Consider the following 45,946-nt stretch of genomic DNA (forward strand, 5'->3'; position numbering starts at 1 on the left):
CGTGCTCACGGCTGAGTTGTGTGGCTGGCGTGCCATTAAGGCACTTCTGAGCCAGCGCTATTTTGAGTGAGCGGCTGTACTTCGCCATAAAAAGAACCCCCAATGTTGGGTGTCCAACTATTGGGGGTCACTTCAATAAAGGGGGCTTTTCGGCAGTTATTCTGTTTGAGCACTTCTGTTTTTAACGTGGGGCCGCTCTACCACCACAACTGCACGTATTATGATATATATTCCATCACCCTGTGTCCAGAAGCCTAATAAAACCGAAACGCCCGGCGTGTGGACCGGGCGTTGAGTTCACTTTCCAGCTGGTTGATATAGCTCTGCAGCTGGGTTTTGTTGGCGGGTGTGTATTCCACCCGTCGTCCATCCCGCTGCAGGCTGACGACGGCTTTACCCGTCATCAGGTTGTGCAGGGCGGCTTTGGCCTCCTGCAGCTGTTGTGTTGTGGCCATACTGGCCTCCGTTCTGGTTAGTCATCCCGCATCATGCGCCCCAGCTCTGCCAGTGATTTTGGCTGATTGCCCTGCTCCGGCTGCGCTTTGGGCACTTCCGGTTGGCTGCGGGTTCTGGGTTTCAGGCTGCGGGGTTTCAGGGACCTTGGTTTGGGCTGCGGCTGCACCGGTGCTGGTTGTAAAGGCTTAGCGGCGGGCGGCTCCTCTTGGGGTTCAGTCTGTGCGACCTGCGGCAACTCCAGATCCTCCGCGTCTACGGTGCGATCGGTATGGATCTCAGTAATTACTGGCCTGTCATCACCGCTGAGCAGATCGGTCTGCATCAGTCGGGCCTGATAGGCCTCCCAGGTATCCGGCCCCCACAGGTGGATTCGTTCAACCCGTGCGGCGTGCAGGGCGTAGTTTTCACAGTCCAAGGCCTCTACCCGTGCGCCGGACTTTCTCGTCCACTTCTTGCGGCCACCGCGTTTGCGATCGGGAATCTTGCTTTCACCCAGCATCTGATCGAAGTAATCTGCCCGAACCTCTTTAAAGGCGTGCATTCTGCCGGGGCCGTTGCCGGTGAGGCGCAGGCGTTCTGAGATCAGGTCTTTGCCCTTCTCAACACCTACCATCCACACCTGCAGGCCAAACTTACTGGCCTTAGTGCTGGCGTTAAGATCCAGCTTTTTCGGGGTGCTGGTAATCGCCTTTTCGGTATCGTTACTGCCTTTAATGGCGCGGATATTCACGCCACGGCCTTTGCGATCCCGAACGTAGTGGTAAACCGCTTCGGAGTTATCGCCGGAGTCGATATGCAGGGCGGTAACGCCAATGCTGCCGAAGCGGGTGTGCTGGTATCGGCTGAAAACAATCCGATCCAGTTCTGACCAAACCGGGTCGTTGACATCGACCACGGTATGCTTCGCCAGAATCTCCCCCCACCAGATGAGCCAGCTTTCTTCCCCTTTTCCCCAGGCTCGGATCACTACCGCTAAGCGGTCATCCTGCACATCCACGCCGATAGTCAGCATCAGGCCGTTGTGCGGTACTACCAGTTCGGGGTAATCCTCCAACCGGTCCCGCAGCACCTCAGCATCCGGTGCGCCATCTTTGTATTCGTAGGGTTCGCCGCAGGTGTTGTTAACGAAGGAGATCATCTCCGACTCATCACCCTGGTTCAGCTTGTGCTGAGCCTTGAGGTACTTCTCCATCAGGACAGAGAATTTGGAGCCATCAAACGGACTGTACAGCTCGTTAATATAAAAACCGGCGCAGTCTTTTACGTCCGGACGTTGAATCACGGGGTAAAGGTTCTGCACGTTTCGGTTTTTATCTCGGTCATTCCATGGCTGGCCACAACAGGGGGCCAGGTAATAAGCCGTCTCTGGCAGATAATCGCCATAAACTTCATGGTTGCGACCGGGTTCGATATCGCACACCACATGCTCCCAGCTCAGCACATGGGCCTCACCACACAGATGACAGGGCACCATAAACACACGCTGATCGGAGTTTTTATAATCTTCTGCAATCCTGCTATGGCCTTTAATGGTAGGCGTACCACCAAAGATCACTTTCCGGTTTGGGTAGGTTTTAGCTCGGTTCTCCAGCAGAGCTACAGAGTCGCCCTGCCCTTTAACGTTTTCGGAACAGTCGTCCGGCTCTTCAACCGCGACCACAGGGGCCGATAGAGATTTGACGTTATCCGGTGCGTTGGATGCCACCATCGCTAAAAAGCCGCCGGGAAAACGAACATAGTTAAAACGGTTACCACTGCTTTTGTTGGTGGATATATCCACCAGTTCTCGCAGAACCGGCGTAGCCCGCACGGTGGTATCAAACTTCTGATCCCGGTATTTGCGGATGGTCGCTTCTTTCGGGAACAGCAAAACAACCGGGCTTGGTGTTAAATGAATCAGTTTGCAGAGGAAGTTGTTCCAGACCCCATCGGTCCACGCTACCTGAGCGGATTTCATACAAACAATCTTGCGGATCTTAGGATCATCCAGCGCTTCCAGCATGAACTTCACCCAGGGCGTGATCTTGTCACGGTATTTACCCGGTCGTGCCGTCTGCTCTGCCGCCATAAACCGATAGGTGTTAGCCCATTCAAGGCTGCTCATCTTCGGTGGCGGGGCAAACTTCTTCAGACTCCGAGCTATCACTGCATCCAGATTCGCTGCTAACTTGCGATAGGCTTTCGAGGATTTGGCGAGAGTGGTCATGGAGAATGTCTATATCGATGTCGGTGCCGTATTCAGTGTCCAGCTCGGCTTTTAGCTGAGCGTTGCCATTCAGAACATCAGATCGAATGGCGATCACGGCACTGGTCAGTTGTTCTTCCACCAGCTCAGCTGGCACCAGTTCTTGTAAATCTTTTGCGTAGGCTAGTTCTTCTCGGCTGGCCCGGACGCGGTCTAGCCGTTCACGGGATGTCTCTGTGTTCTTACCGGCTTCGCGTCGCACCAGCCACCTGAAGACGGCTTCGGTGTCGTAAGTATTCGTTTTACCTCTGCCACCATCTTCTTTAATCGGGAAGTTGGGCAGCTTCTGGTATTCGGTAAAGCTGCGCTCGGAGATCCCGAAGATCTGAGCCAGCTGCTTCTTGTTTACGTCCATTGCGAATCACTCTGACTAACCGCTCATAGGTCACCCCATCACAACGCTGAATTTCAGCAACTCATTGAAGCTATTGGAAAAAGGAAGGAAGGCTTAGGGCCTCTGCTGTCTGTGAAAATTCCGCGAGTCTACGCTCCCGTATGACAAAGAAGTCTGGAAAGGACCCATTGTTTTCTGAGGGAAAGCCTGAGAACAAAAGAGACACCGGATAGCAACGCCATCCGGTGCCAAGCTTGCGAACAACAAGCATGCAGAGCCAAAGAAATACTCAGAGCAGAACTACAACTTCAGATCATCAATAGCCTGCTCGATCTTCGTTCGCAGAGTTGATTCCGTTTCCTTCAGTAGCGCCGTGCCACCAGAGTTCTTAACCTGAGTCAGTGCCGCCTTCATCTTGGCTTCACCCTTGAGCCCGGTCTTCTCTGCCACTTGAACAGCCTGATAGATAGAGCTGTGAGGCAATGAGATAAATAATAATGAATTTGCGCGAAAAATGCGGGATTAAGTGAAAACAGACGGGATTAAGTGGGAGAGAAAATGAAAAGGATTTTCAAATTATGATTATTCAAATAAGCCAGGTTGGCTCAGTGCTGTTTGCTGTCGCTTGACCCGCTGAATGACTTTGTAGATACCTCTAACGCTAATTCCATATTCTACAGCTAAAGCGGCGTGGTTTCTGCCGTTGAAACGCTCCCAGATCTCAAGATCCCTTTTAACCAGTTTGAAGGCATAATCCTTTGGAATATTGATGAGCTGACCGCCCCAGTGCTCTGCCACATGATCGGCCAGAGCATGGCCGATCTGATCTGAGATATCTGCTTCAATACCGAAGTCCCTTAATAGCTGACTTGTCTTTTCAGACAGATCAGATAACAGCTCATGCCTGAGTTTTTCCATGCTCATTCTTTTTTAGCTCCATCATCTGCTTTAGATTGATGCCCCGACAGCCCGCTCATCAGAACGCTGATGGCACTTCTGGCCTTCTTGATTTCCTCAGGACTGCGATGAGCTTTCTTCTCAATCTTAGGTGCTTCAACAGGTGGGCGTTTCTCCTGATAAGGCTGTTGAGGTTTTGAAGGCGTCGCTGTAATCGGCTGAGGCATCGGGGGTACCGATTTGATGACCTGCTTCAGGTAGTTATGATTTTTTAATGGTATCCATTCACCAGCACGCTGTTTTGCTCTCATGGCCTCCAGTGTCTGATCCAATGCAACACGCAGAGTCGATGGTGATGCCAGTTCAGAGGCTTCTGAGATAATCTTGTACGCACGATCCCAGGAAAGGCTCTGCTTCTTTGGACGAAACAGCCCCGTATATTGAACCAACAATCTGGACGTCCCCTTAGGTAGCCCAGCAATCAGTCCCATCACCTCACGAGCTGCATCATCTGCGAGCATTTGTTCCAGGCCAAATTCCGAATAACAGGTCGGGCAACGCATTCTCATGGTTGTGCAGCCTCACGTTTTTGTTGTGCTTTATATAAAGCAGCAATAACACTGCTTAACTGCTCAGTTGTTCTTAACCAGGCAACCCGTTCAATGCCGAACTGACGCTTTGCAATGGCATCGGCATAAGCCCAGGGAAGTTTCATATCAGCAAGCTGCGCTTCTATTTTCTGAAGCATGGGTTCCTGATTTTTATTGTGTGGGGTTCCGGGATACGCCTTCGATGGACTGCTTGGTTTTCCTGCACCCAGCTCTTTCAATCGACGAAGTACTGCTACCCGCTCAGAGGGACTTAAATCTTTTGCGCTGGATTTACCGGTGAGTTGTTTCAGCATTTGACGATATGAATCATCATCCATTGCCAACTGCTTTTTAGAAGCATGGATCGCGGCCAGATCCCGTTTGCGTTTATCATCTGCCATCACTTATATCTCCCGTTCCGGCTGCTCATCAGTACCCAGCCACCACACTGGGCAGACACGGCAAAATGCCGTGTTTCGCATAATTAAAGCGCTGCCAGATCCAACGGCAAGGCCTGCCACTTCTCATCCGGGCCGGTGCGATGGTAAAAGCGCACATAGGTTTTAGAACCTGTGACCTGAATAGAATCCGCGATAGCCTCCATTGCCTGCTTCCATTCAGGATCATCAATGGCATGGCGGCGCAGGCCCAGAACCCTGCTGGTGCTGATCTGGCCTTCCTTATCGACCTGAAAAGCATCATCTACCAGCACCTTGATTTCATTACGGCTACCTTCTGTCCAGCGGTGGATGCACTGGTCGATCAGAGATTTGGCTGCCTGAAGGCGCTCATCAAAAGTGATGCTTTCAGCAATGGCGCGCTGAATCTTTAATCTTCCGTCAAAGCTGATCAGGCTCACATTACCTTTCGTGCCGCCAAGCTTAACGGTGTACTTCTCTGCGGCCAGATCAATGAAGGCACCGATATCACCCAGCATCGCCAGCTTGAAGTCTTTCATCTGCACCTGAAGGCGACGGGCTTTCTGGAACAGCTCCAGCACCAGGTCATGACGGGCCATATCAATATCCTTAATGCTCTCAACGGGAACCAAGCGCCCTTTAGCGTCTTCCATAAAGCCTTTGGGAATGCTTGTGCCCGTACTTGTTTTTGCCTGCTCGTTCATATTCATGGGTTAACCCTTGTCCGCGTTTAACATTTGGTTGTGTGTTGTCTTTAACGCCCCACTGGTCAGCTCGGTCAGCAGCACAACGGGGCTGGGGTGTTCTTCTACGGCCTTTGCCAACACAGCCAGGTGCCGCTGGCCATCGTCATAAAAGTCCAGATTGTTATTCACTTCATCTTCATCAAAGCGGCCTGCCTCATTCAGGTTGAACGTAACGCCTTGACGCTCAGGACGTATAAAGGCAACACAACCATTGGAGACAGTGGTTTTTTCCAACGACAGAATCAGGTACTGAGGCTGAGTGTTTTTCATAAAACGTGCTCCCTTAGCGTCAATAGGCATTGTGTTGCCAAACAATTTCGCACTGTTCATACAGAGCACTTTTCTCAACCCAGCGGGTGCCGTTGCGGTTGATATGGCGACTGCAGAAACTCTTCAGCCCCTTACAACCTTTAGCGGGGTACACCGTGATGCGTGGTGTTGCCAGGTTCACATCAATGCGATCCACCGTAATATGCATTTGTTCAAGGCCCGTAACTGCGCGGGCCACTAGCAGCAAACTGTTCTTAATGCGCTGGTTTTGGTTTTGACGTTTTGTCATCTCACACCTCCAGAATCAGTTCAGCATTTACCTTAGGGATGCCGATCTCAGCCGCATCATTCATAGCTGCCGTGATGACGTTATGTACCGCCAGCGGATAGAGCACACTGTGTTTACTGCGGCCTGAGAGCTTCTGGCGAAGAGCTGTAACCGCATCCTGATCCATCACATCCACCAGCGCCTTACCGGCCAGAGAGAAGCGGTGATGCAGATAATTCTCCAGCTCCAGATCAAGAGGCAGCAGATTGACCACCTCACAGCGTTGAACCACCTCACGAACCGCCGGGTTCTTTTCATCCAGCTTTTGGCCCAGCTCTGTCTGGCCGATCAGCACAATGCTCAGTAGCTTTGAAAAACCATCTTCCAGTTCAAAGAAACGCTTCAGGTGCTTTAGCGTCGGGATCGACAAGCCCTGAGCCTCTTCAATCATCAGCAGATGGCGATTACCCGCCCGCTGTGATTCCCGCAGGGCCGTATGCAGCTGACGGTAGAAAGCATCCTGGCTGCGCTTGGGTTTCTCGTGGGGGGCAATCTCCGCCATAATCGCCTCAGCGATATGACGGGCCTTCAGCGTCTTACCCTTAATATCGTTGTCTTCCATACCCAGCACATACGGCTCAATCACCGTGATCGGCAGCTGCTCTTTATCGATCCACTCAATCAGATCCCGACGCAGCGTCGATTTACCCGAACCGGATTCACCCACCACCGCCAGAAAGCCACCATGCCGGGCAGCAGCCCGCATCGCCTCACGCACATAGCGGGCATCGGGCGTTAAAAACACCTCCTTCTGAGAACGTGGCTCAGAGAAGGGATCACGCTGCAGCTGAAACGCCTGGCGCGCTTTTTGTGTCAAAGATTGTTTTCGTAGTAACATCGCATCGTCCTCCTGGGACTGCTTCTTTTGGGAAGTAGGTGGGGTTGTTTGCGGCAACCCCGCCACCTTAAATACCTGCTTAACCGCAACCTGATCCGCCCCCTGATTCACCAACCAATCGGTGATTTTGTCTTTCAGGCCGCGCTTATCCATCGACTTAGGCCACTGGTTGTGATTCACAATCTGCGACAGGGCGGCAGGTGACACATTAAGCACCCCAGCCAACGCAGACTGCGACTGGTTCAGTTCTGCCAGCACATTTTTCAGCTCTAACATCAGAGTGGTCCTCCATTCACCACCTTCAGGGCTGTCGCCTGAGGCTTGGTTAACTGCTGCTCAATCTCATCCAGCTGGGCTTCTGCTGCCCCTTCCGGATAACGCTGCTCCAGCCAGGCAAAATATTCCGGCTTCCAGTCGTTACCTAAGCGGCTGCGTAGTCGCATCGCCAGCTTGGTGGTTGATAACGGCGGCAGCTCAACAGACGTTGTCTTGAGGTTGTGCTCTGTACCCCGGCGCGGCATATAGTCCGGCAGCTGTTCCGTATCCAGAGATTTGAAAGGATCGAAGCGGCCATCCAGCGGAATCGTCTTTTGTTTGCGTGCTTTCTCGGCATCCTCAGCAGACTCGGTTCCTGTCATCAGCTGCTCAATCGCCTTCTTAACTTTCTGGCCAGAGGTTTCCGCCGGAGTGCGATAGCCCTCATCAATAACCGGAGCCAACTCAGGAAAGCCAAACTCATCCGTCCCGATCAGTGGCAGCACATGAATCACCTCATGGCCGTTTTCGTCCGGCATTAACGCCTGGGCGCAATTGTCACGCCACGGGTTGCGCGTCACCTGCAGGCTCTGACCCGTCTCAACATCCAGATGAGAGACGTCGTATTTTTTGCCATCCAGGTTGATATAGTGGCCGTATTGCCCCGCATGAACCTGGCGGGAAACCGGCCCTGCAACCGCCAGATCCCGACAGACCTCAACCGAGGGAGCCTTAACCAGCTGATCCTCTTTGATTCTCAGCCAGGCACTTGAGCGTGTCATACCGTGGCGGCGGTGCTTCTGCCGAGCGTTCCAGACCGAGCGCCACTGTTTTGCCAGCTGATTCAGCTCTGCCAAGTCCGCCACCGGACGAAACTTCAGACCAAATTCAAAATGCTGCTCAATCAAACGACGGGCATTCTCCACCTGCCCGGTTGCCCGAGCATTGCCGGGAGCATGGGCAATCGGCTTAATGCCCAGCGCCTTGCATAGGTTTTTGGCCATCGCTGAGGTGTTAGCGCTGCCGGGGTCCATATACAGCACCTTAGGCACCCCGTGCAGCAGATCCGCACCGCCGCGCTCCTGCATCGCATTGATCAACACTGAACACAGGTTCTCACCGGATTCAGCTCCCATCACATATTCCACATAAACCCAGCCGCTGGTGTGGTCGGTAATCTCATACGACCACACCCGATCCGCCATAATGTTCTGCACATTTTTAGGCTTGTTCTTGTAGAACTTGTCCCGATCCATCACCTGCAAACCGTTACCGGTTTTCGGGTCGGGTTTCAGGTAATACAGAACACACAAAGACGCATCGATCTGCCAAACATGATTCGGGTGTTTAGAGGCCAGCGTGGTATGGGCCGTAGGGCGCAACAGCTGCTCTGGATGAACCCCATAGCTCCGCAGCGCCCGTTGAATCGCACTGTCGGATAAAGGCACCAGCTCACCGGTTGCCTTATCGATCCGCTCAGCCTTGATCAGGTTGTTATCCCGAAGCCCCTCGATCACCTTAGAAACACTACCCAGCTGGCGGCCATCCCGGCGCAGCGTCTCCATAATCACCCCACTGATCAGCAGGGCTTCATCACGGGTTAAGCCGCTGGTGCCTGCATCTTTGCGCTGTTTACGGGGGGCGTTCTGCACAGTCAGCTCCTTACGGTAGCGATGAAAGGTCGCCAGAGAGATATCCAGCGTGGTGCAAGCCTCGGCATAGATCTCCTGTTTACGACCATGCCCGGCCTGTTCAGCGGCCCTAATCGCGGCCATCATCACTTCAATCGTTGCCGGACTCATTCGACTGCTCCTTGTCTCCCGGCGCTTTATTGGCCGGCTCATAGTCACCGTCTACCCAGTTGAACTGCTGTTCACCGATTTCAGCTTCAACCGCCGCTACGGCTTCCGGGTTCATCCAGTCCAGCTCATCGCCCTCAGCATCCGGCAAGCTGTAATCCTCTTTCAGGGCGATCAGTTGCTTTTCCAGCTGGCTGATAAGGCCCGCCATAAACAGACGCTCATCGGTTCCGGCTTCATTGGCCTGAGTGGCTAATACATCAAACGCCTGCCGCAGGCCGCCCATCAGGCTGACCTCTGCCTCGTAGGCGATACTGCTCACCTCCTGCCGCAGGGACTTAATCGACTCATCCGGTTTCAGGGTTTGGATACGGCGCTTCGTCTTCTCCAGCTCAAAGCGGACTTCGGTCAACTCCATCGACTTTTTATTCAGCACCTCACCCTGGGCCTCGTAATCCGCGCGGGTATCGTCCAGCTGTTGCGTCAGGGCTTCTTTCTCTTTGGTATGCTTGCTGATGATCTCCTCAGCCAGCTCAACAAAATCTGTTTTGTCCCCGGTTTTAGCCACTTCCAGCAGGGCTTCTTTCTGGTCTTCCGGCAGCTTGCGATACTGGCGCATTTCGCGGTAGCCGATGCCCATTCGAGTCATAGCCTCTAAAGCTTCTTCACCAAGCTGCTTTAGGTTCAAAATATCCTCATCGACCTTTTGACGAGATTTTCCAAGTAACCGACAAAAGTCATCCCAAGTACCAGATAACTGCTGACCGTCGGCAGTTGTCTGACCCGCAAGCGCCTTGTAGAGGCGGTTTTCCTTCACATAAGCCATTTTCGAAGTGCTGACCGTCAGCGAAAATTGAGCCATTGAATCGGCCATCTGAGCCTGACCCAGCAGCTGGTTGACCAGTGCATGATCCGCTGTATTTTGCCCCTGCAGTGCTGCTGCCTGATTCTGCAGCTCGTTCAGCACATCGTTTTGATTGGTGTTGTCGCTCATCATCACTCTCTCTTAAAAGCTGCCAGCCATAACACGCTGGTTTAGTTCGTTTATCCGGTCAGAGGCGCGGGCCATCTCGTTAGCGTGGGCCTGGGCGATCTGTAGCGCCCGTACACTCAGGGCGTAGCGGCCATTGTCCAGCTGAGTCGCCATACCCGCCTGAATCAGCGTATTCAGGCAGCGGTTAACCGTGGCCGCACTCATGTTCAGTTTTTTAGCCAGATCGCCATTGCTCAGGCCCGATAGGGTGTGACCCTTCAGGGCATCCATCACTTCCAGAACCTTTAAACCGCTGGTATTGACTCGGGTATCACTCATGGCGTTTACCTCAAGCAGTTTGACGGAGCTGCTCTTTAGTCCGGCGTATAGTTGGCTGAGGCTCCCAAATGTCTTGAACAGGCTTACCAATAATCGTGGCAATTCGGTTGGCAATACGCGCCGAGGTACTGCGACCAGCAATCACGTTGCTTACAGCAGTACGAGAAACATGCAGTTCATCTGCAATTTTTGCGGCGCTAACATTTTTTTTACTAAGGGCGGCTTTAATATCTGCTGGGTGCATGTCAAAATCCCCGATAGGTTTACAAGTGAACTTCACTTAATCGTTTAACTTAATCACTTACTCTGTGAATCTATTATGGAAACAATTGTTTCCATCGTCAAGCTTAAATGGAAACAATTATGTCCATCGGAGAAAGACTAAAAGAAGTTCGTGAAGAGCTTAAGATGACTCAAACAGAGTTTGCTGAAGTGGCCGCAAGCCTGGGTGCTCCGGGTGCAACTAGGCAGTCCCAAGCTAAATATGAGAAAGGGAAGTCTGTTCCCAGTGCTGCTTATATTGCAGCTATCGCAGGTGTTGGTGCGGATATTAACTATATCCTTTTGGGTGAGCGCGCCATGCCAGTACCTGCAATAGAAACCCTTCCGGCAGAGGAACAGGTTCTATTGGATGCCTACCGAGCATTAGACGTGAAGCAGCAAAAAGCCTTGCTGGCATCCCTGCTGACTGGGCAAGCGCCCAGTGCTAAAAAGCCCTCAAAGAGCACCGTTAAAACATCAGTTAAAGGCAAAAGTAACAGTGTTAAAACGGTTGGTGGTGACCTGATCGGTAAGATGTAAAACAGGATTAGAGTATGAATAAGGACATTCCTATGATTCGCCTGAAAATAGAAGGCTCACACAATCAGATTATCTGCGTAGGCGGGGACTATGTTGCACCTACTCAGGCCGCTGGTTTGTCTACCCATGACATCAAAGCAATAGCCAAGGCCGTGTGCCTGGAATTAAAAAAAATTTCTCCCAAAAATCGCAACTTAAAAATCAGCAGCTAAAACACTGATGAATTGAATCAGCCCTGATTTATGGGGCGTTCAACTGAAAAGGAATATTCGATGTTTAGGATCTTATTGGTTATAGCGCTTTCCGGCTTTTTAGCGGGGTGTAAAACTTCAGAGGAGCAGTTGCAGGATCTGTGTCTTGAAGGGCTTCGTTCTAATCTCAAAACGTATGCAACATACGGTGGCTGGTCGCTGGAGGATGCACGAGTGCGGCTCGCTGAAATGGTTCCAGCCGAAGAAAGAAACAAGAAATATAATACGGATATGTTCTGGTCTTTTGAGGTTGTCATCAGTGGCTTTACGCTGAAAAACGGATTTAACGCAGATGTTCAGTCCATAGCCACGTGCAGCGGTTATGTCAGTAAATTTTCGTCCGAAGACGACTTCAACGTACCGGATAGCCACACCCTTCTGAAATATATGCTTAATGGTCAGAAGCTAGGGATTTAAAAATCCCTCTCCAGTTCAGGGCGACATACACCGGGAAAAGCATGGACGATCCTACAAGCTTTACCTGCCTAATGCGTTAGAGGGGGAGGTGGTAGATGGCTGCAACCACAGAGGGATTAGCAGTGACCAATATTGATCAATTCAACCAAATTACCGGTCAGGTACTTGCCGAATTGTATGAGGTGTTCCCAAGAAAAATAACCTTGTCTGCAAAAGAGTTAGGTGAAGGCTCAGACACAGATTTTCACTTCGCTTATGACAGCATATCGTGGCTTCAAGAACATGGTTATTTTGATGTAGCAGTGAAAAACACTACAGGTGATTTTCACGGCTCCGTGCTTACCCCTAAAGGGTTAGCCGTTTTGAATGCTGTTCCTGATAGCCTAGAAGCAAAAGAGAGCTATGGAGACCTATTAGTGAACGCTGCAAAAGACACCTTCATAGAGCAAGGCAAAAAAGGGCTTGGTGAGCTTGCTGCAAAGGCAATTGCTTACGGCTCTACTTTGCCAATAAACATCGTGGGTTAGGAGGTGAATTGCCTGTCCGATAATGTGTTTGAATCGTCCCTTCAGCACCTCTAACCCCTTTGCCAATCCACTTATGCGGTTTTTTTATATGTCAAAAATTCCAGTTGCTCCAAAAACTGTTGCCACAAAGAAATTCCATGTTGATTTTTTTCAATTAGTCTTCGATGGAATAAATGGAGAAATTCAATCTCCGTATGCTGGTTTTGTTGCTGTAAAAGACGGCGTGATTAACTCTATCGACAAAAATGGAGACTATTCGCGTGAGCTATGGAACTTAGAGAAAAAAATACCAGCAAGATCTATCCGGGGCGAATTGAGAAAGTTCAGAACTTCTGATTTGCCAGAGATTGGTTCAATGGGCCAGAAGGCAGAACAACTTGAGTTAGAAGATGGTCAAGGCATTATTGAGAGGAACTTCTTCGTATATTACGAAAAACACCATATCTTAGCTTGGCACCGAAACGGTCATGGAAGCACTGCCCGCCAGTTTGCCAAAACACTTTCCAAGCTTTTTAATGCGTCTGTTCAAGCTTTACCCGTTGTTAAGACTGATGCAATTGAACGCCTGCTCCGGGGCGAAATTGAACTCAAGAGAATTGAAGTTAGCTTACCTAAACCAACCAACCCAGAGTTATATGACAGCAACGATTTTTGTAAAACGACTTTAAATATGATGAGTGAGTCTTACGCTGATAGTATGATGCTGTCCTTGAATATTGATTCGAGAAAACCGGGATCTGAGGGAAGGCTAAGCTCTAAGATGAAACGTGTCATAGCTGAGTTTGTTGACCTGGGCGCGACTAAGGCGCGTGCTCATGCTGATGGTGTAATGGAACCTATTGATTTAATTACTGACAGAGTTTCATCAACCCAAGAAGTTGAGACGAATGTGAGATACCCCACGAGTGCTTCCATGTTCGCAATGCTTGATAGAGCGAGAGACGAATGCTCGGAGGACATTGAGGCCTATTTCGGAGTAACGGACGATGTCGCTTCTTAAATATGGACTGGTTCTGATCACTGCAGCCCTTTTTTTTCATTACGGAAAAGGTATATCTTCATCAGTATTGCATTCCATCGCAGGAGTTGTGGCAAGTGTTGCGGGGACTCTTTTAGGGTTCCTGATAACATCGATAGCGCTAATGACTGCGGTAATGGATAGAGTATTGGTCGTACGAATGAGAAAATCGGGCCACTATGAACGCCTTATAACTGATGCATTCTTAACCTGTGCATCTTTGTTGGCCCTAGTTTTGGTTTGCATACTAAGCTTATTTTTCAGTGGTGCTGTTAACCATTATATTTTTACAGCAGTAGTGATTTTTTTAGTTTACAGCTTTCTGTCTGCGACAGAGTCAGGTCATCGTTTTTACAATGTGATTACTGCACTTAAATAACGCTCATATTGCCCTCCTTTAAAAGACACGTCCCACAACCTCACACTAAGCTGCCCTAAACCGGCAGCTTTTTCTTTTTAGGGGGTGCAACATGCACGATCAGCAACTGGATATGATGGGCATGGATGAGGTGGATCTGGATACGATTCTGGCGAATCTGGATCAGATGGAGTCTGACCCGCGCCTGTGGCCTAAGACGCTGGCCGATCTGATGGCGGTGGTACAGCAGCAGATCTGCCGCAGCCAGTCGCTGCCAAAAGATAAGGCGTATCCTGTGGCCCGTGATATTATTGCCGCGTTGGCTCACTATATGGGTGGGCGGCAGATGTACCTGCCCCGTGATGATCGCTTAAAGCGTGCCTTTAGAGATATTCAGATTTACCAGGCGTTTGATGGTCGTAACCATCAGGCGCTGGCGGAACAGCACGGTCTGACCACCATGCAGATTTACGCTATTCTGGCCGAACAGAAAAAACTGCACATTGGCCGGGTTCAGCAATCCCTCTTCAGCTGATCCATAGATAAACACTTGAATCCCGTCGTTTAGAGAATCCCCCGTAAGCTGCTGAAAAGCACTTTACGGGGGATTTTTTATGTCGCTGGATTTCAAATCACCAGCCTTTGACCAAGCCATTGATTGGCTGCTCAGTCCGGACATTGAGGGTGATCATTCCAATGATCCGGCAGACCGGGGTGGTGACACCTGGTACGGCATCAGCCGTAATGCCCACCCGGAGATCAGCTGGCCACCTACGCTGCTGCAAGCCAAAACCATCTACCACGAACAGTATTGGCGCGCCTGCCGTTGCCCGGATCTGCCCCCTGTACTGGCTGTTGCCACCTTTGATGCGGCCGTTCAGCACGGGGCGCGTCAGGCGGTGCGTTTGCTGCAGCAGGCGCTGGATATTGAAGATGACGGCATTATCGGCCCTGTCACCCTTAAAGCTGCTCACGCCTTTTGTGCCGATGCCTCTCTGGGTACCAACCAGATCGCTCACTTACTGAGTTACCGCGCCCGCTATTACACCGCCATTGTGGCTAATGACGACACCCAGTCACGTTTTATGCGTGGCTGGATGCGGCGTCTGTTTCTGTTGCAGCAGCTGCTGTGGGTGGTCGCGCACTCGGATCAGCAGGGTAAGGAGTAGATCATGAGTTGGTTCAGTCATCTGTTCTCCGGCTCTGCCGGTTCCCTGGTCGAAAGCGTGGGCAAGGTCGCAGATCGCTTTATCCGGACGGATGAAGAGAAAGATCAGTTCACCCTTGAGGTCGAGCGCCTGCTGCAACAGCGGGACAGCGAGATTGAGCAAACGATCCGCGCTGAGCTGCAAGCCAAAGAGCGCGTTCTGGTGGCCGAACTCTCTCAGGGAGACTGCTATACCAAGCGCGCCCGGCCTACCGTGGTCTATGCCGGTTTGGCCTTTATCGGTTTTAACTACGTGGCTTTCCCTCTGATTGCGCGCATCGCCAATGCCTTTGGGCTGGCGATGGATCTGTCCCCGCTGGCGGATCTGCCTACAGAGTTTTGGGTCGCCTGGGGAGGTATCTGTTCCAGCTGGGTGATTGGCCGTTCTATGGAAAAACGGGGTGTCCGGAACCCTGTGACGCAAGCCATTACCGGCACCTCATCAACCCTTCTGGATCGTTAATATGGCTGATATCGCAGACCGTGCCGCTAAGGCCGAACAACGCAATCTGAATCACAGTCTGGCCCAAGCTCTGAACAGACCCGCAGAACCACCCCAATGGGTTGAGGCCGGTCAGGTGCTTTGTCTGGATTGCACGAATCCCATCCCCGAGGCACGGCTTAAGGCTAAGCCCGATGCCGCCCGCTGCACCTTCTGCCAGTCGGTCAGAGACCGGCGGCAGCGTTTGGGGCTGGACACACCTTCAGGCCAATAGGAACCCTTATGGAATGGATCGCTAAATACTGGGCACCGATCTGGGCGCTGATTACCACCGGTGGGCTGGTCATTATGGCGTTGCTGAGTAAAACCTACGCCAAACAAGAGACGGTGGATAAGCAAACCCGGCGTATTGATCACCTGGAGGGGCGAATGGATGACCTGCCCACCCGAACAGAGATGCATCAACTGCATCTGGAGATCGCCAACTTGCGCGGAGATCTGAAAGAGCTCAGCCCGCGACTGGAGCGAGTTCAGCATATTTCAGATCTGCTGATGGAAAACCAACTGAATGAGAAATGCTGATGCCAATTAAGGAACTGTTAACTGCGGATCAGCGCCTGTGCCTGATCCGCAGCCTGAATGATGCCGGTGGTACGGCCAATGAGTCGGTGATTCAGGATTGCCTGGATGCCTACGGCCATGCCCTAAGCCGCGATACGGTTCGTACCCATTTCGCCTGGCTTGAGGAACAAGGGATAATCACCCTTGAGGATCTGGCCGGATGTCAGGTCGCCACACTAACCCAGCGGGGTTATGACGCGGTTGATGGTCGCTGCACCATCCCCGGTATTAAACGCGCCCGCCGGAGTTAAGCCGTTATGAGCAAGCCCGCCAGCGAGAAGAAGCGCAACCGCCGCTCCAAGGTGCAGATGCTACCAGAGCAACTGAAAGCCGAGCTGGATCAGATGCTGCGGGATGGTCGCCTGAGCCAGCAGGAGGTTCTGGACGTCATCAATCAGCAGATTGAATCCAACGGACTGCCGGAAGATGCCAAGATCAGCCAGTCCGGATTGAGTCGCTACGCCACCCGTATGGAAAAGATCGGGGCTAAAATCCGCCAAAGCCGCGAAGTGGCTGAAGTCTGGACCGCAAAGCTGGGCAACCAACCCACCAGCGAGGTCGGTAAGCTGCTGCAGGAAGTGGTACGGACGATGGCGTTTGATACCAGCATGCACATGAGTGAGTCCGAAGAGCCGATTGAACCCAAAGCCCTCAGCCAGATGGCGTTGGCGATTCAGCGGGTTGAGCAGGCCGCCATGACCAGTCATAAACGCGAAAAAGAGATCCGCAAAGCCTTTGCAGAGGAAGCTGCTAACGCTGTTAGTGAAGAACTGCGCGGCCAGGATGGTATGTCTGAGCAACTGGAAGACCGCATCAGACAAGTCTTACTAGGTAAAGCCTGATGTCACTCAAGCCTATTAATCAGCCCCACAAAATCGACCTTGCCGAAGAAATGGAGATTCACGGTGTCGTCGTACCTCAAGAGATTGAGGATGCCATACCCGGTGGTGCAGCGGTTTTTCTGGGTTATCAGCAACGCTGGTTTGAAGATGAAAGCCAGATCATGATTGCGGAGAAATCCCGCCGTACCGGTCTGACTTGGGCTGAGTCCGGGCGTAATGTGATCAATGCTGCCAAGCCCCGTAAGCGCAGAGGCTGTAATACCTTTTACGTCGGTTCTAAGCAAGAGATGGCGTTGGAGTATATTGCCGCCTGTGCCCTGTTTGCCAAAGCCTTTAACCAGCTGGCTGAAGCCGATGTGTATGAACAGACGTTCTGGGACACCGGCAAAAAGGAAGAGATCCTGGCTTATATGATTCGCTTTCCTAACAGCGGATTTAAGATTCAGGCCCTCAGTTCCAGACCGTCAAACTTGCGTGGCCTGCAGGGTGATGTGGTGATTGATGAAGCCGCCTTCCATGAATCTCTGGAAGAGCTGTTGAAAGCGGCCTTGGCTTTGACCATGTGGGGCAATCGGGTGCGCCTGATCAGTACCCATGATGGTGTTGATAACCTGTTTAATCAGTACATCCAAGAGGCCCGAGAGGGTAAGAAAGATTATTCCGTACACCGGATCACGCTGGATGATGCGATTGCCGAGGGATTGTACCAGCGCATCTGCTATGTCACCGGTCAGGAGTGGTCGCCTGCCGCTGAAAAAAAATGGCGTGATGATCTCTACAAAAACGCCCCTAACCGGGAAAGTGCCGATGAGGAATACGGCTGTATTCCGAAGAAATCCGGCGGTGCGTATCTGACACGTATGTCGATTGAACTGGCAATGGTTCAGGATCACACCATTCCGATCCTACGCTATGAAGCCCCGGAAGGTTTTGAAACCTGGTCAGAACACCAGCGCGAATCTGAGGTTGATGCCTGGTGCAAAGCGCATCTGTTACCCCTGTTGGAAACGTTAAGCCCTGATTGCCAGCACGCCTTCGGGGAGGATTTTGCCCGTAAAGGCGATTTAACGGTATTTACGCCCTTAGCCATCAACCCGAACTTAACCAAGCGCGCACCCTTTGTCGTCGAATTAAGCCATCTCACGTATGACCAGCAGAAGCAGATCATGTTCTTCATTATGGATCGTCTGCCCCGGCTGTGTGGTGCGGCGTTTGATGCAACGGGTAACGGTGGCTATTTGGCTGAAGCAGCGGCACTGAGGTACGGCACCGACAGCGTTGACCAGGTGCATCTGTCCCAGAATTGGTATGGCGAATGGATGCCGAAGCTAAAGGCCGAGTTTGAAAGCCATAACCTGCAACTGCCCCGTCATCAGAGCGTGATGGATGATCTGTTGCAGATCAAAGTCATTAATGGTGTGCCGCAGATTGATAAAGGTCGTCAGAAAGATCTGGAAAGTAAATCAGGCAAAGGCAAGCGCCATGGTGACTTTGCCGTGTCGCTGGCGATGGCGATCCGGGCCAGCTGGATGGACGGTGGCGTAATTGAGTTCACCGCGCTACCTGGCAAACAGTCAGCCCCAGACAGTGACGATGACGATTATTTAGAGAGTTATGATGGTGAGGGAGCCTGGTAATGGCGGCATCAACAATTGTAGATATAAATGGCAACCCCTTTGAGTTGCCAGATCTTGAAGAACAGCAAACCTTAGGTGATGCAAAGCTATCACCATTACGCAGCCACTACAGCAACCACCCATCAAAGGGTCTAACGATCGCTAAGATCGCAAAGATCTTGTTGGATGGCGAGCACGGGGATCTTATTGATCAGTGCGAACTGGCTGAGGATATGGAAGAAAAAGATCCTCATATTCAGAGCGAACTGGGTAAGCGAAAGCTGGCTCTTCTCGGGGTCGATTGGAATATGATCCCTCCGAAGAATGCAACTGACGCGGAAAAGCGCGATACCGAGATGATCGAAGAAATTCTGCGGGATGCTACCTGGTTAGATGATGCGCTATTTGATGCGGCAGATGCCATTTTAAAGGGCTTTGCCAACCTTGAACTGAAATGGCAATACGCTGATAAAACCCACTATATCGCCGGTGCTGAGTGGCGTGATCCCGCATGGTTTAAAACGCATCCGGATGATCGTAACCAGTTGCGCATTCGGGATGGTAGCCATGATGGGCTGGCATTGCAGCCTTTCGGCTGGCTCAGCCATCAGGCAAAAGCTAAGTCAGGCTACCTATCGCGCCGGGGGCTGGTTCGTGTTCTCGCCTGGCCTTATCTGTTTAAGAACTATGCCGCCCGTGACTTAGCCGAATTTCTGGAGATCTACGGCCTGCCAACGCGCTTGGGTAAATATCCTTCAGGGGCCAGCCCAAAGGAAAAAGCCACACTGATGCGCGCAGTGATGAGCATTGGCCACAATGCTGGTGGTGTGATCCCTAAAGGTATGGACATTGAATTTCACGAAGCCGCTAAGGGTGGATCTGATGCCTATATGGCTCAGATCAATTGGTGCGAGAAGAGCCAGTCCAAAGCGATTCTGGGCGGTACGCTCACCAGTCAGGCGGATGGCAAGTCATCGACCAATGCCCTGGGCAATGTCCACAATGAAGTACGGCAGGAGATCCGTAATGCGGATCTCAAAGCCCTGGCCAATACAATTACTCGGGATATTGTCTATCCCATGTATGCGCTGAATTGCAAGAGCTTCAGCAGTCCACATCGTGTTCCGCGCTTTGAGTTTGATATCACCGAGCCGGAAGATATTAAGGCTTTCTCTGAGAACCTGCCGGGGCTGGTTGGAATGGGTATGCAGGTACCCATGAGCTGGGCACATGAGAAGCTGCAGATCCCCGAGCCAAAAGAGGGTGAAGCCGTCCTAGGGCAAAAGACACCGGCAGAGAAAGAGACACAAAGCGAGTCAGAACAAACCGCTTTGGCCGCGCTGAAAGCCAATAACGAGACAGATTCCGCCCCGGATCAGGAACAGCTAGATCAGGCGTTGGCTGATCTGCCCGCTGAGGATCTGCAACAGCAGATGCAGTCCATGCTGGCTCCGGTGCTGGAGCAGTTGCAAAGCGGTGAGCCGGATCAGGCGCTGGGTCTGTTGGCTGAGCTCTTCCCGGAGATGGATGACAACCAGCTGCAGCAGCAGTTAGCCCAGGCGATGTTTGTCTCAGAGCTGTGGGGGCGATTAAATGCCGACGCCTGATACCGTCAACCTACGCCATGCCTTTGGTCTGGCCCCTAAAGATGCGGTGGCCTATTTTGAGGCCAAAGGCTATGCCGTCAGCTGGAACTGGTGGGACACCTGGCAGGAGGCCCACGCTCAGGCGGTGACAGTCGCAAAAGCAGCGCGTATGGATGTGCTGGAATCAATTCGTGGTGAGTTGGAAACGGCCCTGAAACAGGGCATCACCGAACGGGATTTTGTTAAAGCACTGGAACCCCGGCTTAAAAAATTGGGCTGGTGGGGTAAGCAGATCACAGTGGGGCCGGACGGCAAAGCCGTAGTGGATCAGCTGGGCAGTCCGTGGCGTCTGAAAAACATCTACCGGATCAATCTGCAGACGGCCTATATGGCCGGGCGCTACAAGGCCCAGATGGAGAACAGCGACCAGCAGCCCTATTGGCAGTATGTGGCGGTGATGGATGCTGCCACCCGTAAAAGTCATGCCTCACTGAACGGTAAGGTCTTTCATTACACTGACCCGATCTGGCGCACCCATTACCCGCCCAATGGCTGGGGTTGCCGGTGCCGGGTACGGGCACTCTCAAAACGTGCGCTGGAGCGTAAAAGGCTGACGGTTGAATCATCTGAGGATCGCTTAACCACGCGGGAGATTGATGTGGGGGTTGATCCTGTTACCGGTGAGGTGATCCGCAAACCTGTCACCACCTACACGCTACCCGGCGGGGCCACGCTGACCCCGGATGCAGGCTGGAACCATAATGTCGGGGAAGCGGCGTTTGGCACCGATATTGAAGTGATGCGTAAAATCAGCCGGGTGCAGGATGCTACGCTTCGCACGCAAACTGTTCAGGCGCTGAACAATGCCCCTGAGCGGCATAAAGCGTTTGCCGGTTGGGTAGAGGCCGTCCGCCAGCGGGGTGCACTAAATGACCAGCTGAACCAAAAAGATCTGACTCAGGCGCAGCGGGCCGATATTGTGCAGCAGCTGAAGCAGCGGGTGGTGGATAAGGCGCAGACGTTGGGCTTTGTCAGTGAATCGGTTGCCCGATATGTCGCACAGAAAGGCAAAATACCGGCCCGAGTGCTGGTGATGAGTGAGCAGAATCTGTTACATGCGGATAGCGCCCGGCATCGTAATGATGGCGTAGCCCTGACGAAAGCCGAGTACCAGCGGTTGCCCGAGATGCTGGCTAACCCTGAAGCCGTGCTTTGGGATAAAACTCACAACAACCTGTTGTATGTCGTGGGTTCTTACCGATCGGATGAGCAGCGCATTAAGATTGTGGTCAATGCACCTTATGGCCTCAGAAAGATTAAGGGAGCGCTTGATGTCGTTATCAACGCCTTCAAAGTAGAACGAATCAATCTGCTTCAGGCGGATATGTATGACGTTATTGAGGGGGAAATAAAGTGAACTATTGCGGGGGTATACCAAGAGGGGGGTGGGACTCGAACCGCACATAAAGGGCGCAGCCGAAACCGCCACCCCCGTCTTACCCATCGACGTACACCCCTCTTGGATATAAAAGAGTGTAACTCATGACCATTGAAATTCAACACAACAGCGCAGCTATTCTTGACGCCTTTAACCAGCTGCTGGAACGCTCTCAGGCGATGGAACCGGTCATGCGGGCGCTTTCCGGTGTCATGACCGGAGCCGTTGAGGATGCCTTTGAACAACAGAAAGCCCCAGATGGCACGCCGTGGGCATCGCTCAGTGAAGACACCACCATCCCCCGACGAAAAGCCAAAAACCATTGGCCCGGTCAGACTCTGCAGGATTCCGGTCAGCTGGCTGCCAGTGTTCACAGTGAGTACGGTGATGATTACGCCACCGTCGGTACCAATAAGCCTTACGCCGCCATGATGCAGTTCGGCGGTAAAAAGGCAGACTTCCCGCACCTGTGGGGCGATATCCCCGCCCGTCCGTTTCTGGGCCTGAGCGCTGGCGATGAAGATGAGATTATCGGCATCCTGCAGGACTTTCTGACGTTATCGCCCTAACGGCTTTTTAAGGCGCTCCGGGGCGAATACGGGTATTCACTCGACTATTTTGGTTTTTCGCCCTGTAAAAGCTTTATAAATCGTTTGAAGGTATAAAATCCGTTAACATTGCCATCCTATTTCCTCTCTCATGACTTTGCAGATTCTTAGCCGCTGATTTTTAGCGAAATGCTTGAATCTCCACCCCGCACCGCCAGCCCCTAATCTGGGGCTATGAAAACACATACGCAATCACAAACCGCCCTGGCGGTACTGACCGCAACCACCGGAAATATCGGTTGGGCCTCGTTAGCATTATCTGAGTCTTCTGATGATGGCTGGCAACAGCTGTTACCTGCAGGCCACTTTACTGCTATCGATGGTCGTCCTTTCGATGTGCCTGGCGGGAAGTGGTTTATTGATGCCTCCATTGCTCAGCGCCTCATTGCTCAATTATCAGCATCGGTTAATGACCTGGTGATCGACTACGAACACCAAACCCTGTTGGCCGATAAAAATGGTAAGCCTGCACCCGCTGCCGGTTGGTTTAAAGATGTTGAGTGGCGTGATGGCTCCGGCCTTTGGATCAAGCCTAATTGGACTAGCCGTGCGGCTGAGTTCATCAAAAACGGCGAATACCGTTTCTTATCTGCTGTTTTTCCCTACTCCAAAGAAACCGGCGAACCTCTGTCTTTGCACAGTGCGGCTCTGGTGAACCGACCGGGTATTGATGGCATGAAGGCAGTGGCTGCGTTGTGTGCTCAGTATCAAACATCATCCAACCACAGCGAGGATTCCCCGATGGATGAAAAACTGAAGGCGTTACTGGCCAAGCTCGGCGTCAATGTCGATGAAGGCCAGCAACCAACCGAAGCACAGATGCAGTCTGCTATGGCCGCATTGAGTGCGCTGAAGACTAAGGCTGATGATGCAGATTCAGCGAATCAGGCGTTGGCCGCACTCAAGGCCAAGGGTTCGGATGATGTTGACCTATCCAAGTTTGTGCCGGTTGCAACCTATCAGGCTGCAGTGGTTGAACTGGCTCAGTTGAAAGCCAATGGTCATGAAAAAAGCATCGAACAAGTCATTGCCGATGCTAAGCAGGAAGGTCGTGTCTTCGCAGCAGAGGAAGAGTATCTGACTCAGTTTGGAGAACAACAAGGCGTGGCCGCACTGAAAGGTATGTTGGCTACTCGCCCTGCTGTGGCTGCGCTGAAAGGTCAGCAGACCCAAGATACCGCCCCACCTAAAAAAGGCGAAGGTGCTGATCAAGAACTGTCTGCTGAGGATCTGGCCGTGCTGAAAGCGACCGGCATCAGTAAGGAAGACTTCCTGAAATCCAAACAGGAGCTGAACTGATATGAGTGCTCTAGCAGAACGCGAAGGTCGCAAACGCGATTACCCGGTTAAAGCCGGTGCTGTCATTGCGCCGAATACCCCAGTGGTTTTGGTGAGTGGCTATCTGACCACGGTTGATGTGCTGACGGGCATACCCGCAGGTGTGACCACTTTTGAAGTGGATAACAGCCTGGGCGCTGATGGTGCCGTGCGGGCAGAAGTTGTTACGGGTGAACACAAGTTCAGTAATGCCGGTGATATCACCGTCGCTAATGTAGGGCAAACCGCCTATTTCGTGACGGATGGCCAGGTATCGATCTCAGATGACACCGCGACTCGTAATGCAGCAGGAAAAATCACTCAGGTTGATGTCAACGGCGTCTGGGTTTCTGTCGGCGTTTAATCCACTGAACACAGGTAATTAACATGGATATTACACCAAACGCATTGCGCGCACTTTATGCCGCTGTGAACACCTCATTCCAACAGGGGCGCGGTAGCTACACCCCACTTTGGCCCCGGATTGCCACGTTAGTGCCATCCAATACCGCCACTGAAAACTATGAATGGCTCGGTGAGTTCAGTCGCCTGCGAGAGTGGATCGGTGATCGCCAGATCAACCGCATGAAGCAGCACGGTTATTCACTGAAAAACCGCAAGTTTGAAGCCACTGAAGGCATCCCTTCTGAACGTATTGAAGATGATACCTATGGTGTATTGGCACCAAAATTTCAGGATATGGGTTATGCCGCAGCAACCCATCCGGATGAGATGATTTTTGACCTGTTGGCAGCGGGTTTCTCAACCCTTTGCTACGACGATCAGAACTTCTTCGATACGGATCACCCGGTTGGTGAAGGAGATGATGTTCAGTCAGTAAGCAATATGCAGGCTGGTGCTAGTCCCGCCTGGTTCCTGCTGGATACCCGCCGTCCGTTGAAGCCGCTGATTTATCAGCGCCGCAAGGATTACAAGCTGCAGGCTAAAACCGATGCCGGTAATTCAGATCGTGTCTTTATGAGCGATGAGTACCTGTACGGCGTTGATGCCCGTGGTAGCTGGGGTTTTGGTTTCTGGCAGCAGGCATTTGCCTCAAAGGCAGACCTTAATGAAGCCAACTTCAACAGCGCCTATGAAACGCTGAGCAGCTTCAAGTCAGACAAAGGTCGCCCCCTGGGCAATATGCCGGATCTGTTGGTCGTTGGCCCTAAAAACCGAGCAAAAGCTAAAGCGGTTATCGAAGCGGAAAACAAAGCACAGGGCGAAAGCAACATTAACTACAAGGCCGTGGAAGTGCTGGTTGTCCCATGGCTGGAATAACGTCCGGCCCTTTGACACCACGTTAACGCCCCATTTTTCGTTTTGGGTTAACCCCCTTCTGACAAAGAGAGAACTATGCAATGTCTGAAGTTCAGTTGTTTGACAGCCGCATTGAAATCACTTGCTCGGTCCCTGGGTTCCGTCGGGCAGGCATTAGCCACCCTGCGGGTCCGACTGAGTATAAAGCCGGTCACTTCACTCTGGAGCAAGTTAAGCAAATGCGATCAGAACCACGCCTGGCAGTCCGGGTATTGGATGAAGCAGAAGCGAAACAAGTGCCTGTTTCAGATTCAACGGACACCTCTTCTGAAGAGCCGCCTCAATCAAGTCCTGAGTCTGAAACGGAAGGGGTGCTGGATGATGAGAAGCTGGCAGGCGATTTAATGTCCGCCGATGAGCTGGCTGATTTAGTTGCTCATATTTCTGAGCTGGATAGCAAGGATGCCGAACTGTGGATGGCCAATGGTGCGCCTAAAACATCGGCGATGCCTTCAGGCACGTCCGCCGATGAGCGTGATGCTGCTTGGGCCGCGTACCAGAGTTTGGTTGCTGAGTCTGCAGAAAGCCAAGAGGCAGAAGAATAATCATGGCTTATTGCACTCGCGCTGATCTTGAGAACCGTTTTGGCAGTTCTGATATTGCCGATCTGGAGTATGGCCGCCCTGGTGCAGTCGATGCAGCGATTGCGGGTGCATCCAGCTTGATTGATAGCTACGTCGGTGGACGTTACCCATTACCGCTGGCCAATGTGCCAGCGGTATTAGCCAATCAGGCGCTAGCCCTGGTTCGCTATGAATTGGATAACAACCCATCAGATGCGGTGATTGCCCGTAAGAATGATGCCATCAAGTACCTAGAGGCACTGAGTACAGGTAAAGCAACGTTGGGCGTTGCCTTGGCTGCTGAACCGGAAAGCCTGGATACCGCCGAGATGCAGTCAGACGGCCATGTCTTTAGCCGTAAAAACACGACAGGGTTCATCTGATGCTGCTGATGGAAACGGAAGCTCGCCTTGAGTCAATCGCGGACAGCCCGTTAGACAACGTGGGGTCAGCGGTCAGTCTGGCGGCAGCTATGGAGCGTCCGCCGGTTAATGGGGTGAGCTGTTTTGTAGTGCCGGTGGCAGAGCAACCCGAGAAGAGTCAGCGGGTCTCCGGCCCTGCAGTGCAGAAGGTGCTGGTCACCGTGGGTGTGGTGTTTGCCATTCGCACCCTGAACGATCCCGACGGTGAGCGCGGTTCCCAGAAGCTGGAAACCGCCCGCGATGCGGTACGCCAGGCGCTGTTTGGCTGGCAAGCTGAGGGCACTACCGCCCCATACCTGCTGAGTACCAGCGGCCTGATCCGGATGGAAAATAACGTGATCTGGTGGATGGATCGTTACCAGACCCAGATTCAGCGCCGGGCGTCGGCCTGATAAAAAACAGTGGGCGTCTTATCTTATGAGCAGGAGTTTTTATGAGTAATAGCAGCAACCGCCGGTATATCGCCATCGGCCTGGAAAATCCCGACGGCAGTGTCAGCGGGGCCATGCAGGTGCTGGAAACCCTCTCCGGCTTTGCCATGAATCCCAATGGCGACACCAAAACCCGTGATGTGGTCCGTGGCAGTATGTCCCAGGTGGGCGGCATCGTTGGGGCTAAAAACTGGGATATTAGCATCCCCGTTGAGATGAAGGGTGCCGGTCTGGATACCGACGGCACCACGGTACTGCCCCCGGCGATGCACCCCTTGCTGATGGCCTGCGGCATGGTCTCCGAGGCCGGAGCCATGATCGCCGTTACCGGTCTGGTGGGGTTACCTGAGTTGGGTGATGAACTGACAAACACCACCACACCGGGTGTGGTGGGCACCGTGGCCCATGTCGTGGTGGGTGATGTGGCCGGTGAAGCCGTGATCTGGGTGCGTGATCTGCAAACCGCCCCAACAGCAGCGGATGAATTGTCCGCCGGTGCCGCAACGGCGACCACGGCCAGTGTGGCCGATGCTCTGGTCTACCGCTTAGAGAGTGACCGCACTCAGTACAAAACCGCTGTCATTCACGGCCATATGGACGGCCAGCGCCGGATTGCCACCCGCGCGATTGGCGATCTCAGTTTTGACTGGTCAGCGGGTGAGTTCTGTAAAGCGGATTTCAGCCTGAAGGGCTTGTACCAGTCCCCGGCCAATGTGCCCCTGCCGGAGGCGGAGTACAGCGCTATTGAGCCGCCCATTGCACAAAGCGCCGGGCTGGCCTTGGGGGATTACCCCACAGATACCGGCACCATTGAGAAGCTGAGCTTCAAACTGGGGGCGGATATTCAGCCGGTGCCGGATATCAACAGCCCCAATGGCCGTCACAGTTACCGGATTACCGGGCGTAAGCCTACCGGCAGTATCGATCCTGAAGCGGTGGATCTGGCGGATTTTAACCCGTTCGACCTCTGGGCCAATGGCGGTAAGGCATCGATCCACGCCACCCTGGGCAGTGTGCCTGGTGAGCGTGTTTCCCTGGTCTTGCCTGCCACCCGCATGACCGGAATCAGTGATAAAGAGCGTGCCGGATCGGATGCCTATGACCTGTCTTTTGATGTGACCGGCATCGATGACGACGAGTTTTATCTCTTCTTCCATTAACTCTGTGTAGGTCGTCCTTATAGGGCGACACGGTCAGTCTGACACAGGCATCAGGATTGTCGGGCTAAAGCCCGACCTACATCTTCTTTTATTGACCTTTTATTAACGCTGGAGAAAACCATCATGGCTTTAAAACTGAATACCCACCGTACCTTTACCGCTCCCTGCACCGTGCATTTTCAGGATGACAACGGCAAACCCGCCTCCGGCAGCTTTGGTGCCACTTTTAAGGTCACGGCGCTGGACGCCCTGCGGGATGACGCCAATACCGACAAGAGTCTGCTGGATCTGGTGCTGGTGGGTGTGAATGAAGAGGAACTGGAACTGCAGGATGAGTCCGGCCAGCGCTTAACCGGTGAGGCGCTGCTGAAAGCGGTGAAAGTGGACCCCGCCATCAGCATGGCCCTGGTCAGCACCTATAACGAGCAGATCACAAAAAAGAACCTGAAGCGAACCTGATCCAGGTCGCGCACTACTACGCCCGGCAGGCATTGGCGGACACCCCCGCCGATGCCACGGAACTGGATCAGCTGGTCAGCCCGGCCAGCGCACAAAAAATGCGAAACCGGCTTTCAACCGCCGCTCAGGATGCCCCGGATGATTGCTGGGTGCTGGAAGAGAACTGGCCGGCGGCCCGCTTGTTCTGGGCCTGTGCGGGCAGCTGTTGGCAGCATCTTCCCATGACCGGCATTGTCCAGGGGATGAACTACCCCGCTGTAGATGTGGTGATCCGCCGGGGCGGGTTTGAGATCAGCCCCGAGGATTGGCGGCGGTTTCAGGTGCTGGAAGCCGAAGCGCGGCAGCAGTTGAATCAGGAAAGATAGATCGCTTTTCAACGAAAGACAGAAAGGAAGATCCCGGCAATACCGGCAATGACCATCAGGCAGCCCCCGACAAACGCAAAGGTGACGCCAGCAAACAGGCCATATAGGGCAAACAGCGCGCCCCATAACATCATTTTTGCAAGCATAAGGTAGATTCCGTGTCCAATGATCTGCAGCTAAAGCTAACACTAAAAGCCGATGGTCGCCAGTTAAGCGGCGTGCTGAAAAACGCCACCGGTGATGTGGTGCAGTTTGGTCAGCGCAGTGAGCAGGCAGCACAGACCAGTGCTCAGGCGTTCGGTAAAACCCGTGCCGGGGTGCAGTCGATCTCTGAGCAGCTGCAGGATGCCCGGCATCAGTTACTGGCCTTTGTAGGTGTTAGCCAGGCATTCAGTGCCGGTCAGCAGATGGTACAGACCGTTGCCAGCTATCAGGATATGACCACTAAGCTGGAAGGGCTTTCAACCACGGCTGCCGCCTTTGCCGAAAATGAACAGTACCTGATCGATCTCTCCCAGGAACACCATAAAAACCTGCTCACCTTGGGCGATGGTTACAGCCGTATTCTGTCTTTGGAAGAGGCACAGATCGTCAGCCGTGAGCAGGGCCGTGCCATTCTCGAAGGCCTATCCAATGCCAGCAGTCGCCTCGGTGCCTCTAACGTTCAGCTGGAACAGTCTCTGTATGGTTTGGCGCAGGGGTTATCGGCAGGCACTTTGCGCGCGGAAGAACTCAATCAGATTACCGAGCCTCTGCCCGGCTTACTGCAGGCTCTGGATCGGGCCAGCGGCCAAGCCGCCGGTGGCTTTCGTCAGCTGGTGAATGATGGGCAGGTTACTTCGGATATGTTCCGGGACATTCTGATCGTCGCCTTTCAGGATTATGAAGGCGCTGCTGCCTCAACCGCAGACAATCTCAGCGCCAAATTTACCGATGTGCAAAACAGCTACACCTTATTGGCACGCTCTCTGGAGCAGCCCGTAGGGAATGCTTTGATTCCTGTTTTAGACGGTATAAGTGACGGGACACGCTGGGTCTCTGAGAATACAGAAGAACTGACAACGGTGCTGGGCGTTACGTTGGTGACGGCGGCCACCCGATCCGCTGGGGCGTTTGCGGTCAGTACCGCAGCCACGGTAAAGGATAACCTGGCAAAACGTGCCGCCGTTGCCGAAGAGTTAAAGCTGGCACAGGCGCAATCGGTCGCTACCGCTGCGGCCCTGCGCCATGCCCAGGCACAAACCGGTTTAACGGTTGCTCATGGCTCGGCGGCTAAAGCCGCTGAGGCTCATCGCCTAGCAACACAACGCCTGGCTGTTGCACAAGCCGCCACCCGTGGCGCAGGCCGCGCGTTACTGGGTTTATTGGGCGGGCCTGTTGGTCTGGCGATCACTGCCGGTTTGACGGCGGCTGCTTTTATTGATTGGGGTGATAGCGCTAAAACCGCAGCAGATGGCACGGATTGGCTAAAAAAGAGTACAGAAGGGCTGACCAAAGCACAGCTAGAGCAACAGCTGATGCAGGGTGCTGACATCTATGCCGATGCAAAAAATGATCTGGAAGAGTACCAGTCTCAAATTGACGGCTTAACCTACAAGATAGAGCGGTATCAGAACAATCATTCCCAGTTTTTGCCATCGATGCAGGGCGATTCAATCGCCATTGAGCAATGGAAGCGCGACCTAGTTGACGCCAAAGCTGAATTTGACGGGGCCAGCGCAGAGGCAGAAAAATACAATCAAAAGCTGGCAATGCTGGAAGATCTAATCAAACGAGCGAACAGCGCAGGCCCGATAAACCCCGAGAATCTATCGCCCCCACCCGTGCCGGATAAGACGCTGGAGTCGTTCGCTAAACTGACAGCGACCCATAATGCGCAGATCATCGCACTGGAACTGGGTGCCCGTGCTCAGTATGAATATCAGCTGCAGCAGAAGGGTTTGGAGCCTCAGCTGCAGCAAACGCTGTTGGCTCAATACGACTATATCGAGGGATTGAAAGAACGCCAGAAAGCTGAGAAAGAAGCGGCAGATGCCGCTCAAAAAGCCGAACAACAGGCCCAGCGCCAAAGCGACCTGTTTGTCGATCGTATCAACCAATACAACGCAGAGATTATCGCCCTCACCGAAGGCACGCGCGCCAAACTGGCTTACGATCTGGCCCAGCAGGGCTATAACGAAACCCAGATCGAAACCCTGTTGGCACTGGATGACCGCAAAACGGCGCTGGAAGCCCAGCAAGCCGCAGACGAAGAGGCTGCCAAAGCACAGGCCAAAACCACAGAATCTATCGCTGCCAATACCGTCACTCTCACCACGCTGACTGAACAGGCCGCCGACCGTATCGACAGCGCCTTTTCCGATGCCTGGGCCAATATTGATGACGGCTTTGGCGGCTTAGTGGATGGCATTCAGTCCGCATTCACTCAGATGCTTGCGGAGATGGCCCATGAAGCGCTGACCAAGCCGATTATCCTCAATGTGCAGCAGAGTCTGAGCCCGGCGGGCTCGGTATCGGATCTGGCCGGATTGGTCGGTAGTGCGGGTAATCTGGGAGCAGGTTCTGCCGGTGCGGGTCCTGTCGGTCCGGGCCTGGGTGGCGCGGCCGGTGCCGCCGGCTCTGCCGGCATCAGCATGGCGTCCGGTGCTATTGCGGCCGGAGCCCTGGTTACGGTGGCCGCGATCAACGCTCACAACAAAGCCGATGACGAGCAGATGAAAAAATACACGGCGGAATACCGTCAGGGCGTTCAGTCTACCGGTACGGTGCTGGGGGATATTAACGCCAAGTCGCACTCCGTTTCCGAGCTGACCGCTGAACTGGTGGATATGAACACCGATGTCCTCAGTGTGAATTTCGACATGCTCACCAGCTTGCGGGCCATTGAGTCGGGTATTGCTGGTGTATCAACCGGCATGGCGCGGCAGCTAACGCAGGCCGGGGGGTTGGAGGATTACAGCGGATCGCTGTCAACCTCAAAAGCGCTGGATACGGTACTGGGCAGCAGTATGGTGAATATTGCATCAGGTGCGCTGAATGCTGCTGGCTTAGGGATCGTGGGTGATTTTGTCGGCGGTTTGATTGGCTCTGTCAGTAGTGCGATCTACAGCAAGAAAAAATCATTGCAGGATGCCGGTATCGAGTTCGCGGATCAGACGCTGGGTTATGTAATTGACGGTGGCTTTGTCTCTGCCCAGGCATACCAGCGCATCAAAACCACCCGGCGCACATTCGGTATCAAATCCAGTTCCAGTAGTACAACGCGTTTTGATCTGGATGACTCGATTCAATACCAGCTGGGTGATGTGTTCGGCAATGCTGCGTCGGTGTTGGCCGATGTGGCCGGTGAGATGGATATTGCCGGCCGTCTGGTGGATCAGTCCGTGGACGGTTATATCCGCAGTCTCACCATCGACAAGGGTAAGCTGTCCCTGAAGGGCTTAAAAGGCGATGAACTGAGTGCCGAGATCGAAGCCTACATCAGCAGTAATCTTGACCGTTGGGCTTCTCAGATGCTGGATGCCGCAGATCTGTCCGGCTGGGTGGAACAGTACCAGGAAGCCGGCGAAGGCGTCTTCCAGACGCTGGGCCGCTTGACCGCTCAAAGCAGGGCTTTCCAAGCGACGGCGGATCGGCTGGGCCTGCAGTTTGATGTCTCCGGTCTGGCCTCAGCCGAGCTGACCCAAAGCCTGGCGGATCTGGCCGGGGGCTTTGATCAGCTGCAGTCTCAAACTGCTGCGTATTACCAAAACTATTTCAGCGAAGCAGAGCAGCAGGCGCACCTGCAACAGCAGCTCACCGTTGCCTTTGCCGATCTGAACCAGACCTTGCCGGCCAGTAAAGCGGAATTTCGTTCACTGGTGGAGTCACTGGATTTGACCACAGAAAGCGGTCAGCAGACCTATGCCCGGCTGATGCGGCTGCAGGGCGTGTTCAGTGATTACGCCGATGAGATGGAGAAAACCGCTCAGTCCGCCATTGAGGCCGCCGCGGCAATACGAGCCGCGCAAAATCAGCAGATCTCCGATGCGGTAACGCCATATCTCCAAAGCCTGGCGGACTGGTCGTCAGCAGAGTTGTCCCGCATCGAGTCCGACTACCGGGAGCGTATCGCACTCGCAGAGCAGCAGATGCGTATCGGGCGTGAGCTGCGTCAGTACGTTGAGCAGCTGAAAATCAGCGATCTGTCACCCTATGACCCGGGTGAAAAGCTGCAGCTGGCCAGTGCAGCATTTGCAAAACTGCTGGTCCGGGCCGAGAGCGGGGATCTGGATGCCGCGGGTCAGCTGCAAAGCGCAGCCAATGCCTATTTGCAGAATGCAGATTCGTACTACGGTCGGTCCGATCCGTACACCGCTATTTTCGAGGATGTTAGCCAGTCCCTTGACCAGCTTGGCCTCGACATTATGGGTGGTTTGGATGGTGACTCAGTCGGAAAACTCAATGCGCAAATGCTTTCAGAGCAACAGCGTATACGTGATTATGCTCGTGAGCAGCTGGATTGGACGGTCTCGCAGTACGATGCGCTCACGTCTATTAGTCAGCTGTTGGAGCTGTTGCCAGAGACTCTGGCGTCTCAACTGGGATCTATTACCGGCACGGCTGCGGCATCAGCCGCGTCATCTACCGAGGATTTAATAAAATCCCAATGGGATCAGATGGGGGGTGGCACCTACAGCAATACAGACCTGTCGAGCTATGCCTCCGCGATTGATTCAGGAGCCGCAGATATGAGGCAGATCAATCAAGAGCTAGCTTACTACCAAAACAACAACTCAAAGGTTATGGATCAGGTTTTGGCGCTATGGGAGTTAACCGGCGGTGGTGATTATAACGAAGCCGATCTGGCGGATTACTCAGCACGAATCGTAGCGGGCACGGCCACGTTATCAGCCGGTGATCTGGAGTATTACCGCACGCACGGCTCTCATGCAGACGGCCTAAACAGTGTCCCGTTTGATGGCTATAAAGCTGAGTTGCACAAAAACGAGATGGTGCTAACAGCGGACGTTGCAAACCACATTCGCGAATCCATGAACAATGGCTCTACGTCGTCTCAGGTCATCGTACAAACCGATCCGGCGTTACTCGCTGAGATTCAGCAGCTGCGCGCGCAGGTTGAACGGCTGGAGTCTGAGCAACGCCGTGCCAACGGAAAAGCCGAGCAACAGCGTACAGATCAGCAGCGTGCTACGGAATCTGTAGCCCGTGCCGCTAAACCACCGGTGGGGGTGCTCTGATGGCGATTACAGATCAGCAGTACCAGCAATGGCTCTCGCAGCCGAATCAGCCTCGTGTTGTGCTGGCAGAGCTGGAGCACAGCGCCGGAACAGAGTACGTCAGCAGTCGCCCCTATATCAGTAAACCGACAGACAGCGACCCCAATCGCATCTATGACGATCTGCTGCAGGGCGAACTGGAGATCAGTGCCCGCTTGGATTCTCAGCTGGAGCTGGGGGCGCTGGATCTGGTGGATGATGGCAGCATCACGCACTGGGTTAACCGCCGATGGCGGGGGTATGCCGTGGTGCTCAAACTGGGTGATCCGTCCTGGTCGCTGGATGACTTTCGGGTGATTGCCCGCCAGACCAATGGCGGCGTGATCGATGCCCGACGCGGCAAACTCCAACTGGGTATCTACGATGCATCAGCACAGCTGCAGCAGGAGATCCAGCGGCCTGAGCTGCCCAACGGGCAACCCGTGCCGCTGGTTCTGGGGCAGGTGTTTTGCGCCCCGGCTACCCGTATCAGCACCAGCACGCTCACCTATCGTGTGAGCTGGCTGCCGGCGACCTCGCTGGTGGTCCGGGACGGTAACGGCCCTGTGATCAGTCACAGCGCGGATTATGCGTCCGGTCAGTTTGTCGCCTCAGCTTACAGTCCCCGCACGCTGATGTGCGAGGTGGTGGAGCCGCACCAAACCCCGGCACAAATCATCCAGTGGGTGGCGGATCAATACAGTATCCCGCTGACCAGTGGCCTCAGCCTGCCCGGTTATACCCTGGGCCTGCGTTATGACGGTTCCGTTACGGGTGCTCAGGTGCTGGATGATGTCTGTACCGCCATCGGCGGCCACTGGCAGATTAACGCGCTGGGTGAGCTGGTGGTCAGGGTGTTTGAGCTGCCCGGGCCCGAGCCAGATCTGGTTATCGATGCGGACGACATCGAGTTCGGCCAGATCGCATTGACCGAGACTCAGGAGCCGCTGAAAGCACTCACTCTTAATTACGCCCGTAACCACAACCCGATCAGCGAGGTGGCCGGTAGCATTAGTGCAACCGATGCCGAACGCCTGAACAGCGAATGGCTAGCGGTCTCCGGAAGCAACCCCGAGGGCAACTACCCGTTGGCTCCGGATCAAACACTGGATACCGCCCTGCAAACCCAGGCTCATGCGCTCACCGAGCGTAACCGACGCCTGCAGATCAAAAGCCTCCGGCACGATGTCTACCGCATCACGGTGCTGCGTCCCGGCTTGCAGAATACGGTCGGGCAATCGGTGCGGGTGGATCATCCGCGATTAACCGGCCGCATTGGGCGTGTGATCAGCAGTCGCAGCAACCCGCTGCGGGATAAAACCGAACTGGAGATCTGGTACTGATGAGCAAAACACTCAGGCTGTTGGCGACCAATTTGCACGATACCGCTACGTTGACCGCCACCAGCGAAGCCTTGCCAATCGCCAATACTCAACGCAGCGAACGGTCGCGGGTGTGGCGTTCATCGGATCTGCAAACCCAGGTGATTACTGCGACGCTGCCCGATGGTGGCTTTGTCGATTGCATTGCCCTCGCACGACATAACCTGGCAGGTGCTGGCATCCTGAAAATTCAGTTTTTTAATGCCGGTGCCCAGGTTGGTGAGACGATTACGGCTTCTACAGCGCTGCTGATCCCGGCGGGACTTTGGCGCTCTGGTGTCGATGGCTGGGCCGCATCTTACAACGACCAGATGCCCGCCGGTTCACCGCTGGGTATTCACTGGCTGGATCAGCCGGTGGCGATCGACAGCTATCGCATCACCCTGGAGAGCGGCGGGCCGGATAGTTACATGGAGATTGGCCGGATCTTTATCGGCCTCAGTATCGCACCCAGCGTGAATTTCAACTGGGGCGTTGGTGTGGAGTGGCAGGAGTCCGGTGAGCACATCCCGACCGAGGCCGGATCACTGCGCACCATCGGCGGTCGTGACCTGCGTCGCCGATTCAGCCTGCAACTGGACTGGTTGAGTGATGCGGATCGGGTGCAGCTGGTCAATCAACTGGTCAGCGTCGGTCTGGGCGCGGATCTTTTAGTTGCCCTCTACCCGGAAGGCAATGAGCTGCAGCAGCTGGAGCACACCATGGTCTGCCGCCGTGAATCGTCTTTCGCGCACAATCACTCGCATTTTCAAAATTGGAAAGCGCCCCTGGCGTTTATCGAGGTTTAAGCATGTCAGAAACCGTTAACATCCGAATTCCCGGGGTTGTCGATCTCACGCAATACCGCGTGCAGGTCGGTGATACCGTGGCATTTATCGAAAAGATCAACAGCACCCAAGCCGATCTGGAAAACTGGGCGCAGCAGCTCACGTTCTGTGCAGCTGACCTGCAGTCAGCAGCCGATCAGATCGGCACCCGTCATGCCGAGATCGTGCAGACGGGAACGCAGGTCGCCCAAGACAAAGCCACTGTACAGCAACTGCGCACCGAGACCGGTCAGCAGCGTCAGCTGGCGGAAACTGCAGCGGGTACATCGACGAGTAAAGCATCTGAGGCCGCTACATCAGCAGGCGCAGCGGATCAGCTGCGTAAGCAGGCAGAAGCCGCTGCATCTAATGCAGCCCAACAGGTTGCATTAGCATCAGAACAGGCCGACATCGCCGGAAGTGCGGCGGGTATCGCAGAGCAAGAGCGCCAACAAGCTGAGCAAGCTGCACAAGCCGCGCAGCTCGCTGCTGCCCAAGCATATGTTGTACCTATTGGCATGATTATGATCTGGTCGGGGCAGGTTTCTACAATCCCCGATGGTTGGGCATTGTGTGATGGTCAGAATGGTACGCCGGATCTGCGTGGTCGGTTTGTTTTAGGTGCAGATGGCAGTGATATAGGGGAAATTGGAGGTAGTCGCGATGCTGTTGTAGTGGAACACAGCCATACGGGTAGTGCATCATCGGCTGGAGCGCATACGCATACAGGTACAGCAACCTCTAGTGGATCTCATAGTCATACAGGTACCGCACTATCGGCTGGAGAGCATAGCCATAGTACAACAGCTGGTTCTGATTTTAACTACACAGGAGGAGGGAGTGGCTGGCCATATAGTGCCGAATACCTTAATTCTGCTGTTACGGGTTCTGCTGGTAATCACTCTCATAGTTTAAGCATCAACGCTGCTGGATCGCATACACATGCAGTCTCTGTTATGACGAGTGGAAGTCACAGCCACTCGGTAACGGTTAGCAAAACGGGCCAGAGTGCAGCCAATGCAAATTTGCCGCCATATTACACGCTCTGCTACGTGCAGAAAGTCGCATAAGGGATTTTTATGATTGTTTACTACTTTGATGAACTCGGACGATACGCAGGACAAGGTGAAAGCGCGACATTACCTGAGGGTGCTACAGATAAAGAGCCGGTTATTGAAACTGATATTTTTGATGGAGAGGTATGGGTACGTGATAGTTCGGGTATCCCGCAAAAAATCACTGCCCGACAGGCTCGATTAGCACTGCACAGCATAGGCAAACTGTCGGATGTTCCAGCCGCTATCGCTGCACTGCCAGAGCCGCAAAAAACAAATGCAGAGATCGAGTGGGAGTACGCGACTCATATTGAGCGTAATAATCCTTTTGTAGCTGTATTGGCCGATGCGCTGCAGCTGACCGATGACCAGATCGATCAGCTGTTTATTGAAGGAGCGAAACTGTGATGGATAAACGCCCCTACCTCGTTCGGGTTGGTGATTTGGCCAGCCAGGCGCTTAATACAATCCTGCTTGGCGGCACCCCGGATGAATCCACATCAGGCCGATCTTACCGACAGGGCGTGCTGCAAGGCCATAAAGGCTGGTCGCAGATGCGTAAGCTTGTGGATTGGCTGTTCAGCGGGTACGAACAGGAGCACTGCAAGAAGGCGTATGAAGCGGATCTGGAGAGGGCGCGCCGGCGTTTGATTCAGTCGCAGGCGACACAGAGATAAATTGAAAGCCTGTTGTGTAATCTGGAAGAATCCTAATGAGCATTTATCGCGCCAGTGGTTCGTAAAAATTGCGCGGCGCTACATAGAGCCACGCAGCGCCTTATCCATCAGCACACGCAGAAGAAAGCGAGCCAAAAAGATCAGTGCAGTCTTCATGCAACTTCTCCCAATCGTTGCCAGAACTCCACCCGCTCAGCTTCACTGCGCAACGGATAGATATACCGGCCTTCATAACGCATCCAGATAACACGGTCAGGCCGCATATCCAGATGCAACATAGGCTCAGGATGACCTGACGGGCCTGTTGTATCGAGATAGACACCGATACCGCCCCACCAGACACAACCCATCGCCACCAGCAAAGCATCACGAATGTCACAGCGCGGGAATACATCACACGCATCCGACAAACGATTCACCGCGTAATGGCGACTGGTGACCGAACCATCCAGTCGATACCAGCCACCCAACACCGGCGAAGGCACAACAGCATGCCCAAGCTTCTCCCGATACTCGTTCAGTCCCAGGATCAGATCCGCTTCCATACGCATCAGCACACCTTCTGGAAACTCATCAGCGCTGAAATGATCCAGATCGCCAAAGTCCAGTGCTGCCGCATGATCCGGAATAGTTTTTAACTCAGTCACGGGAATACCCTCCTGATTGCATACCGCGCTCACGCTCCAACGCACTTACCCGCGCACGCAGCGTAGCCAGCTCACCAGCCATATCTGCCTGCTCCAGCCGATCCAGTTTCGACTCAATGACCTTCAGTCGCTCCTCAGTACGAATCTGAGCCTCAACACTCTGAGAGACCTTATTGCCTCCCCAGGTCATCGCAGCCACCAACAACAGAGCCAGCGCCGTTTGAACATGACGCTCAAACCCGCTCACATTGTTGGCTGCTTCGGTTCTATCCATCGCCATCCCCAAATTCCAGACACAAAAAAAGCCCAACCCCGTAAAGGGCTGAGCTTGTCCATTCATCACCAAATTGCAGACATAAAAAAACCCGAGGGGTTAGCCTCGGGTTTCTCTGGTCGCACTAAGACGACAATGCCTGAACTCTAATGGTCGAGTACCACATGTGTCAAACCCCAATTTTGCACACATCGCACCAAAGCCACCAGAAACGCCTCACTAACCGCTCTGGGATGGGGCTTTCATCAAAAACAAAATTCTCTGATGCGCCTCTGCCAGACGTCGATAAAACGTCATCGGGGCACATCCGCAGGCTTCTGCCCGCTGATGCTTAGTCGCTGTCAGATCCAGATACTGCGCCTCAACAACCTGCTGAAGTTTCACCGGCAGGCGCTCAACCGCACGGCCTGTATCAAACACCTCATCCGGCATAGAACCCGCCGAAGGATCAGTGGAACGAATCAGCATCCCCTGCCCCTCAATCAACTTACCCAGCATCGAACAACCTGCCGCCTCACCGGAGCCTGAATCCTCATTGCGCAACGTCCACTCACCCCAGGTCTGCAGCTTACGATCCACCGACGGGATCAGCCCCTGACGTTTTGGCCCCTGCCGCTTAACCGGCAGACCAGTCTCTACCACCGCTTCATGCACACCCATGATTGCCTCCTGCAGGCTTACCTGCCTTTCTCAAACTCGACCGCATTTTCCCCAGCCACTGCTGAGCTGTTTGTTTTTCCTGTTCCGTTCGGGTTTTCTCACCCGCCTTGTGCTCCAGCGCCGTTGCACTCACAGCCGGTAGCGACAAGGTTTCACCGGCCATTACCCGCTGACACAGTGCCCGATACGCCTTCTCAAATTTGTTCTTCACCCCGTTTAGACTGCAGTGCAGATCATGCCAACCGGCCTGACGACCAGCGTGATAAACCGCCGGATGACTCCACCGCATGCCAGGGCTGTTCGGCTCATGAGATTTAGCGCAGGCCTCACGGTATGCCGCCTCCAGATCCGGCAGACCGAAATCCTCATTCACAGGCTTGCAGCAGCGTACAAACTCCGTCATCGATGGAGGCTTACCGTACAGCTCAAAGCACCGCTCAAACCCCTGTTTAATTTCATCCAACGAGAACTCATCCAGCGCTAAAGACCACTCAGCCTTTGCCGCATTCAGCATGTCCGTCGATGGAAACCGGCTCGACCACAAGTGCCCGTAGTTACTGGTCATACGAACAAAAATCCGGTCGATAACCCGCCCTGAATACCGCCCACAAGCCACCGACAGATTCTCATCCGACTGAGGATTAACCGAATGCCCCGGCACAGCCGTCAGCGAGGATGGCTGCCCCTGAGCGAGGCTTTGCAAAACCTGAGGATTGACCTGCTGCATGGTGTGACTCCTTGCCAGAAATTCGTAACATCGCCCGCTTCAGCTGCTGAGCAAACTTGTGCTCCCACTGCCCCTGAGACAGCTCCCGATCCGTTGCCGTGTTCCAGTAACTCCGAAAGTCACCCAGCTGATCCACAAATCCCGCCTGATCAAACCGAGACAGGTTCACCCCCTGCGTTCGGCACAATCCCACAAACCGCTCACCCGGTTGCCAGTCCAGCGACATCGCAAACTTATGCCGAACATCTGCCGGTGGCGAAGCCGAATCCGAAAAGCCACCAGCCGGCACACACGCGCCGCTGACGTCAGCTGTAGTCTCTGTTGTAGTCTCTGTATATAGTTTGCAGGATTCTGCAAACTGGGATGCAGAATCCTGCATACTAGATGTCGAATCCTGCATACTGCTGATTTCATTAGGTTTTTCCGGCTTATCCGGTGGTTTAACGGCATCAGGCTCCGGCAAGCGTGCAGAATCCTGCATACTGTTGTTTTTATTGGCTTTTTCCGGTTCTTCCGCCTTGATTGCAGAATCCTGCAAACTACGGTTTTGCTTAGGTTTTTTTCAGAGCCGGTTTATCCTCTGCCATCGCCTCAATCAGCTTAAATAACCGGTTCACATTCAGCCGGAAATACAACTTAGCCGGACGCCCCTGACGCTTCTCCTCCAGCAGACCTACCGCCTTCAGATCACGCCGCGCACGCTCCTGCTCAGACCGGCTTAACCGCGTCTCAGCCTCCCACTGTGCCCCGGTCTTATAGAACCAACCCGAACGCTCAGCCGCGATACGCCCACCCGTAGACCAGTAATACGCCTGACTCAGAAACACCCCGCCAACCGTAGAACCCGCCACATCACGAAACACCGGATGATAGGCAATCGTCTGCTGTAGTAGCGTGGTAATCAGCTCATAACTCATAAACAAAACCCTCCTTTCGGGCGCAAAAAAGCTCCCCCTGCAGCCCGAACGGCACAGTGAAAAATCAGAAAAATGTAAGAAGAAAAAAATCAGACAGCCGCTAAGGGCCAGAGAAGAAACACATAGGAAAGATCCTTTTAAACACAGCACCCGTCATCTAATCTGATGCCTTCACACACCATCAAAGGAATGACCCATGGCAGCGCCTAAAGTACATATCGCGTTCTACCACTTAGAAACCCTAGTGCATGAAGCAAAGTCGTCGGATCTGCTCGTACCCAGCAAAGGCGACGTTATTACCGCCAAGTTGCCTGACTACGAAGAGATCTCCTTCACCGTTACCGAGGTAAAATACGAATACAAATACCTCAACCGGATGAAGGCATGGGTCAGAGCCGAAGCCACCGAAACCCTATCACCGGATTCACAGCCGGACTGATACGGATACCGTAGCCTGGGTAAGCTGGCTTAACCGATCCAACTGCACCAACAACACGCCCAGCTGCTTATAAGTGGGTGTGTTCACCAGTGCTTTGACCTCTTCACTCCAAATCGCCTCATTCACCCAGGAATGGTTGCCCGGTGCGCCCGCACGCATCCCACGCAATGCATCGCACACCGCATTTCGGGCTACCGTGATCTTATGGCTGACATAAGCCGCCGTATCACCCGTAAACACCTGCATATCATCCGGCTTAACCTCAGAAGGCGCTGCATCAAGATCTGCAAACAGTGGCAGTAAACTCTCAATAAGCTCCCGATATTCGTCCTCATCAAAATGGACATCATCAATTTCCATCACCTACTCCTAAAACTGTTCAATTATTTCGTCATTCGCTAATCTGGTGCCTTCACACACCATCAAAGGAATGACACATGGCACAAACCGTACATTTCACCCTGCTCAAAGAAACAACTTTGATTAAAGAGCTGGAAATCGAAAATGCCCCTATACCCCGCGTAGGCGAGGTTATCCACGCTCCCGGAAGTGCTGCGAACGGCATGGACTGGTATATGACCTCTGATGTCCGTTACACAATGAACATCGAGAAATAAACCATGGAAGTAGAAGTCACAGCACATGCCGCCTCATCAGATGAGCACAGAGGTATAGATGACTACCGATTACGCCTAATGCACTCCACCGGATGGGTTAGCACAGATATAGAAAACTAAAGTTTCGAGGTAATCACCGGCTCTGTCAGATCGTCCAGTTCGGACAGAGCTTCGGATATCACAAGCAATCGTTTATAAACCACAGTCTCTTCAAGCTCTGGCCTCGCTACTTTGCTCGAACCAAAATACCCGCCACGAATATCAACCATCGCCTTCAGAACACTTCCCTTAGCTTGTCGAATCTTCTTGTTAACCTCGCCATACCCCACAACCGTTTTCAGCTGATCCGCCTGAATAGCCGGAAACTCAATTTTTTTATCTTCATCACTCATGTCCCTACTCCTCAAACTGTTCTGCCAGTTTCTTCAGCACCGTCAGCTGACGTTGCCCTTCATGAATCGCCGCCCGGATCTTGCCCGACTCCACCCGATCCACCGTGCCATCGTCCAGCGCCTTAATGACTTCCTGAATCGCACGGTTAGCGCCATCCATCACCGCCGCGCCGGAACCCAGCACATCCAGATCCGTCAGTTCATCCCGCACTTCATCCAGCCAATGCCAGGTAGCGCCCACCGGCTCACCCAGCGCCTGCAAAATGCGCGGGTCTTTGGTCAGCTCTAAAATGGCCGTCACCTCATCGGCATTCACCAGATGGGTTTTAATGGTCGGGTTCAGCTTGTTACCCAGTGTTTTCGGGTTCCACCCGAACACCGCCGCCACTGCCGTGACACCGCCGGGGTAATCGTAAACAGCGTGATAACACGCCAAAGACAGCGACAAAGTGCCGCCATTATGCGGCATTGATTTTCGTCCCATGAGGGCTTACTCCTTTTAAGCACGTTGGATCAGGCTTCACACACGGGCAAACTGAACACATCAGATCATTCGCATCCGGTGCAATCCCGAAAACATCCGGTCGGAGCTCATATCGAGATACATCGCCCTCGATCAAAGCCTCTAAGACCAATACTCGGTTAGCTGGAACTCTGTTGCTCGAAATCCAATGCTGCACAGCCTGAGGACTTACCCCACAAGCCCGAGCAACAGAACTCGCTCCTCCAGCTTCAGATACAATTTTTTCTATACTTTTCATTGTTAGGCCTCTTGCCTTTGAAAGAGAAACTTACATTAAAAGTTAAAATTGCACAACGGATTTGAATTTATTCTTGCATTTCTAGTTAAAGGAAAACTTGTAAAATTCTGTCTATGAAAAAAACTATTGGCGGCAGAATTGCCGAAGCACGTACAGCAGCTGGACTCAATCAGTCTCAATTGGCGGCCAAAATTGGTGTTACGCCTCAATCTATCCAGCATTGGGAAAATGACAGAACAGCACCCCGCGGCAATCGGATCGAAGAGCTAGCTAAAACCTTAGAGGTCACCCCTGAGTGGCTTACCTTCGGCTCATCTACTGCACCTGAAGGCGCATCAGGCGAGATCATCCACTCTTATGAAGTGAGCTCATACGCTGCTCAAATCCCTCTTCTCGATATCGAACTTGCTGCAGGGGCAGGAACTTACGCAAACATGGAAGTCGCTACAGAGCACGTAACAGTAGGCAAAGAGATCTTTGTTCAACACGGAATAGCCGAAGAACAAGTGGTTGCCGTTAGAGTAAAGGGAGAATCAATGTCTCCCCGACTTCACGATGGCGACACAATTCTAGTCGACACCTCAGACAAGATCCCTAAAGATCAGCAGGTATATGCAATTGCCGTAGAGGAAGATCTGAAAGTAAAACGCCTGGTTCGCCGAATGGATGGCAACTGGTTAATTCGAAGCGATAACCGCGACTTTGCTGATTACGATGAGGTGATAAGCCCTGTTAACTTCCAAAATCTCAGAGTTATCGGAAGGGTATTTATGATCATGATGGGCGAAATCTAAAAGAAAGCATTCAAAATCATAGAGTTACTTTAAAAACGAGGCTTAGGCCTCGTTTTTTTATGCCCGCTATTGTAAGAAATACTTTAAATTAATTCTAAAAAGACTTGACGCATTGTAAGTTTAGATTGTAATTTAAACTTACAAGCTGGATAGGCCAGCAGCCACGGAATCAGGTCAAAGATTTCCCAGCCCCGAGAGGGATCGACTGGCTACCGGCGGTGATCGCAAACCGCCATTGAGTTCTTTAGGCAATAAAAAACCCCGCCTCGGGTGAGGCGGGGTTTTGATTGATTACTCATACAGCCAAACAACTGGATACCCAAACAGCCCTTAACGACCGATTGCTTGACAAAATAAAGAATTATTCTATTATTGCTTAACAAACTTCGCTCAAAATACCCTTAATCAATAATAGAGATTCCTTGATGATTGAAAACCACCCTTCTAAATACGTATCCCAATTCACCGATGAACGCTTAACTATGATTGCCAAGGCACTCAAAGAACAGGCGGACGAGACAGATCAAGACTTACAGTCAACCTATGATTCGGGATACTCAAAAGGGTGTACGCGCTTTGATCGTCAAAAAAATCGCCTGTTGGCACTGGCCGCTGAACAGCGCAGCTGGCTGGGGATAAAGGATGGCTCAAACCGCCTTATCCTCGATATCAAAGGTGCGCCTTTTAGGATCACTGTTGACGATCATACCAACCCCAAAAAACCTGCTGGCAAAGGCATGTCCCGAGCAGAGGCAGTCTTGCTGGGTGATCTGTACGACAACCAAATGCTCCTTCAACTTGAGCCTCCTCAACAGAGCTTAAATTTGAAGTGGCGTTTTTTTACTGAGCTCACTGAAAACATCGAGGACGGAACAACCGATTTTGATGTTTTATTTGTCGGCCTTGACGAATACAATGCCGTCCATTGTGTTTGGAAGCTGTCAGAAAACTCAGTGAATACAATAAGTTCCATCACGGAACACAAAGTACAGGCCGTTAAGAAGCCACAAGCTAAGACGATCCTCCCTGATCGTAGAGATGAACAGATGAACAGTGATGAATAACCTATCAGATAGCCATGACTTTATCGGTAGCAATTTAAAATTAGCACGATTGCTCAGCGGGTTTACGCTTGCTGAGCTAGCCGAAAAAATCGGCGCTTCACGCCAATACATTCACCAGCTTGAAAATAGTAACCGGATGCCTTCTAACGAACAGCTTGCTTCGTTGGCTGGGCATCTTTCTGTTAATGAAGGGTTCTTTTTTGTCCCTCCAACTGGAGTACTAACCGATGATGCAATCCACTTCAGAAGTAACAGAACATCCAAAGTATCATCGCGCACACAGGCTAAAGCCCATATCGCACTATTTGCACGGCTATTAAACATACTTAGTAATTATGTTGTTTTTCCAGAGCCTGATTTTCCGGATGAACCGGAATATTCCAGCGCCTTGGATATCGAGCGGATAGCTGAAAGAGCACGATCTCATTGGCACCTAGGACTTGGCCCAATTGACAATATGACCCGCACTGCTGAACTTGCAGGCGCAATTACCACAACCTTCAAAGGGGTCTCTTTAGAAGTTGACGCCTTATCAGGGGTGATGAAGCACCCTTTAATTGTACGTAACGACGCTAAAGATAGCCCAGGCAGATTGCGGTTTGATATCGCTCATGAAGTTGGTCACCTGATTATGCATAAAGGCATCGTCACTGGCTGCAAACAAACCGAGTCCGAAGCCAACCGTTTTGCCAGCGCTTTTCTAATGCCAAGAAGCTCTTTCGGAAAAGAGTTTTACATCGGCTCGCGCCTGAACTGGGGGATGGTAGCCAGCCTAAAAGAGCGCTGGGGCGTCAGTAAAGCTGCTATTTTATTCAGAGCAAGGCAGCTGGACCTTTTGAATGAAGCGCAATACAAAAGAGCTATCATCCAGCTGAAGAAATACGAGTCTAAGAAGGAAAAAGACGACCATCTCATTCCATATGAGAAGTCGGAACTCATTCCTGATGCAGTCCAGCATTATGTAGTGAGCTACGGTAAGACGGTAGACAACTTACTGAATGAGTTGAACGTAACAGAACCTTTACTCAACCAGATCTTGGACTTTGATATCAATGATCTAAGAGCTCTGGAGAGAAAGGATAATGTCAGACCTTTGATTCGGCCAATTAAATAAAAGAACCGGCTTCACGCCGGTTTTTTTGCAGGTGCGGCCAACTCTTGGTCAGGTAGTGTTCAAAATTCTGTGTCACCCCTATAGTTTACCCTCTACAGGGAGTG

At 52.8% G+C, this 45,946-nt stretch carries 62 protein-coding genes, 1 tRNA gene and 1 other RNA gene; 36 read left to right on the forward strand and 28 right to left on the reverse strand.

Annotation, left to right across the window (positions count from 1 at the left end):
- Positions 1–254: 254 nt before the first annotated feature.
- The 16 genes from AC4GL5_RS11415 to AC4GL5_RS11490 form a co-directional block, all read right to left on the reverse strand.
- Entirely contained in the window at positions 255–455 is a 201-nt protein-coding gene (locus AC4GL5_RS11415) for a phage head-tail joining protein (RefSeq protein WP_490382910.1), read from the reverse strand.
- 17 nt (positions 456–472) lie between these two features.
- Positions 473–2,560 carry a phage terminase large subunit family protein gene (locus tag AC4GL5_RS11420; protein WP_490382911.1) on the reverse strand — a complete coding sequence of 696 codons (2,088 nt, stop codon included), beginning with the start codon at positions 2,558–2,560 and terminating at the stop codon, positions 473–475.
- Positions 2,547–3,056, reverse strand: coding sequence for a DUF1441 family protein (locus AC4GL5_RS11425; RefSeq protein WP_490382912.1), 510 nt, complete (start codon positions 3,054–3,056; stop codon positions 2,547–2,549). Before AC4GL5_RS11425 ends, AC4GL5_RS11420 begins: the two co-directional genes overlap by 14 nt.
- A gap of 279 nt (positions 3,057–3,335) precedes the next feature.
- Positions 3,336–3,485, reverse strand: a complete 150-nt coding sequence (locus AC4GL5_RS11430; RefSeq protein ID WP_490382913.1) for a hypothetical protein — start codon at positions 3,483–3,485, stop codon at positions 3,336–3,338.
- Positions 3,486–3,617: 132 nt separating this feature from the next.
- The gene (locus tag AC4GL5_RS11435; protein ID WP_490382914.1) at positions 3,618–3,959 is read right to left on the reverse strand and encodes a Mor transcription activator family protein; all 342 of its coding nucleotides are present in this window, start codon (positions 3,957–3,959) and stop codon (positions 3,618–3,620) included.
- Positions 3,956–4,501 carry an HI_1489 N-terminal domain-containing protein gene (locus tag AC4GL5_RS11440; RefSeq protein ID WP_490382915.1) on the reverse strand — a complete coding sequence of 182 codons (546 nt, stop codon included), beginning with the start codon at positions 4,499–4,501 and terminating at the stop codon, positions 3,956–3,958. The genes AC4GL5_RS11435 and AC4GL5_RS11440 overlap by 4 nt, the downstream gene beginning before the upstream one ends.
- The gene (locus AC4GL5_RS11445) at positions 4,498–4,923 is read right to left on the reverse strand and encodes a gp16 family protein (RefSeq protein ID WP_490382916.1); all 426 of its coding nucleotides are present in this window, start codon (positions 4,921–4,923) and stop codon (positions 4,498–4,500) included. The genes AC4GL5_RS11440 and AC4GL5_RS11445 overlap by 4 nt, the downstream gene beginning before the upstream one ends.
- Before the next feature lie 15 nt (positions 4,924–4,938).
- Positions 4,939–5,004, reverse strand: an RNA gene (locus tag AC4GL5_RS11450) — hammerhead ribozyme type II.
- Between the two features lie 2 nt (positions 5,005–5,006).
- Positions 5,007–5,651, reverse strand: a complete 645-nt coding sequence (locus tag AC4GL5_RS11455) for a DUF3164 family protein (RefSeq protein WP_490382917.1) — start codon at positions 5,649–5,651, stop codon at positions 5,007–5,009.
- Positions 5,652–5,654: 3 nt separating this feature from the next.
- Positions 5,655–5,957 carry a hypothetical protein gene (locus AC4GL5_RS11460; RefSeq protein WP_490382918.1) on the reverse strand — a complete coding sequence of 101 codons (303 nt, stop codon included), beginning with the start codon at positions 5,955–5,957 and terminating at the stop codon, positions 5,655–5,657.
- 19 nt (positions 5,958–5,976) lie between these two features.
- Positions 5,977–6,246 carry a hypothetical protein gene (locus AC4GL5_RS11465; RefSeq protein ID WP_490382919.1) on the reverse strand — a complete coding sequence of 90 codons (270 nt, stop codon included), beginning with the start codon at positions 6,244–6,246 and terminating at the stop codon, positions 5,977–5,979.
- A gap of 1 nt (position 6,247) precedes the next feature.
- Complete coding sequence (locus AC4GL5_RS11470; protein ID WP_490382920.1) at positions 6,248–7,399, reverse strand: ExeA family protein; 1,152 nt, start codon at positions 7,397–7,399, stop codon at positions 6,248–6,250.
- Positions 7,399–9,180, reverse strand: coding sequence for a DDE-type integrase/transposase/recombinase (locus AC4GL5_RS11475; RefSeq protein ID WP_490382921.1), 1,782 nt, complete (start codon positions 9,178–9,180; stop codon positions 7,399–7,401). The genes AC4GL5_RS11470 and AC4GL5_RS11475 overlap by 1 nt, the downstream gene beginning before the upstream one ends.
- Positions 9,161–10,174, reverse strand: coding sequence for a hypothetical protein (locus AC4GL5_RS11480; protein WP_490382922.1), 1,014 nt, complete (start codon positions 10,172–10,174; stop codon positions 9,161–9,163). The genes AC4GL5_RS11475 and AC4GL5_RS11480 overlap by 20 nt, the downstream gene beginning before the upstream one ends.
- A gap of 9 nt (positions 10,175–10,183) precedes the next feature.
- Positions 10,184–10,489 (reverse strand): helix-turn-helix domain-containing protein, encoded by a 306-nt coding sequence (locus AC4GL5_RS11485; RefSeq protein WP_490382923.1) that lies wholly within the window; start codon positions 10,487–10,489, stop codon positions 10,184–10,186.
- Between the two features lie 10 nt (positions 10,490–10,499).
- Positions 10,500–10,733 (reverse strand): helix-turn-helix domain-containing protein, encoded by a 234-nt coding sequence (locus AC4GL5_RS11490; protein ID WP_490382924.1) that lies wholly within the window; start codon positions 10,731–10,733, stop codon positions 10,500–10,502.
- Between the two features lie 119 nt (positions 10,734–10,852).
- Here AC4GL5_RS11490 and AC4GL5_RS11495 point away from each other — a divergent pair, with 119 nt between their 5' ends.
- The 15 genes from AC4GL5_RS11495 (at position 10,853) to AC4GL5_RS11565 (ending at position 21,592) form a co-directional block, all read left to right on the forward strand.
- Complete coding sequence (locus AC4GL5_RS11495; protein ID WP_490382925.1) at positions 10,853–11,290, forward strand: helix-turn-helix domain-containing protein; 438 nt, start codon at positions 10,853–10,855, stop codon at positions 11,288–11,290.
- A gap of 14 nt (positions 11,291–11,304) precedes the next feature.
- Complete coding sequence (locus AC4GL5_RS11500; protein WP_490382926.1) at positions 11,305–11,502, forward strand: hypothetical protein; 198 nt, start codon at positions 11,305–11,307, stop codon at positions 11,500–11,502.
- A gap of 60 nt (positions 11,503–11,562) precedes the next feature.
- Positions 11,563–11,958, forward strand: a complete 396-nt coding sequence (locus AC4GL5_RS11505) for a hypothetical protein (protein ID WP_490382927.1) — start codon at positions 11,563–11,565, stop codon at positions 11,956–11,958.
- 95 nt (positions 11,959–12,053) lie between these two features.
- Positions 12,054–12,485: a hypothetical protein gene (locus AC4GL5_RS11510; RefSeq protein ID WP_490382928.1), complete on the forward strand. Its 432-nt coding sequence runs from the start codon at positions 12,054–12,056 to the stop codon at positions 12,483–12,485.
- Between the two features lie 88 nt (positions 12,486–12,573).
- On the forward strand, positions 12,574–13,485 hold the full coding sequence (locus tag AC4GL5_RS11515; RefSeq protein ID WP_490382929.1) for a DUF6731 family protein: 912 nt from the start codon (positions 12,574–12,576) through the stop codon (positions 13,483–13,485).
- A 488-nt stretch (positions 13,486–13,973) separates the two neighbouring features.
- Positions 13,974–14,396 (forward strand): Mor transcription activator family protein, encoded by a 423-nt coding sequence (locus AC4GL5_RS11520; protein WP_490382930.1) that lies wholly within the window; start codon positions 13,974–13,976, stop codon positions 14,394–14,396.
- Between the two features lie 79 nt (positions 14,397–14,475).
- The gene (locus AC4GL5_RS11525) at positions 14,476–15,030 is read left to right on the forward strand and encodes a glycoside hydrolase family 108 protein (protein WP_490382931.1); all 555 of its coding nucleotides are present in this window, start codon (positions 14,476–14,478) and stop codon (positions 15,028–15,030) included.
- Between the two features lie 3 nt (positions 15,031–15,033).
- A complete protein-coding gene (locus tag AC4GL5_RS11530; protein WP_490382932.1) occupies positions 15,034–15,531 on the forward strand; it encodes a holin family protein in 498 nt (165 codons plus the stop codon).
- Between the two features lies 1 nt (position 15,532).
- Positions 15,533–15,784, forward strand: coding sequence for a TraR/DksA C4-type zinc finger protein (locus tag AC4GL5_RS11535; protein ID WP_417595003.1), 252 nt, complete (start codon positions 15,533–15,535; stop codon positions 15,782–15,784).
- Between the two features lie 8 nt (positions 15,785–15,792).
- The gene (locus AC4GL5_RS11540; protein WP_490382933.1) at positions 15,793–16,092 is read left to right on the forward strand and encodes a DUF2730 family protein; all 300 of its coding nucleotides are present in this window, start codon (positions 15,793–15,795) and stop codon (positions 16,090–16,092) included.
- Complete coding sequence (locus AC4GL5_RS11545; RefSeq protein ID WP_490382934.1) at positions 16,092–16,382, forward strand: VpaChn25_0724 family phage protein; 291 nt, start codon at positions 16,092–16,094, stop codon at positions 16,380–16,382. The genes AC4GL5_RS11540 and AC4GL5_RS11545 overlap by 1 nt, the downstream gene beginning before the upstream one ends.
- 6 nt (positions 16,383–16,388) lie before the next feature.
- Positions 16,389–16,973, forward strand: a complete 585-nt coding sequence (locus AC4GL5_RS11550) for a DUF3486 family protein (RefSeq protein WP_490382935.1) — start codon at positions 16,389–16,391, stop codon at positions 16,971–16,973.
- Positions 16,973–18,610, forward strand: coding sequence for a hypothetical protein (locus tag AC4GL5_RS11555; protein WP_490382936.1), 1,638 nt, complete (start codon positions 16,973–16,975; stop codon positions 18,608–18,610). The genes AC4GL5_RS11550 and AC4GL5_RS11555 overlap by 1 nt, the downstream gene beginning before the upstream one ends.
- Entirely contained in the window at positions 18,610–20,196 is a 1,587-nt protein-coding gene (locus tag AC4GL5_RS11560) for a DUF935 domain-containing protein (protein WP_490382937.1), read from the forward strand. Before AC4GL5_RS11555 ends, AC4GL5_RS11560 begins: the two co-directional genes overlap by 1 nt.
- Complete coding sequence (locus tag AC4GL5_RS11565; protein WP_490382938.1) at positions 20,183–21,592, forward strand: phage minor head protein; 1,410 nt, start codon at positions 20,183–20,185, stop codon at positions 21,590–21,592. Before AC4GL5_RS11560 ends, AC4GL5_RS11565 begins: the two co-directional genes overlap by 14 nt.
- 20 nt (positions 21,593–21,612) lie before the next feature.
- Here the strand turns inward: AC4GL5_RS11565 and AC4GL5_RS11570 are convergent.
- A tRNA-OTHER gene (locus tag AC4GL5_RS11570) sits at positions 21,613–21,694 on the reverse strand.
- Between the two features lie 23 nt (positions 21,695–21,717).
- Between AC4GL5_RS11570 and AC4GL5_RS11575 the strand changes: the two genes are divergently transcribed.
- The 10 genes from AC4GL5_RS11575 (at position 21,718) to AC4GL5_RS11620 (ending at position 28,258) form a co-directional block, all read left to right on the forward strand.
- Positions 21,718–22,182, forward strand: coding sequence for a phage virion morphogenesis protein (locus AC4GL5_RS11575; protein ID WP_490382939.1), 465 nt, complete (start codon positions 21,718–21,720; stop codon positions 22,180–22,182).
- A 213-nt stretch (positions 22,183–22,395) separates the two neighbouring features.
- Positions 22,396–23,520: a phage protease gene (locus AC4GL5_RS11580; protein ID WP_490382940.1), complete on the forward strand. Its 1,125-nt coding sequence runs from the start codon at positions 22,396–22,398 to the stop codon at positions 23,518–23,520.
- Between the two features lies 1 nt (position 23,521).
- Positions 23,522–23,902, forward strand: a complete 381-nt coding sequence (locus tag AC4GL5_RS11585; RefSeq protein WP_490382941.1) for a hypothetical protein — start codon at positions 23,522–23,524, stop codon at positions 23,900–23,902.
- A gap of 23 nt (positions 23,903–23,925) precedes the next feature.
- Positions 23,926–24,819 carry a Mu-like prophage major head subunit gpT family protein gene (locus AC4GL5_RS11590; RefSeq protein ID WP_490382942.1) on the forward strand — a complete coding sequence of 298 codons (894 nt, stop codon included), beginning with the start codon at positions 23,926–23,928 and terminating at the stop codon, positions 24,817–24,819.
- Between the two features lie 80 nt (positions 24,820–24,899).
- The gene (locus AC4GL5_RS11595) at positions 24,900–25,403 is read left to right on the forward strand and encodes an HI1506-related protein (protein WP_490382943.1); all 504 of its coding nucleotides are present in this window, start codon (positions 24,900–24,902) and stop codon (positions 25,401–25,403) included.
- Between the two features lie 2 nt (positions 25,404–25,405).
- Positions 25,406–25,804, forward strand: coding sequence for a gp436 family protein (locus AC4GL5_RS11600; RefSeq protein WP_490382944.1), 399 nt, complete (start codon positions 25,406–25,408; stop codon positions 25,802–25,804).
- The gene (locus AC4GL5_RS11605; RefSeq protein ID WP_490382945.1) at positions 25,804–26,235 is read left to right on the forward strand and encodes a phage tail terminator protein; all 432 of its coding nucleotides are present in this window, start codon (positions 25,804–25,806) and stop codon (positions 26,233–26,235) included. Before AC4GL5_RS11600 ends, AC4GL5_RS11605 begins: the two co-directional genes overlap by 1 nt.
- Before the next feature lie 41 nt (positions 26,236–26,276).
- Positions 26,277–27,434 (forward strand): phage tail tube protein, encoded by a 1,158-nt coding sequence (locus AC4GL5_RS11610; protein ID WP_490382946.1) that lies wholly within the window; start codon positions 26,277–26,279, stop codon positions 27,432–27,434.
- A 123-nt stretch (positions 27,435–27,557) separates the two neighbouring features.
- A complete protein-coding gene (locus AC4GL5_RS11615; protein WP_490382947.1) occupies positions 27,558–27,893 on the forward strand; it encodes a hypothetical protein in 336 nt (111 codons plus the stop codon).
- A gap of 32 nt (positions 27,894–27,925) precedes the next feature.
- Entirely contained in the window at positions 27,926–28,258 is a 333-nt protein-coding gene (locus AC4GL5_RS11620) for a hypothetical protein (RefSeq protein WP_490382948.1), read from the forward strand.
- Positions 28,259–28,266: 8 nt separating this feature from the next.
- On the opposite strand, the gene AC4GL5_RS11625 is transcribed toward AC4GL5_RS11620, so the two are convergent.
- The gene (locus AC4GL5_RS11625; protein ID WP_490382949.1) at positions 28,267–28,404 is read right to left on the reverse strand and encodes a hypothetical protein; all 138 of its coding nucleotides are present in this window, start codon (positions 28,402–28,404) and stop codon (positions 28,267–28,269) included.
- A 12-nt stretch (positions 28,405–28,416) separates the two neighbouring features.
- Here AC4GL5_RS11625 and AC4GL5_RS11630 point away from each other — a divergent pair, with 12 nt between their 5' ends.
- From AC4GL5_RS11630 to AC4GL5_RS11655, 6 genes are read left to right on the forward strand one after another with little or no spacing between them, the layout of a single operon-like run.
- A complete protein-coding gene (locus AC4GL5_RS11630) occupies positions 28,417–33,498 on the forward strand; it encodes a tape measure protein (RefSeq protein WP_490382950.1) in 5,082 nt (1,693 codons plus the stop codon).
- Positions 33,498–34,859, forward strand: a complete 1,362-nt coding sequence (locus AC4GL5_RS11635) for a hypothetical protein (protein WP_490382951.1) — start codon at positions 33,498–33,500, stop codon at positions 34,857–34,859. The genes AC4GL5_RS11630 and AC4GL5_RS11635 overlap by 1 nt, the downstream gene beginning before the upstream one ends.
- Positions 34,859–35,686 (forward strand): hypothetical protein, encoded by an 828-nt coding sequence (locus AC4GL5_RS11640; protein WP_490382952.1) that lies wholly within the window; start codon positions 34,859–34,861, stop codon positions 35,684–35,686. The genes AC4GL5_RS11635 and AC4GL5_RS11640 overlap by 1 nt, the downstream gene beginning before the upstream one ends.
- A 2-nt stretch (positions 35,687–35,688) precedes the next feature.
- Positions 35,689–36,774 carry a hypothetical protein gene (locus AC4GL5_RS11645; protein WP_490382953.1) on the forward strand — a complete coding sequence of 362 codons (1,086 nt, stop codon included), beginning with the start codon at positions 35,689–35,691 and terminating at the stop codon, positions 36,772–36,774.
- Positions 36,775–36,783: 9 nt separating this feature from the next.
- Positions 36,784–37,167: a hypothetical protein gene (locus AC4GL5_RS11650; RefSeq protein WP_490382954.1), complete on the forward strand. Its 384-nt coding sequence runs from the start codon at positions 36,784–36,786 to the stop codon at positions 37,165–37,167.
- Complete coding sequence (locus AC4GL5_RS11655) at positions 37,167–37,436, forward strand: hypothetical protein (protein ID WP_490382955.1); 270 nt, start codon at positions 37,167–37,169, stop codon at positions 37,434–37,436. The genes AC4GL5_RS11650 and AC4GL5_RS11655 overlap by 1 nt, the downstream gene beginning before the upstream one ends.
- A gap of 152 nt (positions 37,437–37,588) precedes the next feature.
- Here AC4GL5_RS11655 and AC4GL5_RS11660 read toward each other — a convergent pair whose 3' ends face one another.
- The 6 genes from AC4GL5_RS11660 to AC4GL5_RS11685 form a co-directional block, all read right to left on the reverse strand.
- Positions 37,589–38,083: a hypothetical protein gene (locus AC4GL5_RS11660; RefSeq protein ID WP_490382956.1), complete on the reverse strand. Its 495-nt coding sequence runs from the start codon at positions 38,081–38,083 to the stop codon at positions 37,589–37,591.
- Entirely contained in the window at positions 38,076–38,363 is a 288-nt protein-coding gene (locus AC4GL5_RS11665) for a hypothetical protein (RefSeq protein ID WP_490382957.1), read from the reverse strand. The genes AC4GL5_RS11660 and AC4GL5_RS11665 overlap by 8 nt, the downstream gene beginning before the upstream one ends.
- A 213-nt stretch (positions 38,364–38,576) precedes the next feature.
- The gene (locus AC4GL5_RS11670; protein WP_490382958.1) at positions 38,577–39,017 is read right to left on the reverse strand and encodes a hypothetical protein; all 441 of its coding nucleotides are present in this window, start codon (positions 39,015–39,017) and stop codon (positions 38,577–38,579) included.
- A complete protein-coding gene (locus AC4GL5_RS11675; RefSeq protein ID WP_490382959.1) occupies positions 39,004–39,744 on the reverse strand; it encodes a replication protein P in 741 nt (246 codons plus the stop codon). Before AC4GL5_RS11675 ends, AC4GL5_RS11670 begins: the two co-directional genes overlap by 14 nt.
- Complete coding sequence (locus AC4GL5_RS11680; protein WP_490382960.1) at positions 39,659–40,282, reverse strand: DnaT-like ssDNA-binding domain-containing protein; 624 nt, start codon at positions 40,280–40,282, stop codon at positions 39,659–39,661. The genes AC4GL5_RS11675 and AC4GL5_RS11680 overlap by 86 nt, the downstream gene beginning before the upstream one ends.
- Positions 40,283–40,295: 13 nt before the next feature.
- Positions 40,296–40,661, reverse strand: coding sequence for a hypothetical protein (locus AC4GL5_RS11685; protein WP_490382961.1), 366 nt, complete (start codon positions 40,659–40,661; stop codon positions 40,296–40,298).
- A 196-nt stretch (positions 40,662–40,857) separates the two neighbouring features.
- Between AC4GL5_RS11685 and AC4GL5_RS11690 the strand changes: the two genes are divergently transcribed.
- On the forward strand, positions 40,858–41,100 hold the full coding sequence (locus tag AC4GL5_RS11690) for a hypothetical protein (RefSeq protein WP_490382962.1): 243 nt from the start codon (positions 40,858–40,860) through the stop codon (positions 41,098–41,100).
- Here AC4GL5_RS11690 and AC4GL5_RS11695 read toward each other — a convergent pair.
- Positions 41,086–41,460, reverse strand: coding sequence for a hypothetical protein (locus AC4GL5_RS11695; protein ID WP_490382963.1), 375 nt, complete (start codon positions 41,458–41,460; stop codon positions 41,086–41,088). The two genes, AC4GL5_RS11690 and AC4GL5_RS11695, sit on opposite strands and share 15 nt — an antisense overlap.
- Positions 41,461–41,537: 77 nt before the next feature.
- Here AC4GL5_RS11695 and AC4GL5_RS11700 point away from each other — a divergent pair, with 77 nt between their 5' ends.
- The gene (locus tag AC4GL5_RS11700; RefSeq protein WP_490382964.1) at positions 41,538–41,717 is read left to right on the forward strand and encodes a hypothetical protein; all 180 of its coding nucleotides are present in this window, start codon (positions 41,538–41,540) and stop codon (positions 41,715–41,717) included.
- Positions 41,718–41,833: 116 nt separating this feature from the next.
- On the opposite strand, the gene AC4GL5_RS11705 is transcribed toward AC4GL5_RS11700, so the two are convergent.
- The 3 genes from AC4GL5_RS11705 to AC4GL5_RS11715 are packed head-to-tail and all read right to left on the reverse strand — an operon-like array spanning position 41,834 to position 42,870.
- Positions 41,834–42,109 carry a hypothetical protein gene (locus tag AC4GL5_RS11705; protein ID WP_490382965.1) on the reverse strand — a complete coding sequence of 92 codons (276 nt, stop codon included), beginning with the start codon at positions 42,107–42,109 and terminating at the stop codon, positions 41,834–41,836.
- A gap of 4 nt (positions 42,110–42,113) precedes the next feature.
- Positions 42,114–42,593 (reverse strand): phage regulatory CII family protein, encoded by a 480-nt coding sequence (locus tag AC4GL5_RS11710; RefSeq protein WP_490382966.1) that lies wholly within the window; start codon positions 42,591–42,593, stop codon positions 42,114–42,116.
- On the reverse strand, positions 42,568–42,870 hold the full coding sequence (locus AC4GL5_RS11715) for a transcriptional regulator (protein ID WP_490382967.1): 303 nt from the start codon (positions 42,868–42,870) through the stop codon (positions 42,568–42,570). Before AC4GL5_RS11715 ends, AC4GL5_RS11710 begins: the two co-directional genes overlap by 26 nt.
- A gap of 113 nt (positions 42,871–42,983) precedes the next feature.
- Here AC4GL5_RS11715 and AC4GL5_RS11720 point away from each other — a divergent pair, with 113 nt between their 5' ends.
- From AC4GL5_RS11720 to AC4GL5_RS11730, 3 genes are all read left to right on the forward strand, one after another.
- Positions 42,984–43,664, forward strand: coding sequence for a S24 family peptidase (locus tag AC4GL5_RS11720; RefSeq protein WP_490382968.1), 681 nt, complete (start codon positions 42,984–42,986; stop codon positions 43,662–43,664).
- 425 nt (positions 43,665–44,089) lie between these two features.
- Positions 44,090–44,728, forward strand: coding sequence for a hypothetical protein (locus AC4GL5_RS11725; RefSeq protein ID WP_490382969.1), 639 nt, complete (start codon positions 44,090–44,092; stop codon positions 44,726–44,728).
- The gene (locus AC4GL5_RS11730) at positions 44,721–45,842 is read left to right on the forward strand and encodes a helix-turn-helix domain-containing protein (RefSeq protein ID WP_490382970.1); all 1,122 of its coding nucleotides are present in this window, start codon (positions 44,721–44,723) and stop codon (positions 45,840–45,842) included. The genes AC4GL5_RS11725 and AC4GL5_RS11730 overlap by 8 nt, the downstream gene beginning before the upstream one ends.
- Positions 45,843–45,946 lie beyond the last annotated feature (104 nt).

This window comes from Oceanospirillum sp. (genome assembly GCF_982874595.1).

Excerpts from the sequence above, each read along its gene's own strand:
- AC4GL5_RS11415 (WP_490382910.1), bottom strand. The coding sequence starts at position 455 with ATGGCCACAACACAACAGCTGCAGGAGGCCAAAGCCGCCCTGCACAAC.
- AC4GL5_RS11420 (WP_490382911.1), bottom strand. The coding sequence starts at position 2,560 with ATGAGCAGCCTTGAATGGGCTAACACCTATCGGTTTATGGCGGCAGAG.
- AC4GL5_RS11425 (WP_490382912.1), bottom strand. The coding sequence starts at position 3,056 with ATGGACGTAAACAAGAAGCAGCTGGCTCAGATCTTCGGGATCTCCGAG.
- AC4GL5_RS11435 (WP_490382914.1), bottom strand. The coding sequence starts at position 3,959 with ATGAGCATGGAAAAACTCAGGCATGAGCTGTTATCTGATCTGTCTGAA.
- AC4GL5_RS11440 (WP_490382915.1), bottom strand. The coding sequence starts at position 4,501 with ATGAGAATGCGTTGCCCGACCTGTTATTCGGAATTTGGCCTGGAACAA.
- AC4GL5_RS11445 (WP_490382916.1), bottom strand. The coding sequence starts at position 4,923 with ATGGCAGATGATAAACGCAAACGGGATCTGGCCGCGATCCATGCTTCT.
- AC4GL5_RS11455 (WP_490382917.1), bottom strand. The coding sequence starts at position 5,651 with ATGAATATGAACGAGCAGGCAAAAACAAGTACGGGCACAAGCATTCCC.
- AC4GL5_RS11460 (WP_490382918.1), bottom strand. The coding sequence starts at position 5,957 with ATGAAAAACACTCAGCCTCAGTACCTGATTCTGTCGTTGGAAAAAACC.
- AC4GL5_RS11465 (WP_490382919.1), bottom strand. The coding sequence starts at position 6,246 with ATGACAAAACGTCAAAACCAAAACCAGCGCATTAAGAACAGTTTGCTG.
- AC4GL5_RS11470 (WP_490382920.1), bottom strand. The coding sequence starts at position 7,399 with ATGTTAGAGCTGAAAAATGTGCTGGCAGAACTGAACCAGTCGCAGTCT.
- AC4GL5_RS11475 (WP_490382921.1), bottom strand. The coding sequence starts at position 9,180 with ATGAGTCCGGCAACGATTGAAGTGATGATGGCCGCGATTAGGGCCGCT.
- AC4GL5_RS11480 (WP_490382922.1), bottom strand. The coding sequence starts at position 10,174 with ATGATGAGCGACAACACCAATCAAAACGATGTGCTGAACGAGCTGCAG.
- AC4GL5_RS11485 (WP_490382923.1), bottom strand. The coding sequence starts at position 10,489 with ATGAGTGATACCCGAGTCAATACCAGCGGTTTAAAGGTTCTGGAAGTG.
- AC4GL5_RS11490 (WP_490382924.1), bottom strand. The coding sequence starts at position 10,733 with ATGCACCCAGCAGATATTAAAGCCGCCCTTAGTAAAAAAAATGTTAGC.
- AC4GL5_RS11495 (WP_490382925.1), top strand. The coding sequence starts at position 10,853 with ATGTCCATCGGAGAAAGACTAAAAGAAGTTCGTGAAGAGCTTAAGATG.
- AC4GL5_RS11500 (WP_490382926.1), top strand. The coding sequence starts at position 11,305 with ATGAATAAGGACATTCCTATGATTCGCCTGAAAATAGAAGGCTCACAC.
- AC4GL5_RS11505 (WP_490382927.1), top strand. The coding sequence starts at position 11,563 with ATGTTTAGGATCTTATTGGTTATAGCGCTTTCCGGCTTTTTAGCGGGG.
- AC4GL5_RS11510 (WP_490382928.1), top strand. The coding sequence starts at position 12,054 with ATGGCTGCAACCACAGAGGGATTAGCAGTGACCAATATTGATCAATTC.
- AC4GL5_RS11515 (WP_490382929.1), top strand. The coding sequence starts at position 12,574 with ATGTCAAAAATTCCAGTTGCTCCAAAAACTGTTGCCACAAAGAAATTC.
- AC4GL5_RS11520 (WP_490382930.1), top strand. The coding sequence starts at position 13,974 with ATGCACGATCAGCAACTGGATATGATGGGCATGGATGAGGTGGATCTG.
- AC4GL5_RS11525 (WP_490382931.1), top strand. The coding sequence starts at position 14,476 with ATGTCGCTGGATTTCAAATCACCAGCCTTTGACCAAGCCATTGATTGG.
- AC4GL5_RS11530 (WP_490382932.1), top strand. The coding sequence starts at position 15,034 with ATGAGTTGGTTCAGTCATCTGTTCTCCGGCTCTGCCGGTTCCCTGGTC.
- AC4GL5_RS11535 (WP_417595003.1), top strand. The coding sequence starts at position 15,533 with ATGGCTGATATCGCAGACCGTGCCGCTAAGGCCGAACAACGCAATCTG.
- AC4GL5_RS11540 (WP_490382933.1), top strand. The coding sequence starts at position 15,793 with ATGGAATGGATCGCTAAATACTGGGCACCGATCTGGGCGCTGATTACC.
- AC4GL5_RS11545 (WP_490382934.1), top strand. The coding sequence starts at position 16,092 with ATGCCAATTAAGGAACTGTTAACTGCGGATCAGCGCCTGTGCCTGATC.
- AC4GL5_RS11550 (WP_490382935.1), top strand. The coding sequence starts at position 16,389 with ATGAGCAAGCCCGCCAGCGAGAAGAAGCGCAACCGCCGCTCCAAGGTG.
- AC4GL5_RS11555 (WP_490382936.1), top strand. The coding sequence starts at position 16,973 with ATGTCACTCAAGCCTATTAATCAGCCCCACAAAATCGACCTTGCCGAA.
- AC4GL5_RS11560 (WP_490382937.1), top strand. The coding sequence starts at position 18,610 with ATGGCGGCATCAACAATTGTAGATATAAATGGCAACCCCTTTGAGTTG.
- AC4GL5_RS11565 (WP_490382938.1), top strand. The coding sequence starts at position 20,183 with ATGCCGACGCCTGATACCGTCAACCTACGCCATGCCTTTGGTCTGGCC.
- AC4GL5_RS11575 (WP_490382939.1), top strand. The coding sequence starts at position 21,718 with ATGACCATTGAAATTCAACACAACAGCGCAGCTATTCTTGACGCCTTT.
- AC4GL5_RS11580 (WP_490382940.1), top strand. The coding sequence starts at position 22,396 with ATGAAAACACATACGCAATCACAAACCGCCCTGGCGGTACTGACCGCA.
- AC4GL5_RS11585 (WP_490382941.1), top strand. The coding sequence starts at position 23,522 with ATGAGTGCTCTAGCAGAACGCGAAGGTCGCAAACGCGATTACCCGGTT.
- AC4GL5_RS11590 (WP_490382942.1), top strand. The coding sequence starts at position 23,926 with ATGGATATTACACCAAACGCATTGCGCGCACTTTATGCCGCTGTGAAC.
- AC4GL5_RS11595 (WP_490382943.1), top strand. The coding sequence starts at position 24,900 with ATGTCTGAAGTTCAGTTGTTTGACAGCCGCATTGAAATCACTTGCTCG.
- AC4GL5_RS11600 (WP_490382944.1), top strand. The coding sequence starts at position 25,406 with ATGGCTTATTGCACTCGCGCTGATCTTGAGAACCGTTTTGGCAGTTCT.
- AC4GL5_RS11605 (WP_490382945.1), top strand. The coding sequence starts at position 25,804 with ATGCTGCTGATGGAAACGGAAGCTCGCCTTGAGTCAATCGCGGACAGC.
- AC4GL5_RS11610 (WP_490382946.1), top strand. The coding sequence starts at position 26,277 with ATGAGTAATAGCAGCAACCGCCGGTATATCGCCATCGGCCTGGAAAAT.
- AC4GL5_RS11615 (WP_490382947.1), top strand. The coding sequence starts at position 27,558 with ATGGCTTTAAAACTGAATACCCACCGTACCTTTACCGCTCCCTGCACC.
- AC4GL5_RS11625 (WP_490382949.1), bottom strand. The coding sequence starts at position 28,404 with ATGCTTGCAAAAATGATGTTATGGGGCGCGCTGTTTGCCCTATATGGC.
- AC4GL5_RS11635 (WP_490382951.1), top strand. The coding sequence starts at position 33,498 with ATGGCGATTACAGATCAGCAGTACCAGCAATGGCTCTCGCAGCCGAAT.
- AC4GL5_RS11640 (WP_490382952.1), top strand. The coding sequence starts at position 34,859 with ATGAGCAAAACACTCAGGCTGTTGGCGACCAATTTGCACGATACCGCT.
- AC4GL5_RS11645 (WP_490382953.1), top strand. The coding sequence starts at position 35,689 with ATGTCAGAAACCGTTAACATCCGAATTCCCGGGGTTGTCGATCTCACG.
- AC4GL5_RS11650 (WP_490382954.1), top strand. The coding sequence starts at position 36,784 with ATGATTGTTTACTACTTTGATGAACTCGGACGATACGCAGGACAAGGT.
- AC4GL5_RS11655 (WP_490382955.1), top strand. The coding sequence starts at position 37,167 with ATGGATAAACGCCCCTACCTCGTTCGGGTTGGTGATTTGGCCAGCCAG.
- AC4GL5_RS11665 (WP_490382957.1), bottom strand. The coding sequence starts at position 38,363 with ATGGCGATGGATAGAACCGAAGCAGCCAACAATGTGAGCGGGTTTGAG.
- AC4GL5_RS11670 (WP_490382958.1), bottom strand. The coding sequence starts at position 39,017 with ATGGGTGTGCATGAAGCGGTGGTAGAGACTGGTCTGCCGGTTAAGCGG.
- AC4GL5_RS11675 (WP_490382959.1), bottom strand. The coding sequence starts at position 39,744 with ATGCAGCAGGTCAATCCTCAGGTTTTGCAAAGCCTCGCTCAGGGGCAG.
- AC4GL5_RS11685 (WP_490382961.1), bottom strand. The coding sequence starts at position 40,661 with ATGAGTTATGAGCTGATTACCACGCTACTACAGCAGACGATTGCCTAT.
- AC4GL5_RS11690 (WP_490382962.1), top strand. The coding sequence starts at position 40,858 with ATGGCAGCGCCTAAAGTACATATCGCGTTCTACCACTTAGAAACCCTA.
- AC4GL5_RS11695 (WP_490382963.1), bottom strand. The coding sequence starts at position 41,460 with ATGGAAATTGATGATGTCCATTTTGATGAGGACGAATATCGGGAGCTT.
- AC4GL5_RS11700 (WP_490382964.1), top strand. The coding sequence starts at position 41,538 with ATGGCACAAACCGTACATTTCACCCTGCTCAAAGAAACAACTTTGATT.
- AC4GL5_RS11705 (WP_490382965.1), bottom strand. The coding sequence starts at position 42,109 with ATGAGTGATGAAGATAAAAAAATTGAGTTTCCGGCTATTCAGGCGGAT.
- AC4GL5_RS11710 (WP_490382966.1), bottom strand. The coding sequence starts at position 42,593 with ATGGGACGAAAATCAATGCCGCATAATGGCGGCACTTTGTCGCTGTCT.
- AC4GL5_RS11715 (WP_490382967.1), bottom strand. The coding sequence starts at position 42,870 with ATGAAAAGTATAGAAAAAATTGTATCTGAAGCTGGAGGAGCGAGTTCT.
- AC4GL5_RS11720 (WP_490382968.1), top strand. The coding sequence starts at position 42,984 with ATGAAAAAAACTATTGGCGGCAGAATTGCCGAAGCACGTACAGCAGCT.
- AC4GL5_RS11725 (WP_490382969.1), top strand. The coding sequence starts at position 44,090 with ATGATTGAAAACCACCCTTCTAAATACGTATCCCAATTCACCGATGAA.
- AC4GL5_RS11730 (WP_490382970.1), top strand. The coding sequence starts at position 44,721 with ATGAATAACCTATCAGATAGCCATGACTTTATCGGTAGCAATTTAAAA.